42 protein-coding genes and 9 pseudogenes (1 of these 51 running past the window's edge) are annotated in these 57,671 nt (G+C 68.8%); 30 read left to right on the forward strand and 21 right to left on the reverse strand.

Going from position 1 to position 57,671, the window contains the following annotated elements; all coding sequences use genetic code 11:
- Together QNO09_RS31065 and QNO09_RS31070 are read left to right on the forward strand one after the other, a co-directional pair.
- Positions 1-142: pseudogene (locus QNO09_RS31065) on the forward strand (electron transfer flavoprotein subunit alpha/FixB family protein); the annotation flags it as partial.
- 42 nt (positions 143-184) lie between these two features.
- Positions 185-877 (forward strand): annotated as a pseudogene (locus tag QNO09_RS31070) (adenylate kinase).
- A gap of 10 nt (positions 878-887) precedes the next feature.
- Here the strand turns inward: QNO09_RS31070 and QNO09_RS31075 are convergent.
- From QNO09_RS31075 to QNO09_RS31095, 5 genes are all read right to left on the reverse strand, one after another.
- Entirely contained in the window at positions 888-1,109 is a 222-nt protein-coding gene (locus QNO09_RS31075; RefSeq protein ID WP_283973585.1) for a hypothetical protein, read from the reverse strand.
- On the reverse strand, positions 1,081-1,782 hold the full coding sequence (locus QNO09_RS31080; RefSeq protein ID WP_283973586.1) for a FadR/GntR family transcriptional regulator: 702 nt from the start codon (positions 1,780-1,782) through the stop codon (positions 1,081-1,083). The genes QNO09_RS31075 and QNO09_RS31080 overlap by 29 nt, the downstream gene beginning before the upstream one ends.
- Positions 1,783-1,858: 76 nt before the next feature.
- Positions 1,859-2,902, reverse strand: coding sequence for an ABC transporter permease (locus tag QNO09_RS31085; protein ID WP_283973587.1), 1,044 nt, complete (start codon positions 2,900-2,902; stop codon positions 1,859-1,861).
- A gap of 2 nt (positions 2,903-2,904) precedes the next feature.
- A complete protein-coding gene (locus QNO09_RS31090) occupies positions 2,905-4,512 on the reverse strand; it encodes a sugar ABC transporter ATP-binding protein (RefSeq protein WP_283973588.1) in 1,608 nt (535 codons plus the stop codon).
- Positions 4,513-4,625: 113 nt separating this feature from the next.
- A complete protein-coding gene (locus QNO09_RS31095; protein ID WP_283973589.1) occupies positions 4,626-5,678 on the reverse strand; it encodes a sugar ABC transporter substrate-binding protein in 1,053 nt (350 codons plus the stop codon).
- A gap of 853 nt (positions 5,679-6,531) precedes the next feature.
- Here QNO09_RS31095 and QNO09_RS31100 point away from each other — a divergent pair.
- The 8 genes from QNO09_RS31100 to QNO09_RS31135 are packed head-to-tail and all read left to right on the forward strand — an operon-like array spanning position 6,532 to position 13,754.
- Positions 6,532-7,383: a fumarylacetoacetate hydrolase family protein gene (locus QNO09_RS31100; RefSeq protein WP_283973590.1), complete on the forward strand. Its 852-nt coding sequence runs from the start codon at positions 6,532-6,534 to the stop codon at positions 7,381-7,383.
- Between the two features lie 14 nt (positions 7,384-7,397).
- Entirely contained in the window at positions 7,398-8,735 is a 1,338-nt protein-coding gene (locus QNO09_RS31105; RefSeq protein WP_283973591.1) for an L-fuconate dehydratase, read from the forward strand.
- Positions 8,732-9,490: an SDR family NAD(P)-dependent oxidoreductase gene (locus QNO09_RS31110; RefSeq protein WP_283973592.1), complete on the forward strand. Its 759-nt coding sequence runs from the start codon at positions 8,732-8,734 to the stop codon at positions 9,488-9,490. Before QNO09_RS31105 ends, QNO09_RS31110 begins: the two co-directional genes overlap by 4 nt.
- On the forward strand, positions 9,487-10,533 hold the full coding sequence (locus QNO09_RS31115) for an aldo/keto reductase (protein WP_283973593.1): 1,047 nt from the start codon (positions 9,487-9,489) through the stop codon (positions 10,531-10,533). The genes QNO09_RS31110 and QNO09_RS31115 overlap by 4 nt, the downstream gene beginning before the upstream one ends.
- Complete coding sequence (locus QNO09_RS31120) at positions 10,530-10,895, forward strand: L-rhamnose mutarotase (RefSeq protein WP_283973594.1); 366 nt, start codon at positions 10,530-10,532, stop codon at positions 10,893-10,895. The genes QNO09_RS31115 and QNO09_RS31120 overlap by 4 nt, the downstream gene beginning before the upstream one ends.
- On the forward strand, positions 10,886-11,626 hold the full coding sequence (locus QNO09_RS31125; RefSeq protein WP_283973595.1) for a (Fe-S)-binding protein: 741 nt from the start codon (positions 10,886-10,888) through the stop codon (positions 11,624-11,626). Before QNO09_RS31120 ends, QNO09_RS31125 begins: the two co-directional genes overlap by 10 nt.
- Positions 11,623-13,116: a LutB/LldF family L-lactate oxidation iron-sulfur protein gene (locus tag QNO09_RS31130; RefSeq protein ID WP_283973596.1), complete on the forward strand. Its 1,494-nt coding sequence runs from the start codon at positions 11,623-11,625 to the stop codon at positions 13,114-13,116. Before QNO09_RS31125 ends, QNO09_RS31130 begins: the two co-directional genes overlap by 4 nt.
- Positions 13,113-13,754: a LutC/YkgG family protein gene (locus QNO09_RS31135; RefSeq protein WP_502962367.1), complete on the forward strand. Its 642-nt coding sequence runs from the start codon at positions 13,113-13,115 to the stop codon at positions 13,752-13,754. The genes QNO09_RS31130 and QNO09_RS31135 overlap by 4 nt, the downstream gene beginning before the upstream one ends.
- Positions 13,755-13,779: 25 nt before the next feature.
- Here the strand turns inward: QNO09_RS31135 and QNO09_RS40095 are convergent, their stop codons facing one another.
- On the reverse strand, positions 13,780-14,013 hold the full coding sequence (locus tag QNO09_RS40095) for a hypothetical protein (RefSeq protein ID WP_502962368.1): 234 nt from the start codon (positions 14,011-14,013) through the stop codon (positions 13,780-13,782).
- 273 nt (positions 14,014-14,286) lie between these two features.
- Positions 14,287-16,233, reverse strand: coding sequence for an RICIN domain-containing protein (locus QNO09_RS31145; protein ID WP_283973597.1), 1,947 nt, complete (start codon positions 16,231-16,233; stop codon positions 14,287-14,289).
- Between the two features lie 798 nt (positions 16,234-17,031).
- Here QNO09_RS31145 and QNO09_RS31150 point away from each other — a divergent pair.
- Both QNO09_RS31150 and QNO09_RS31155 read left to right on the forward strand, forming a co-directional pair.
- Positions 17,032-17,160 (forward strand): hypothetical protein, encoded by a 129-nt coding sequence (locus tag QNO09_RS31150; RefSeq protein WP_283973598.1) that lies wholly within the window; start codon positions 17,032-17,034, stop codon positions 17,158-17,160.
- A 46-nt stretch (positions 17,161-17,206) separates the two neighbouring features.
- Entirely contained in the window at positions 17,207-17,602 is a 396-nt protein-coding gene (locus QNO09_RS31155; RefSeq protein WP_283973599.1) for a nuclear transport factor 2 family protein, read from the forward strand.
- Between the two features lie 97 nt (positions 17,603-17,699).
- Here QNO09_RS31155 and QNO09_RS31160 read toward each other — a convergent pair whose 3' ends face one another.
- Positions 17,700-18,089: a winged helix-turn-helix transcriptional regulator gene (locus QNO09_RS31160; protein ID WP_283973600.1), complete on the reverse strand. Its 390-nt coding sequence runs from the start codon at positions 18,087-18,089 to the stop codon at positions 17,700-17,702.
- 206 nt (positions 18,090-18,295) lie between these two features.
- Positions 18,296-19,521, reverse strand: a pseudogene (locus QNO09_RS31165) (IS30 family transposase).
- A 40-nt stretch (positions 19,522-19,561) separates the two neighbouring features.
- Here QNO09_RS31165 and QNO09_RS31170 point away from each other — a divergent pair.
- From QNO09_RS31170 to QNO09_RS31190, 5 genes and pseudogenes are all read left to right on the forward strand, one after another.
- Positions 19,562-19,843 (forward strand): annotated as a pseudogene (locus QNO09_RS31170) (amidohydrolase family protein); the annotation flags it as partial.
- A gap of 386 nt (positions 19,844-20,229) precedes the next feature.
- Positions 20,230-21,189 (forward strand): TerC family protein, encoded by a 960-nt coding sequence (locus QNO09_RS31175; protein WP_283973601.1) that lies wholly within the window; start codon positions 20,230-20,232, stop codon positions 21,187-21,189.
- A 165-nt stretch (positions 21,190-21,354) separates the two neighbouring features.
- The gene (locus QNO09_RS31180; protein ID WP_283973602.1) at positions 21,355-23,922 is read left to right on the forward strand and encodes an excinuclease ABC subunit UvrA; all 2,568 of its coding nucleotides are present in this window, start codon (positions 21,355-21,357) and stop codon (positions 23,920-23,922) included.
- A 237-nt stretch (positions 23,923-24,159) separates the two neighbouring features.
- Positions 24,160-24,450 carry a hypothetical protein gene (locus QNO09_RS31185; protein WP_283973603.1) on the forward strand — a complete coding sequence of 97 codons (291 nt, stop codon included), beginning with the start codon at positions 24,160-24,162 and terminating at the stop codon, positions 24,448-24,450.
- A 270-nt stretch (positions 24,451-24,720) separates the two neighbouring features.
- Positions 24,721-24,864: a hypothetical protein gene (locus QNO09_RS31190; RefSeq protein ID WP_283973604.1), complete on the forward strand. Its 144-nt coding sequence runs from the start codon at positions 24,721-24,723 to the stop codon at positions 24,862-24,864.
- A gap of 196 nt (positions 24,865-25,060) precedes the next feature.
- Here QNO09_RS31190 and QNO09_RS31195 read toward each other — a convergent pair whose 3' ends face one another.
- Positions 25,061-26,038, reverse strand: coding sequence for an AraC-like ligand-binding domain-containing protein (locus QNO09_RS31195; protein WP_283973605.1), 978 nt, complete (start codon positions 26,036-26,038; stop codon positions 25,061-25,063).
- Positions 26,039-26,268: 230 nt separating this feature from the next.
- Between QNO09_RS31195 and QNO09_RS31200 the strand changes: the two genes are divergently transcribed.
- From QNO09_RS31200 to QNO09_RS31220, 5 genes and pseudogenes are all read left to right on the forward strand, one after another.
- A complete protein-coding gene (locus tag QNO09_RS31200; protein ID WP_283973606.1) occupies positions 26,269-27,309 on the forward strand; it encodes a phenylacetaldoxime dehydratase family protein in 1,041 nt (346 codons plus the stop codon).
- A 50-nt stretch (positions 27,310-27,359) separates the two neighbouring features.
- Complete coding sequence (locus QNO09_RS31205; RefSeq protein WP_283973607.1) at positions 27,360-28,379, forward strand: carbon-nitrogen hydrolase family protein; 1,020 nt, start codon at positions 27,360-27,362, stop codon at positions 28,377-28,379.
- A gap of 52 nt (positions 28,380-28,431) precedes the next feature.
- Positions 28,432-28,632 (forward strand): hotdog family protein, encoded by a 201-nt coding sequence (locus QNO09_RS39760; protein WP_349636997.1) that lies wholly within the window; start codon positions 28,432-28,434, stop codon positions 28,630-28,632.
- A 120-nt stretch (positions 28,633-28,752) separates the two neighbouring features.
- Positions 28,753-30,099, forward strand: a complete 1,347-nt coding sequence (gene paaK / locus QNO09_RS31215) for a phenylacetate--CoA ligase PaaK (RefSeq protein WP_283973608.1) — start codon at positions 28,753-28,755, stop codon at positions 30,097-30,099.
- 239 nt (positions 30,100-30,338) lie between these two features.
- Positions 30,339-30,518, forward strand: a pseudogene (locus tag QNO09_RS31220) (2Fe-2S iron-sulfur cluster-binding protein); the annotation flags it as partial.
- A gap of 418 nt (positions 30,519-30,936) precedes the next feature.
- On the opposite strand, the gene QNO09_RS31230 reads toward QNO09_RS31220, so the two are convergent.
- Positions 30,937-34,329, reverse strand: coding sequence for a hypothetical protein (locus QNO09_RS31230; RefSeq protein WP_283973609.1), 3,393 nt, complete (start codon positions 34,327-34,329; stop codon positions 30,937-30,939).
- A gap of 438 nt (positions 34,330-34,767) precedes the next feature.
- Between QNO09_RS31230 and QNO09_RS31240 the strand changes: the two are divergent.
- Positions 34,768-35,046, forward strand: a pseudogene (locus tag QNO09_RS31240) (transposase); the annotation flags it as partial.
- 540 nt (positions 35,047-35,586) lie between these two features.
- Here QNO09_RS31240 and QNO09_RS31245 read toward each other — a convergent pair.
- Positions 35,587-36,639 carry a PLL family lectin gene (locus tag QNO09_RS31245; protein WP_283973610.1) on the reverse strand — a complete coding sequence of 351 codons (1,053 nt, stop codon included), beginning with the start codon at positions 36,637-36,639 and terminating at the stop codon, positions 35,587-35,589.
- 1,091 nt (positions 36,640-37,730) lie between these two features.
- Here QNO09_RS31245 and QNO09_RS31250 point away from each other — a divergent pair.
- Positions 37,731-39,311, forward strand: coding sequence for an NHL domain-containing protein (locus tag QNO09_RS31250; RefSeq protein ID WP_283973611.1), 1,581 nt, complete (start codon positions 37,731-37,733; stop codon positions 39,309-39,311).
- A 52-nt stretch (positions 39,312-39,363) separates the two neighbouring features.
- On the opposite strand, the gene QNO09_RS31255 is transcribed toward QNO09_RS31250, so the two are convergent.
- Positions 39,364-39,897 (reverse strand): hypothetical protein, encoded by a 534-nt coding sequence (locus QNO09_RS31255; RefSeq protein WP_283973660.1) that lies wholly within the window; start codon positions 39,895-39,897, stop codon positions 39,364-39,366.
- Positions 39,898-39,927: 30 nt separating this feature from the next.
- On the reverse strand, positions 39,928-41,025 hold the full coding sequence (locus tag QNO09_RS31260) for a hypothetical protein (protein WP_283973612.1): 1,098 nt from the start codon (positions 41,023-41,025) through the stop codon (positions 39,928-39,930).
- A gap of 410 nt (positions 41,026-41,435) precedes the next feature.
- On the opposite strand from QNO09_RS31260, the gene QNO09_RS31265 reads away from it, so the two are divergent.
- The 3 genes from QNO09_RS31265 (at position 41,436) to QNO09_RS31275 (ending at position 44,640) form a co-directional block, all read left to right on the forward strand.
- A complete protein-coding gene (locus QNO09_RS31265) occupies positions 41,436-42,161 on the forward strand; it encodes a hypothetical protein (RefSeq protein WP_283973613.1) in 726 nt (241 codons plus the stop codon).
- Positions 42,162-42,225: 64 nt separating this feature from the next.
- Positions 42,226-44,076 carry an FG-GAP-like repeat-containing protein gene (locus QNO09_RS31270; RefSeq protein WP_283973614.1) on the forward strand — a complete coding sequence of 617 codons (1,851 nt, stop codon included), beginning with the start codon at positions 42,226-42,228 and terminating at the stop codon, positions 44,074-44,076.
- A 360-nt stretch (positions 44,077-44,436) separates the two neighbouring features.
- Entirely contained in the window at positions 44,437-44,640 is a 204-nt protein-coding gene (locus tag QNO09_RS31275; protein ID WP_283973615.1) for a cold-shock protein, read from the forward strand.
- An 80-nt stretch (positions 44,641-44,720) separates the two neighbouring features.
- On the opposite strand, the gene QNO09_RS31280 is transcribed toward QNO09_RS31275, so the two are convergent.
- From QNO09_RS31280 to QNO09_RS31290, 3 genes are all read right to left on the reverse strand, one after another.
- Positions 44,721-45,950, reverse strand: coding sequence for a cytochrome P450 (locus QNO09_RS31280; RefSeq protein ID WP_283973616.1), 1,230 nt, complete (start codon positions 45,948-45,950; stop codon positions 44,721-44,723).
- A 56-nt stretch (positions 45,951-46,006) separates the two neighbouring features.
- The gene (locus tag QNO09_RS31285; RefSeq protein ID WP_283973617.1) at positions 46,007-46,972 is read right to left on the reverse strand and encodes a terpene synthase family protein; all 966 of its coding nucleotides are present in this window, start codon (positions 46,970-46,972) and stop codon (positions 46,007-46,009) included.
- Positions 46,973-47,132: 160 nt separating this feature from the next.
- The gene (locus tag QNO09_RS31290; protein ID WP_283973618.1) at positions 47,133-48,590 is read right to left on the reverse strand and encodes a prenyltransferase/squalene oxidase repeat-containing protein; all 1,458 of its coding nucleotides are present in this window, start codon (positions 48,588-48,590) and stop codon (positions 47,133-47,135) included.
- Between the two features lie 1,033 nt (positions 48,591-49,623).
- Between QNO09_RS31290 and QNO09_RS40100 the strand changes: the two are divergent.
- Positions 49,624-49,824: pseudogene (locus tag QNO09_RS40100) on the forward strand (discoidin domain-containing protein); the annotation flags it as partial.
- A gap of 62 nt (positions 49,825-49,886) precedes the next feature.
- Here the strand turns inward: QNO09_RS40100 and QNO09_RS31295 are convergent.
- Positions 49,887-50,429, reverse strand: a pseudogene (locus QNO09_RS31295) (metallophosphoesterase); the annotation flags it as partial.
- 548 nt (positions 50,430-50,977) lie between these two features.
- On the opposite strand from QNO09_RS31295, the pseudogene QNO09_RS31300 reads away from it, so the two are divergent.
- Positions 50,978-51,663 (forward strand): annotated as a pseudogene (locus QNO09_RS31300) (IS110 family transposase).
- Between the two features lie 957 nt (positions 51,664-52,620).
- Here the strand turns inward: QNO09_RS31300 and QNO09_RS31310 are convergent.
- The 3 genes from QNO09_RS31310 to QNO09_RS31320 form a co-directional block, all read right to left on the reverse strand.
- On the reverse strand, positions 52,621-52,788 hold the full coding sequence (locus tag QNO09_RS31310; RefSeq protein WP_283973619.1) for a cysteine hydrolase family protein: 168 nt from the start codon (positions 52,786-52,788) through the stop codon (positions 52,621-52,623).
- A 63-nt stretch (positions 52,789-52,851) separates the two neighbouring features.
- A complete protein-coding gene (locus QNO09_RS31315) occupies positions 52,852-54,090 on the reverse strand; it encodes a SufS family cysteine desulfurase (RefSeq protein WP_349636998.1) in 1,239 nt (412 codons plus the stop codon).
- Positions 54,091-54,397: 307 nt separating this feature from the next.
- A complete protein-coding gene (locus QNO09_RS31320) occupies positions 54,398-55,783 on the reverse strand; it encodes a family 2B encapsulin nanocompartment shell protein (protein ID WP_283973621.1) in 1,386 nt (461 codons plus the stop codon).
- Positions 55,784-56,274: 491 nt separating this feature from the next.
- Between QNO09_RS31320 and QNO09_RS31325 the strand changes: the two genes are divergently transcribed.
- On the forward strand, positions 56,275-57,671 hold the 5' portion of the coding sequence (locus QNO09_RS31325) for an alpha/beta fold hydrolase (protein WP_283973622.1). The gene runs 460 nt beyond the window's last position; the window shows 1,397 of its 1,857 coding nt (coding positions 1-1,397); its start codon is at positions 56,275-56,277; its stop codon lies beyond the right edge, outside the window.

Consider the following 57,671-nt stretch of genomic DNA (forward strand, 5'->3'; position numbering starts at 1 on the left):
TATGCAGACCTCGAAGACGATCGTGGCGATCAACAAGGACGCCGAGGCCCCGATCTTCGACCTTGTCGACTACGGCGTCGTCGGCGACCTCTTCGACGTCGTCCCGCAGCTCACCGACGAGATCAGGGCCGCGCATGCCTGATCATGGCCAACTGCCGCACAACCATGAAGGAGTTCTCCGCTGATGCGCGTCATGCTGGTCGGGCTGCCCGGGGCAGGGAAGGGTACACAAGCCGCGTACCTGGCCAAGAACCTTTCCATTCCGCACATCTCCACAGGAGACCTGTTCCGGGAGAACATCCGTCAGGGTACGGAACTAGGCGCGCAGGCGCAGGCGTACATGTGAGCCGGGCAGTTGGTACCGGACGAGATCACGATCGGCATGGCGAGGTTGCGGATGAAGCAGCCGGACGCCGTCGACGGCTTCCTGCTGGACGGCTTTCCACGCAGTGTTCTCCAGGCCGAATCGCTCGACCAACTGCTGAAGGACAACGGCAACTCGCTCGACGTGGTCCTGGATCTGGTTCTGCCGCAGGAGGAGGCCGTCACGCGCATCGCCGGCCGGCGGGTCTGCCGGGACGACAGCAGCCACGTCTTCCATGTGACGTACAACGCGCCGCATGAGCCCGGGCTGTGTGACGTGTGCGGCGGCGACGTGTATCAGCGACAGGACGACACCGAGGAAACGGTTCGCAAGCGGCTTGAGGTGTTCGACCGTGATACCTCGCCGATCACCGAGTACTACCGACTGCGGAGTCTCGTGGTCGGGATCTCCGCACTGGGTTCGGTGGCGGAGGTCACGGAGCGCTCGATGGTGGCTCTGCGTGAGCGTGGTCTCCGAGCGGACAGGGAAGACACACGTGACTGTGATCCGTGAGCTCGACGTCTCACTCGTGGTCGTGCATGGTCACCTTCAGGCGCACGTCGACCCAGCTGGAGCCGAAAATGAGGTAGCCGTCGTTCCACACGCCGGTCTGGTCGGGCTGGGGGATGGCGAGCAGGAGGGCGTACCGGTAGTGGACCAGGTTGCCGCTCTCGTTGAAGACCGGACGGCGGCGGGAGGCGGAGGGGAGCGCGAAGTCAGTCGCCGATCGCTCCGGTCGGGTCATCGGTCAGACTGGTGGCCAGCCACTGCTCCACCGCCGCGATGTGGACGGTCGCCGCGGAGGCGGCGAGCAGGGCGTCGCGTGACTGGAGTGCGCTGAGGATCTGCTCGTGGTCCTGGTGGGCGTTGTTCAGGGCGCGACGGGTTTGGCTGCCGCGGACGATGCGGACACGTTGGGTGCGGGTGGAGAGCACTTGCAGCAGCATCGACAGCACGGGGTTGCCGACGGCTTCGACGATCCTGAGGTGGAAGGCGATGTCGTGGGCGATGAACTCCTCCACAGTGGCGACGGTCCGTGACCGATCGAGGATGTTGCGCAGTTCCCGGAGATCCTTTTGCTTGAGCAGCGAGGCGGCCAGCCCCGTCGCCTGCGGTTCGAGCAGCCGTCGTACCTGGAGCAACTGCAGAGCCGTGTGGCCCTGGGAGACATCGGCGGCGAAGGAGAGGCTCTCCAGCAGGAGATGGGGCTCCAGGCTGGAGACGTACGTGCCGTCACCCTGCCGGGTGATCAGGATGCGCATGGCCGTCAGTGCCCGGACCGCCTCGCGCAGGGAGTTCCGGGACAGGCCGAGTTGTCCGGCGAGGATCTCCTCCTTGGGGAGCCGGGAGCCGGGCTCGAGTTCGCCGGCGAGGATCATCGCCTTGATCTTGTCGATCGCCTCGTCCGTCAGTGCCACGAGGGTGCCTCTCTGAGTAGGGGACGCGTCGGCCGGCGGCTCCGCCGGGCCCGACGGAGTCGCCCGCGGTACGCGGCTATTCCTGCTTCTCGCCGGAGGCGAAGCGGGAGATGATCAGTGCGACGATGATGATGGCTCCGTTGAGGAACTGGTTCCACAGTGCTGGTACACCCGCCAACGTCATGACGTTCACGACGAGTTGCAGCGTCAGCACACCGGTGAGCGCGCCGAAGATCGAGCCCTTGCCGCCGTTGAGGCTGACTCCGCCGATGACGGTCGCGGCGAAGACCTGGAAGATCCAGCCGCTGCCCTGGGTGGCGGAGATGGAGCCGTAGTGGCCGCTGTAGAGGATGCCGGCGAACGCGGCGAGGACGCTGCCGAGGATGAGGACGATCCACACGATGCGGTCGACGCGGATGCCGGCGGTACGGGCCGCCTCCGGGTTGCCGCCGATCGCGTAGAGCGCCCGGCCGTGGCGCAGCCAGGCCAGCGCGCTGCCGCCGATGGCGAAGAGCACCACGCAGATCCAGATCGCGGCCGGGACACCCAGCCACGACGACTTGCCCAGGTAGGTGAAGGACGGCGGCAGTTCCACGATGGACTGGCCCTCGGAGAGGGCGACCTGGAGTCCGCGCAGCATGGTGAGCATGCCGAGGGTGACGATGAAGCCGTTGAGGCGCAGCTTCAGGATCAGGAAGCCGTTGACGGCCCCGATCACCACGCCCACCAGCAGACAGAGCGGGACGGCCGTCCACTCGGGGAGCAGCCCGAGGCCCGTGAACCGGGCTCCGCTGGTCGGCAGGACCAACCACACGGCGATGACGGGCGCCACGCCGATGGTGGACTCCAGGGACAGGTCCATCCGGCCGCAGATCAGGATCAACGCGGTGGCCAGCACCAGCAGGCTCAGTTCGGTGGACTGCTGGGCCACACCGATGAGGTTGTCGGCGGTCAGGAAGGCCGGCGAGACGATGAACCCGATCAGGCCGAGGACGAGGATGGCAGGGACCAGGGAGAGGTCACGGAAGCGCCCGAAGTCGACCCGGCGGCGCGTGGCGTCCGCGGCGGCCGGCTCGGCCTTGCTCACTGCGGGGTCGGTGAGATCTGTGGTGGCGGACATGACTACCTTCCGTGCTCGTCTGTGCCGGTTGAGGCGGGTACGGCGGATGCGGGGGACGCGGTGGCGGGGGCCGTGCCGCCGCTGACGCCCTCGATGGCGGCGACGACGACCTCGTCTTTCCAGCCGCGGTCGAACTCGGCGACCACGCGGCCGTGGAACATGACGACGACCCGGTCACAGACCTTCAGGTCGTCCAGTTCGTCGGAGACGATCAGCGCGGCCTTGCCGCCGTCCGCGACCTGCCGGATGCGGCCCAGGAGGAACTCCTTGGACTTGACGTCCACTCCGTTGGTGGGGCGGATGGCCACCAGGACGTGCGGATCGGTGGCCAGGGCCCGGGCGACGACGACCTTCTGCTGGTTGCCGCCAGAGAGGGCGGAGACCGGGGTGGCGGCTCCCGGCGTCTTGATGTCGAGGTCCCTGATCATGCGTCGGGCGAACGCCTTGGTGCGGGCGGGCAGCACCGTGCCGAACGGACCGAGCTGACCGGTGACGGTGAGCGTCGCGTTCTCCGCCACGCTGCGGTTGTTCACCAGCCCTTGGAGGTGGCGGTCCTCGGGGACCAGACCGACCCCGACGGTGAGCGCGGACGGCACACTGCCGGTGCGCACGGTCCTGCCGCCGACCGTGATCCGGCCATCCTTGGCGCGGTGCAGACCGGCGATCGTCTCACCCACCTGCACGTTGCCGCTGGCGGTGGCGCCGGCGAGCCCGACGACCTCTCCGGAGCGGACCGAGAGGGAGATGTCCTCGCAGACGCCGGGCAGGGTCAGGTCGTCGATCGCCAGCAGTTCCGGGGCGTCTTCCCGCGCGACCGGAGACCCCCCGGCGGTGATCGTGGAGGCCGACTCGCCGGTCATGGCCTCCACCAGTGCCTGGTGACCGAGTTCGACGACGGGCGCGGTCAGGATGTGGGCCGCGTCACGGTAGACGGTGACGGTGGTGCACAGGTCGTACACCTCTTGCAGGTGGTGCGAGATGAAGAGGAAGGCGACGCCTTGCCGTTGGAGGTCGCGGAGCTTGTCGAAGAGGCGGTTGATGCCGCGGGCGTCGAGTTTCGCGGTCGGCTCGTCGAGGATGATGAAGCGTGCACCGAACGACAGGGCCCGTGCGATCTCGACGAACTGCCGTTGCTCGACGGTGAGGTCCTTGGCCCGCGCCGTCGCGTCGACGGCCACGCCGTACTCGCCGAGCAGTTCCTCGGCACGCCGGCGCAGTTGCTTCCAGCGGATGGGCTGCATCGCCCCGGCACTCTGCCGGTTCAGGAAGAGGTTCTCGGCGACGGTCAGGTCACCGATGACGGTGGAGTGTTGGTAGACGCATGCCACTCGGGAGCGCCAGGCGTCGATGTCACCGAAGGCAGGCGCCGGCTCGCCGGAGAAGCGCAGCGTGCCGGTGTCGGGTTGCTGGAGGCCGGTGAGGATGGACACAAGTGTCGACTTGCCGGCGCCGTTGCGTCCGACCAGGGCGTGCGCCTCGCCGGGGGCGACGGTGATACGGGCGTCGCGCAGTGCGACGGTCGCGCCGAATCGTTTGCTGATACCGGTCGCCTCGGCCACAGGGGCCGGAGTGCCGGGGCCGGTCGCCGGGGCGGTCGCGGTGTCCGCCATGGTGGATACCGTCCTTCGTGTGCGGAGGCTGGAGCCGAGGGGTGCGGGAGACTGCCCGCGTCGGGGGGGCGGGAGGCCGTGCGTCCCCCGACGCGGCGGGCGGGGAGCGCCGGTCATCCGCCGACGTTGTTGCCCCACAGGGTCTTGTCGTCGACGTTGTCCTTGGTGACCAGAGGAGCGGGCAGCTGGTCTTCGAGGCCGTTGGGCAGCTTGATGATGGTGGAGTCGTGGTCGGTCTTGCCCGCCTCGAAGGTCTTGCCCTCGGCCGCGGCCTTGGCGTAGTACAGCGCGTACTTGGCGTAGAGGTCGGCGGGCTGGGAGACGGTGGCGTCGATCTGGCCCTTGCGGATGGCCTCGAACTCCTGCGGGATGCCGTCGTTGGAGATGATCGAGATGTGTCCCTTCTGGCCGGCCGGTTTGAGCAGACCCTTCTGCTCCAGCAGCGCCAGGGTCGGCTGCAGGAAGACACCGCCCGCCTGCATGTAGATGCCGTTCAGATCCGGGTGCTGGGCGAGCAGCGACTGCAGCTTGGCCGAGGCCACGTCACCCTTCCAGTCGGTGGGCAGCTCGAATACCTTGATCTTCGGGAACTTCGTCTTCATGCACTCCGAGAAAGCCTCGGAGCGGTCGCGGCCGTTGATCGAGTCCAGGGCGCCCTGCAACTCGGCGACCTTGCCCTTGCCGCCCAGCTGCTCGCCGAGGAACTCGCATGCCTTGGTGCCGTACGCCCGGTTGTCGGCGCGCACGACCATGTAGACGTCGCCCTTGTCGGGCCGCGTGTCGACGCTGATCACCGGGATCTTCTTCGACGCGAGGGTGTCGAGGGTGGAGGCGATGGCCCCGGTGTCCTGCGGGGCCATGACCACGGCCTTGGCCCCGGTGTTCTGGAACACCTGCACGTTGGCGACGAGCTTGGTGACGTCGTTCTGCGAGTTGCTGATCGGCAGCGCTTTGATGCCGTCGGACTTGACGCCCTTCTCGATGTACTGCGCGTAGGAGTTCCAGAAGTCGGAGTCGGAGCGAGGCAGGTCGATCCCGATGGCGGGCTTGTCACCGCCGGAGGCCGCCGAGTCGGTGCTTTCGCGGTTGCACGCGGTGGCGAGTGCCAGGACCGCGAGAACAGCGGTGGCGGCTGTGGCGGTGGAGCGGGTGCGAGCGAGGTTCATGGCCGTGTTCTCTCCTTAGCCAGGGGCACTGGGGCCGCAGGGCGATGGTGGGGAGGGCGTACCTGCCTGCGGGGGAGGGGCGAGGTCGCCGGACGGGCAGTTGCCGATCCGGCGTGGAGGTGCGCGGATCATGCCCTGATGGGTGTGAGGGTCAGCCGGGGACCGGGGGATGCGGAGGCGGAGCGACCGCACGGAGCGAGCCGAATGGGCGTACAGGACCGTGCAACCATTCCTCCGATGTATCCCGGACGTCGAGGACGTTACGACGGCGTTGCCGACGTTGACAAGGGTTCGCCGCCACAGATGTGCGGGACATCACGCCCTAGGGGGCCAAGGCACTGTTCCGGCCGGGCCGCTTCCCACTGACACCCTCTGCGACCTGCACAGTTTCGACCTTGTGCGTGACGGGCGGAGCGCTGCGAAAGCTCACGATTCGACAACGGAGCCATCTGGGCCGACGGAGGCGGGGCCGGGGGGAGTGCCCGGAGAACCCGTATCCCCCTGGGTGCTCCGTCATGTGCCTGTCGGTGTCGTTCTCACCTGTGGAGGTGATCTCGCGGCTCACCTCGGATTCATCGGATGGCGGCTCGCGTGTCGACCTCGTGGCCTCGGGCGACCATGATGAATCAGCCCTTGTGCGGGCCTTACTGGCACCGTCGAGAAAATACATCCGAGGAATCCGTTGCCAGGCGCGATGTCCGCATCTAGGGTCACTGTGCCGCCATACATCCGATGACTGCAGAGGTGGATGAGCGGAGCCCGTCAGGGCAGGCCCGGTCCGGCGCACCGCAGGCTGCTCAGCCCTACGGCGACCCACACTCAGACGAAACCCCGCACGGCAAGGGAGCCCCCAGTGAAACTGCTACGAGTCGGCGCCCCCGGCGAGGAGCGACCCGCGGTCCGTACCGACGACGGCCGGCTGCTGGACCTCTCCTCGGTGACCCGGGACATCGACGGCGACTTCCTCGCCTCCGGGGGAGTGGACCGGGCCGGAGCGGCCGTCGTGGCCGGCGGACTGCCCGAGCTCGACACCGACGGCCTGCGGATCGGCGCCCCCGTCGCCCGGCCCGGCAAGATCATCTGCGTCGGGCTGAACTACCGCGACCACGCCGCCGAGACCGGCGCCGCGATCCCGCCCCGCCCGGTGGTCTTCATGAAGGACCCGGGCACGGTCGTCGGCCCGTACGACGAGGTGCTGATCCCCCGGGGCTCGGTCAAGACCGACTGGGAGGTCGAGCTGGCGGTCGTCATCGGACGGCGGGCCCGCTACCTCGACGGTCCCGAGGCCGCGCGGGCCGTGATCGCCGGCTATGCGATCAGCCACGACGTCTCGGAGCGCGAGTTCCAGCTGGAGTACTCCCCGCAGTGGGACCTGGGCAAGTCCTGCGAGACCTTCAACCCGCTCGGCCCGTGGCTGGTCACCGCCGACGAGGCCGGCGATCCGCAGGACCTCGGCCTGCACCTGAGTGTCAACGGCGTGAAGCGGCAGGACGGCCACACCAGCGACATGATCTTCCCGGTCGACCACATCGTGTCGTACCTGAGCCAGTACATGGTCCTGGAACCGGGTGACGTGATCAACACCGGTACTCCCGCGGGCGTGGCTCTGGGGCTCCCCGGCACCCCCTATCTCCGCCCCGGCGACACCGTCGAGCTTTCCGTCGACGGCCTCGGCAGCCAGCGCCAGACCTTCACCCAAGCGTGAAAGGCAGGACCACCTTGACTACGACCTCCGCCCGGATCACCGCCGTCGACACCTACGACATCCGCTTCCCCACCTCGCGGGAACTGGACGGCTCCGACGCGATGAACCCGGACCCCGACTACTCCGCCGCCTACGTCGTGCTGCGCACGGACGCGGTCGACGGGCACGAGGGACACGGCTTCACCTTCACCATCGGACGCGGCAACGACGTCCAGGTCGCCGCGATCGGCGCCCTGCGGCCCCACCTCGTGGGCCGCTCCGTGGAGGAGTTGTGCGCCGACCCGGGCTCGATCAGCCGTGACCTGATCGGGGACAGCCAGCTGCGCTGGCTGGGCCCCGAGAAGGGCGTGATGCACATGGCCATCGGCGCCGTCGTCAACGCGGTGTGGGACCTGGCCGCCAAGCGCGCCGGACAGCCCCTGTGGCGACTGCTCGCCCACGCCGACCCCGAGTGGCTGGTCTCCCAGGTCGACTTCCGCTACATCGCCGACGCCCTCACCCCCGAGGACGCCCTCCAACTGCTGCGCGAGGGCCGCACCGGGCTCGCGGAGCGAGAGGCCCACCTCCTGGAGCGCGGCTACCCCGGCTACACCACCTCTCCGGGCTGGCTCGGCTACTCCGACGAGAAGCTCACCCTGCTGGCCAAGCAGGCCGTAGCCGACGGCTTCACCCAGATCAAGCTCAAGGTCGGCGCCGACCTCGCCGACGACGTCCGCCGGATGCGCACCGCCCGCGCCGCCGTCGGCGAGGACATCCGCATCGCCATCGACGCCAACCAGCGCTGGAACGTTGGTGAGGCGGTCGAGTGGACCAACGCGCTCGCCGAGTTCGCCCCGTACTGGATCGAGGAGCCCACCAGCCCCGACGACATCCTCGGCCACGCCGCCATCCGCCGGGGCGTCGCCCCCGTGAAGGTCGCCACCGGTGAACACGTGCAGAACCGCATCATCTTCAAGCAACTCCTCCAGGCCGACGCCATCGACGTGCTGCAGATCGACGCGGCCCGGGTCGGAGGGGTCAACGAGAACCTCGCGATCCTGCTGCTCGCCGCGAAGTTCGGGGTGCCGGTCTGCCCGCACGCCGGCGGAGTGGGCCTGTGCGAGCTGGTGCAGCACCTGTCGATGTTCGACTACCTGGCGCTGTCCGGCACGACCGAGAATCGCGTCATCGAGTTCGTCGACCACCTCCATGAGCACTTCACCGAGCCCGTGGTGATGCGCGACGGTCACTACACGGCGCCGCTGACCCCGGGATTCTCCGCCACCATGCACCCCGAGTCCCTTGCCGAATACCGTTACCCGGACGGCGCCTTCTGGGCCGCCGACCTCGCTGGACGGGAGGACGTGGCATGACCGGCCTGTCAGGGCTCAGGGCCGTCGTGACCGGGGGCGCGTCCGGCATCGGGCTCGCCACGGCCCGCGCACTGGCGGCCCAGGGCGCGGCGGTCGCCGTGCTCGACCTCGACCCGGGCGGCGTCAGCGAACCGCTGCTCGGCCTCCAGACCGACGTCAGCGACGACGCCTCCGTGCGCGCCGCCGTGGGCACGGCGGCCGATCGGCTCGGCGGCATCGACATCCTGGTCAACAACGCGGGCATCGGCGCGGCGGGCACCGTCGAGGACAACTCCGACGAGCAGTGGCACCGGGTCCTGGACGTCAACGTCCTCGGCATCGTCCGCACCACCCGTGCCGCCCTGCCCCACCTACGCCGGTCCGCGCACGCGTCCGTCGTCAACACCTGCTCCATCGCGGCCACCGCCGGACTGCCGCAGCGCGCCCTGTACTCCGCCAGCAAGGGCGCCGTGCTGTCGCTGACCCTGGCCATGGCTGCCGACCACGTCCGCGAGGGCATCCGTGTCAACTGCGTCAACCCCGGCACCGCCGACACCCCCTGGGTGGCCCGGCTGCTGGACGCGGCCGACGATCCCGAGGCGGAGCGCGCGGCCCTCAACGCCCGCCAGCCCATGGGCCGCCTGGTGACCGCGGATGAGGTCGCGGCCGCCATCGTCTACCTGGCCGGTCCGGCCGCGGCGTCCGTCACCGGCACCGCGCTCGCGGTGGACGGCGGCATGCAGGGACTGCGGCTGCGCCCGGTGGACCGGCCTTGAGGACCACCACGCTGGGCGGTGGCGCCGTACCGGTCTCGGAACTGGCGCTGGGCTGTGCCGCGCTCGGCAACCTCTTCCACCCGGTCACCGAAGAGGCAGCCCACGCCACGGTGGAGGCGGCCTGGGAGGCCGGCATCCGCACCTTCGACACGGCGCCCCACTACGGTCTCGGCCTGTCGGAACGGCGGCTCGGTGCCGCGCTGCGCGAGCGCCCCCGTGACACCTACACCCTCTCCACCAAGGTGGGCCGGCTTCTCGTGCCGAACCCGGACGGCGGCGCCGGCGACGACCTCGCGAACGGCTTCTCCGTCCCGGCAACCCACCGCAGAGTCTGGGACTTCAGCGCCGACGGAGTGCTGCGCTCCCTGGAAGCAAGCCTGGAACGCCTCGGCCTCGACCGTGTCGACGTCGCTCTGCTGCACGACCCGGACGGCCACGCCGACCAGGCGCTGCGCGAGGCGTACCCGGCGCTGGAGCGGCTGCGTTCCGAGGGCGTGATCGGCGCGATCGGCATCGGGATGAACCAGTCCGCGCTGCCCGCCCGGTTCGTGCGCGAGACCGACATCGACGTGGTGCTGCTGGCCGGCCGCTACACCCTCCTGGAACAGGGCTCGCTCACCGAACTGCTCCCGGAGGCGGCCGCCCGCGGCCGCAGCGTGGTCATCGGCGGGGTGTTCAACTCCGGGCTGCTGACGGCCCCCCGGCCCGGCGCCACGTACGACTACGCACCCGCTCCGCAGCCGGTCCTTGATCGTGCGCTGCGGCTGCTCGCGGTCTGCGAACGCCATGAGGTGCCGCTGCGTGCTGCCGCGCTGCGCTTCCCGTTCGGCCATCGCGCGGTCGCGAGTGTCCTGACCGGCGCGCGCACTCCCGGGGAGGTGCGCGACACGGTGGAGCAGCTGCGGCGCCCGATTCCGGACGCCCTGTGGGAGGAACTGCGCGCCGAGGGCCTGCTGGACCCGGACACCCCCGTCCCCGCAACCGCACAGGTCGGCAAAGCCGCGCCGACCGGGGAAGCCATGCCGTCGAAGGAGCCGTCATGAGGGTCGCCCTGCACACCAAGGTCCGCGCCGACCGCATCGAGGAGTACGAGGCCGCGCACCGGGAGGTGCCCGAGGAACTCACCGCCGCCATCCGCGCCGCGGGAGTGCGGGAATGGACGATCTGGCGCAGCGGCACGGACCTGTTCCACGTGCTGGAGGTCGAGGACTACCCGGCGATGATCGCCGAACTCGACAAGCTGCCCGTCAACATCGCCTGGCAGGCCCGGATGGCCGACCTGCTCGACGTCGCCCACGACTACTCCGCGCAGGGCGCGGACGCCTCACTGCCGGTGGTGTGGCAACTGTACGACCTGTCCGTCCCCGCACGGCCGGCCCCGCCCCAGGAAACCCCATGCGCATAGCCCTCTTCATCACCTGCTTCAACGACACCATGTTCCCCCGCACCGGCCGCGCCGTGACCGAACTGCTGGAGCGCCTCGGCCACACGGTGGAGTTCCCGCAGGGCCAGACCTGCTGCGGCCAGATGCACTTCAACACCGGCTACCGTCCCGAGACGCTGCCCATGGTGCGCCGCTTCGCCGAGGTCTTCGCAGGCTACGACGCCGTCGTCGCCCCCTCCGGGTCCTGCGCGGGCATGGTGCGCGACCACCACCGTGTGGTGGCCGCCCAGTACGGCGACGCCGCGCTCGCCGAGGCGGTCGAGCACGTGGTCCCGACGGTGTACGAGCTGTCGGAACTCCTCGTCGACGTCCTCGGCGTCACCGATGTCGGCGCGTACTTCCCCCACCGCGTCACCTACCACCCGACCTGCCACTCGCTGCGCATGCTGCGCGTCGGCGACCGGCCGCTGAAACTGCTGCGCGCAGTGAAGGGCATCGACCTCGTCGAACTGCCCGCCGCCGAGTCCTGCTGCGGCTTCGGCGGCACCTTCGCCCTGAAGAACGCGGAAGTCTCCAACGCGATGCTGGCCGACAAGATGCGCCATGTGCAGGACACCGGCGCGGAGATCCTGTGCGCGGGTGACAACTCTTGCCTCACCCACATCGGCGGCGGCCTGTCCCGGCTGCGTACCGGCGTCGGCACGATGCACCTGGCCGAGATCCTGGCCTCCACGGAAGGGGACGTACGGTGAGCGGCGCCGACAACGTCGTATGGCTGGGTGCCCCGGCCTTCCCCGAGGCGGCGCGCACCGCGCTCGCCGACACCCGGCTGAGGGCGAACCTGCGCCGCGCGACCGGCACCATCCGGGACAAGCGGCTGGCGGCCGCCGCCGAACTGGAGGACTGGGAGGAACTGCGGGAGACGGCCGCGGCGATCAAACGGCAGACCCTGCGCCACCTCGACCACCATCTCCTGCGTCTGGAGAAGGCGGTGACCGCCGCGGGGGGAGTGGTTCACTGGGCGTCGGACGCCGCCGACGCCAACCGCATCGTGACCGCCCTGGTGAAGGCGACCGGCGAGGACGAGGTCGTCAAGGTCAAGTCGATGGCGACCCAGGAGATCGGTCTCAACGAGGCGCTCGCGGACGCGGGCATCCGTGCCTACGAGACCGATCTAGCGGAACTCATCGTGCAGTTGGGCGGCGACCGCCCGTCGCACATCCTCGTGCCCGCCATCCACCGGGGCCGCTCCGAGATCCGGGAGATCTTCCGCCGGGAGATGGGGGAGTGGGGCAGGCCCGCCCCCGAGGGCCTCACCGACGAGCCCCGCCACCTCGCCGAGGCGGCCCGGCTCCATCTGCGGGAGAAGTTCCTGCGGGCCAAGGTCGCCGTCTCCGGCGCCAACTTCGCGGCCGCCGACACCGGAACGGTGGCGGTCGTGGAGTCGGAGGGCAACGGGCGGATGTGCCTGACCCTGCCCGAGACCCTGATCACCGTCATGGGCATCGAGAAGGTCCTGCCGTCCTTCGCCGACCTGGACGTGTTTCTCCAGCTCCTGCCCCGCTCGTCCACCGGCGAGCGGATGAACCCGTACACCTCGCTGTGGACCGGCGTCACCGAAGGCGACGGTCCCCGGAACTTCCACCTGGTGCTGCTCGACAACGGCCGCACCGCCACCCTCGCCGACGAGGTGGGCCGCCAGGCCCTCGCCTGCATCCGCTGCTCGGCGTGCCTCAATGTCTGCCCGGTGTACGAGCGCACGGGGGGCCATGCCTACGGCTCGGTCTATCCTGGGCCGATCGGCGCCGTCCTGACCCCGCAGCTCGTCGGCGTCGGGAACGCGGCCTCGCTGCCCTTCGCCTCGACGCTGTGCGGCGCCTGTTACGACGCCTGCCCCGTGAAGATCAACATTCCCGAGGTGCTGGTCCATCTGCGCGCCGAGGCCGTGGAGGCCAAACGCCGGGACCGGCTGCTCCCCACAACCGAGGCACTCGCCATGAAGGCCGCGGGCGCCGTCCTGGGCTCACCGCGGCGGCTGGCCGCCGTACAGCGGCTGGCCGCCGTGGTAGCCAGGCTGGTGTCCCGTGACGGCCGGATCGGCGTCCTGCCCGGTCCGTTCGCCCGCTGGTCCGGCACCCGGGACACCCCGGCGCCGGCCCGTGAGTCCCTGCGCGCCTGGTGGCGCCGTACGCGACCACCCGCGACCGCAGACAGCCGTACTGCGGCGGAGAGGAAGGGATGACGATGAACGGCCGCGAGACCGTCCTGAGCGCGGTCGAAGGAGCGCTGTCCGGCGTGCCGGATTCCGAGAGTCCCGACGACGCGTCTCCCTCGCACGGTCCCCGCGCCGACCACGCGGGACCGGACGTCGTCGGGCTGTTCGCCGAGCGTGCCGCCGAGTACCGCGCCACGGTGGTCCGGGTGCCGCCGGCCGACGCCGCGGCGACGGTCGGTCGCGCGCTGGCCCGCACCGGAGCACGGTCCCTGGTGATGCCGCCCGGGCTTCCCGAGGACCTGGTCCCGGAGGGGCCCTGGTCCCTGCTGACGGACGTCCCGCCGCTGACCGTCGGACGGCTCGACGCGGCGGACGCCGTGGTCACCACCGTCGCCGCCGCCATCGCCGTCACCGGGACCGTGGCCCTCGACCACGGGCCGGGGCAGGGGCGGCGGGTCCTGACCCTGCTTCCTGACCAGCACATCTGCGTGGTCCGGGCGAACCAGATCGCTCCCGACGTACCCGAGGCACTGCGTCTGCTCGACCCCTACCGTCCGCTGACGCTGATTTCCGGCCCCTCGGCCACCAGCGACATCGAACTGGACCGTGTCGAGGGCGTGCACGGGCCCAGGACTCTCGACATCGTCGTGGTGGAGGACGCGTAGCCGAGGGCGCCGTGACCGTCCGGCTTCACAGCGCGGCCCGGTGGCCGCGCTGTGAAGGTGCTCGCTTCTTCCTCTGACCAGACCTCGACAGATCCCATGACTGTCGCCCCGGCATCCCCACGGTCATCCCGCCGCCGTTGAGGTCGGACCAGTTCAGACCGTCCGCGCTGTGCGAGAAGTAGATCTGCTGACCGGTCGCCCCGTCCCCGAAGTGCGCCATCAGGTAGCCGGGATCGGCGGCGGAGGCCCGCTCGCGCACGGTCAGGGCTTGGGCGGTGAACAGCAGTCAGGCGGCGACGAGTATCGCCGACAGCCGTGCGAGAACAGCGGACACGTACGTTCCCTGTCTTTCCGCGGGGGCCTCGATGAGAGTGAAAGTCTCGAGGGGAGCCCGTCGAAGTACGGCAGGGAACTGATGGGCAGGCACGCGTGCGTTCTGCGGGCGCGGGGCGGCCAAGCGCCCCGCGCCCGCAGAGGACCGTCACCGCCGCTCCTCACCACAGGTCGAGGAGGAAAGGGACGGAGGGCAGGGTCAGGAGGGGATGATCCGCCATTGCTGGTGGGTCTGTGACGTGTAGGGCTGCTGCTCGACAGCGGCTCCGTTGGTGGTGCTGCCCTCGTCCACGGCGAGCGAGAGCCCGCTGTAGCGGTTGATGAGGAAGTAGTGCCCGTCACCGGTGGGGGTGACGGCCCAGTGCTGTTGGGGGGCGCTGGCGTCCCGCCAGATGCCGGCGGTGCCCCCGTCCGCGCGGGAGAGACCCGCGATCTCCAGGAGCTTGCCGCTGCCCACACCCTTGATCTTGTAGTAGCCGTCGCCGGTCTTGACGAAGGTCCACTTCTGGTTCGTCTGGTCGAGTGAGGGCCACTGCTGGACCGCGGTGCCGTCGGTGGTGCGCCTGCCCACCACGTCGGCGCTCTGGCCGCTGTGCCGGGCGACCAGGCGGTAGACGGTGGCATCGCCGGGCAGTGTGGTGGACACCAGTGCCGGCTTGACCGAGCGGCCGCCGATCCTGACGCCGCTGACGTTGGCGTAGCCGCCGGTGGCCGCGTTGACCTGGATCCGTACGAAGCCCACGTTCCGGTTGGGCCACTCGACCAGCTTGGTCTTGCGGTTGCCGGCCCAGGTGCCGGTGGCGACCTGGGTGAAGGTGACACCGTCGGTGCTGGTCAGAATGGTGTACGAGGTGATGTCGCCGTCGGTCGCGTCGGTGCGGTTCCACTGCTTGGGCAGGTACTCCAGGGTGGAGACGTTGCTCCACACGCCGCCCAGGTCGATGGTGATGGACTGTGGCAGCGGCAGGCTCCAGGTCGACCAGCAGGTTTCGTAGCGGACGTCGCTGAGTCCGTCGATGGCGTGGAGCGGTCCCTCGCCAGTGTGGAAGCCGGTGGCGTACGCGCTGACCGGTGTGACGGGGTGCTCGGCGCGCAGTAGCTGGGCGGGGAGCGGCGGCCGGGAGGTGTTCGGGCTCCAGGCCGCGCCGACCTCGGCGAGCCGGTTGACGACGTTGGTGTCCAGCAGGCCGTTGCGGTTGGGCGGGCAGTTGAGGATGAACGAGGTGTACTTCGGCTCCAGGTCGGCCAGGTGCGACAGGATCGCGGCCTTGCTCATGAGTCCCTCGGTCGGAGTGGAGGGGTGCCAGAACCAGCCGTTGCTGATCGTCTGCCCCTGCATTCCGGCATAGGTGTTGCCCGCCGGTGCCGTGACCCCCAACGGCTCCTCGAAGAAGATCGCGTCGCTGAGGAAGGGCTCCGACAGTCCGCCGATGTCGATCATGACGCAGTCCGGCTGCAGCTGCTTCACCAGCGAACGGATCCTCTGGTAGGAGACGGCCTGCTGCCCCATCTGCCATGCGTAACCGTCAGTCATGAACATGTCGATGGTGCCGTAGTTGGTGAGCAGCTCGCGTATCTGACCGAGGATGAAGGTCATGTCGTCGGGCTGGATGGCATCGGTGATTTCGAGCCCGGTCACCTTGTGCCGGCTCTCCCATGCCTCGACGCCGAAGGTGCGGTCCCAGATCGAGTAGTAGAACCCGACCTTCAGCCCTTTCGCCCGGAAGGCGTCGCAGTACGCCTGGACGACGTCGTGCTTGTAGGAGCTGTTCGCGACGTTCTGGGTGCCAAAGGCGCTCGGCCACAGGGCGAAGCCGTCGTGGTGCTTGGTGGTCAGGATGCCGTAGCTCATCTTCGCGGCGACCGCCGCGTCGGCCCACTGCGCGCAGTTGACGCTCGGGGGAGCGAAGAGGGTGGGGCTCTGGTTGGGTTCGGCCCACTCCTGGTTCGTGAAGGTGCCCAGGCTGAAGTGGTTGAACATGCCGAACCGCATGTCGACCATCTTGCTCAGGTTGGTCTGTGTGTCCGCGGCGGCCGCCTGCGGCAGAAGGCCGGAGAAGCCGGGGACGATCGGTAGGGCGGTCGCGGCGGTCGCGGCACCCGCGGCGCCGAGAAACGTGCGGCGATTCATTCGTGATGAGGACATGGCCCACTCCTGTGGATCGATGGCATTGATTGCGGTGACGACGCCCCAGGTGCAGTCGACGTCGGCCTGGGTGCCGGGACATGCGCGGATGGTCAATGTGGCTGTGAAACGGCGCTCTGCTGGAACCTGCCGGCCAGGCGGGTGTCAAGCGGAAGGTGACCGCCCAAGGTTGGCCTCCAGGCCGTCGTGGGGTGGCTCAATCGGCTCGCGGGCAGGAGTGACCAGCCATCCTCGGACGGCGAACAGGAAAGAGACCACCCGCACGGTGTGTGCTCCGCCGCAGTGACATCGGATCTATTAAGGAGCTTCAGCGTGGAGTCTGTCCAGAGGATCGACAGAAACTCCGCGATCACAGCTGATGGCATGCTGAATCCTTAGGGTCAGCTACCGAAGCGCCGGATACGGAAGGTCCGATAGATCGGGTGAATGAGGGTGGCTGGGGCCCTGGTGAACGCGCCTCTGGACGCGCCCCCGCTGGGGTCCTGCTCCTGAGTAGCGAACTTGCGGGCGCGCCTGGCCCCGGCCGCGGTGTCACAAGTCCCTTTCACTCGGCGCTTGTTGCCGTCCACGTCTTCGCGAAAGCAGGTGGTCACGGCCTTGAGCGCCCTCCGGCCGGAAGGCGCCGTGAACAGCGGGCCGCGTAACTCCCGGGCACCATCGAAACGGAGAGTGACGTGCATCACATCACCCCATTGGTTACGTTGAGGTGACTGATTACCGATGGTGAGTATGGAGGTGCAACGGGAGAACTCGCCGAAGGAGAGGGGTCGACCATGGGATGGGGCCGCTCTCGTGCTCATGATCGGCGAGACGTTCGGCGGCGTGATAACGGTCGCGCAGTGCCTGGGGGCCGGTCTGCCGAAGACTGACCGCGCGTTGTCGATCCATCCGGAGTCGCGCTCGTCGCGCCTCGCGCCCAATCTGTAACAGTAAGTCGTACTGCCTCCATGCCGGAGGCGTGAGGAGTGTTGTCATGGCCAGTAAGAACGTCGACATCGCGCGTGAGTACTTCCAGGCCGTTCAGAACGGTGACCTGCCCAAGGTGGGCGAGCTTCTGGCCGAGGAGATCGTCTGGCACCAGCCGGGTGCCAACCGGTTCTCCGGTGAACACAAGGGGCGCGACGCCGTCTTCGCGATGCTCGGCGGGATGATGGAGGCCAGTCAGGGCTCCTTCGCCATCGACACGATCCACGCTCTCATGGGCAACGGCGACATGGTGGCCGCCTCGATCCACTTCGCCGGGCGGCGCGAGGACGCGTCCATGAGCATGGACGGCGTGGATGTCCTGCGCCTCAAGGACGGCAAGATCGTCGAGATGTGGCTGTACTCCGCCGACCAGGCCGCCGAGGACGCCTTCTGGGGGCAGTAGGCCGCCCGCACCGCTGGGGATGCTGCCCCCTGGATGATGTCGTGCAGGCTGCTCCCGAACGCTTCATTCCCTACGCTTCAGTCCCTTTGGCGCCCAGTCACGGTCGCTGGCGGGCGTCGTAGCTCTCGCGCGCCGCGAGTACCTCGGTGAAGTGTTCCTCGGCCCAGAGTGCCAGTGCCTGAAGCGGGGCATGCAGAGTGTGCCCCAGTGCGGTCAGTTCGTACTCGACCCGGGGCGGGACCTCGCCGTACACGTGCCGGGTGACGAGTCCGTCGCGTTCCAGGTCCCGGAGCGTCTCGGTGAGGACCTTGGCGCTGATGCCGTCGACGTCGGTGCGCAGGTCGCGGAAGCGCATGGGGCCTGCGCTGAGCGCGATGACCACCATGGCCGTCCACTTGTTGGCAATGCGGGCGAGTGAGGTGCGGGACGGGCAGGTCGCCGTCATGACATCGAAGGCCGGAAAATGTGGCACGTCACACGTCCTCATGGGTTGGGTCGAGGCGACTGTTACCGGCGGTAGGTGGAAGATCCGGCAGGCAGCATTTTTACCGAGGAGGTCGTCTGGCGCCAGCCCGGTGCCCACCCCGTCTCCGGCAGCCACCGCGGTGGGGCGATGTGGGGCGACTCGGGAGGTGGAGGTCCCCTCACCGCCGGGCGGTTTCTAGGGATCGTCGCAACACATGATCGGTTGTGTCAGACGGCGAGCAGTTTATGCAGGCGCTCGGCTGGGGTTTCCCAGCCGAGCGTTTTGCGTGGTCGGCCGTTCAGCTGGGCGGCGACTGCGTCGAGGTGCTCGCGGTTGTGGACGGACAGGTCGGTTCCCTTGGGGAAGTACTGCCGCAGCAGGCCGTTGGTGTTTTCGTTGGAGCCGGGCTGCCAGGGGCTGGCCGGGTCGCAGAAGTAGACCGGGACGTCCGTGGCGACGGTGAAGCTGTGGTGGGCGGCCATCTCGGAGCCCTGGTCCCAGGTCAGAGACCGCTTGAGATGCGGTGGCAGCCTGTGTGCGGCATCCGTCAGTGCGTCTCGGACGCTGGCCGCGGTGTGGTCGGTGGGCAGGTGGAGGAGCATCACGTAGCGGGTGCTGCGTTCGACGAGGGTGCCGATCGCCGAGCCGCTGTTCTTGCCGATGATGAGTCGCCTTCCCAGTGGCCGGGCACGGCCCGGTCGTCCGCTTCGGCCGGGCGGTCGCTGATCATGTCGCTGATCATGACCATGGGATCGGTGAAGCGTGGCTGTCGGCAGTGGGCCTGGCGGTGGGGCTTGCGGCGGGCGCGTCCGGTGCGCAGGGCGCCGGCCAGCTCCCGGCGCAGGGCTCCGCGTCCTTGCACGTAGAGCGCCTGGTAGACGGTTTCGTGGACCACGTGCATCTCCGGCCGGTCGGGGAACTGCCTGCGCAGAGCGTGACAGATCTGTTCCGGGCTCCACCGCTCGCTGAGACCTGCCTGGACGGCGGCCCGCAGCTCGGGGTCCTGGCTGATCTTCCGGGGCTTGGGGCGTGGACGGCGGTCATCCGCCCGGGCCTGGGCGGCGAAGGGACGGTACTGGCCGTTCGTGGGGTGCCGGTTGCGGCGGATCTCCCGGCTGACGGTGGAGGGACTGCGGCCCAGTTCGGCGGCGATCGCCCGGACCGTCGCCCTCTCCAGGAGCCGGTCGGCGATGTAGATCCGGTCGGCTTCCCGCCGGTACCGGGACACACCAGAAGGCGGCAGAACCGGTCTGGCCGGTGCTGCCGCCTTCTGCCGGCCAAAGGGGTTCCGGCCGTTACGCCATCGCTTTCCCGTACGGAGGTTGATGCCGACGACCCTGGCCGCCTCGGTGTAACTCACGCCTTGCTGCACGAGCCGGAAGTATTCCTCCCGCTCACGGGTCAGCTTCCTGCGGCCCTGAGCCACCGTCCGGGTCTTGCGGATCTCGAACATCGCACCCCTTGAACTGGGGTGTTGCGACGATCGCTAGAACCTAAGGACCGAGACCGACTGGGGCCAGTGGAGCGTCGAGGACCTCAGGCCGTACGCGGACACAGTGCTGGACGCCTTCGGACCGCGGCGGCTGATGTTCGGCTCCGACTGGCCCGTCTGTCGGCTGGCCGCCACCTACGCCTAAGTCGCCGCCGTCGCACAGGAGCTGACGTCAGCACTCCATCCTGCCGAACGCCACGAGGTCTTCGCCGGAACCGCCCTGCGGACCTACGGACTGACCGTCACCGGCTCCCCGGCCGCTCAGGAAGCACCATGCGCATAGCGCTGCCAACAGCGGCTCGGCGCTCTCCAGTAGAGGCGGACTGATGTTTTGTTATGACGTGCGCCACGTTCGTTCATTAGTTACGTTGAGGTGCCTGACCGCCCTTCGCCACCATTCTCCATGTGTCACGAGGATGGAGCCACGATGCCGAACTGCGCGGATTCTCGCACCGTCGGGCAGCCCGTGCCGACGCGTGCCGTCGAAGCCGCCGCGTGTTCCAAGCGTTCGCCTTGATCGTCGCGCCCCGCTGCTTCTCGCCGGAGCGCTGATCGACACAAGCGCCTCCGGCCTTCGACTGCGCCCGCCGTCCCCCAGTTCCGGGCCAACGCGGATAGCAGCGACATGGAAAACGATGTCCCATTTCCCCACCTGTACCCGGAGTGCCAGTGAACGTCTCCCTTGCCGTCTGGCTGCTGACAGTTGTAGCCCTGTGCGTGCTGGTGGCCGTCGATTTCTTCGTCGGCCGCAAGCCCCATGAGGTGTCCCTCAAGGAAGCTGGAACCTGGACGGTGGTGTGGATCGTCCTGGCCGTCATCTTCGGGGTCGGGCTGTGGTGCTTCGCCGGGAGCGGGCCCACGGTGGAGTTCTTCGCCGGGTACATCACAGAGAAGTCGCTCAGCGTCGACAACCTCTTCGTCTTCGTCCTGATCATGGGGAAGTTCGCGGTGCCCACGCAGTACCAGCAGCGGGTACTGATGGTGGGCGTCCTGATGGCCCTGGTCCTGCGGGCCGTGTTCATCGCGGCCGGCGCGGCGATCATCTCCGCCTTCTCCTGGGTCTTCTACCTCTTCGGAGCGTTCCTGATCTGGACCGCCTGGAAGCTGGTCCAGGACGCGCGCACCCAGGACCACGAGGAGGAGTACCAGGAGAACAAGCTGCTGAAGATGGCGGAACAGCGCTTCGGCGTGGCCGACCGCTACCACGGCACCAAGCTGTTCATCACCGAGAACGGCAAGCGGATCATGACCCCGATGCTGGTCGTGATGCTCGCGATCGGCTCCACCGACGTGCTGTTCGCCCTCGACTCCATCCCCGCGATCTATGGCCTGACACAGGACCCGTACATCGTGTTCACCGCGAACGCCTTCGCCCTCATGGGCCTGCGCCAGCTGTACTTCCTCATCGGCGGCCTGCTGAAGAAGCTGGTCCACCTCTCCTACGGCCTGTCGATCATCCTCGGCTTCATCGGCGTCAAACTGGTGCTGCACGCCCTGCACGAGTCGGGCGTCCACGTGCCCGAGATCAGCATCCCGTTCTCGCTCGGCTTCATCGTGCTTGTCCTGACGGTCACCACCGTCACCAGCCTGCGCGCTTCAAAGAAGCAGGCGGCGGCTGAGGCCGCATAGAGGACTGACGCATCACCGAGGCATCAGAGCGATCAGATCGCGCGTCATGGCATCCGCCTCGGCGATCAGCCGGTGCACGAGACAGCCCCGAAATGTGGTAAATCGGGGCAAGTTGTGACTCGGCCTGCCTGATATCGGACGATACGCTCAGGAGGGAGAAGCGCGATGGCGCACGATGAGATGACGGGCGGGGTCCCGGGCGCACGAGGTGCGGACCCGGCGGATCCGCCGCTGTCCATCCAGGTGCACGGGGCGAAGGTCCACAACCTGAAGAACGTCGACGTGACGGTGCCGCTGCGTCAACTCGTCGCTGTGGCAGGGGTGTCCGGCTCCGGGAAGTCGTCGCTGGCGATGGGGGTGCTGTACGCGGAGGGCTCACGGCGCTACATCGAGGCGCTGTCCACGTACACCCGCCGGCGCATGGCGCAGGCACCGCGTGCGGCGGTGGACGGCGTCGAGCACGTGCCCGCGGCCCTCGCCTTGCGGCAGCGTCCCGGAGTGCCCGGGGTGCGCAGCACTTTCGGCACGTCGACCGAGCTGCTCAACGTGCTGCGTCTGCTGTTCTCCCGGCTGGGATCACACCTGTGCCCCAATGGCCACCGACAGGACCCGACGATCGACGTGGCCGCGGGACTGGACCTGACCTGCCCTGTGTGCGAGGTGACGTTCTACCCGCCGGGCGCGGAGTCGCTGGCCTTCAACTCGGACGGAGCGTGCCCGCAGTGCACCGGTACCGGCATGGTCCGGGAAGTCGACGAAGCGGCTCTCGTCCCCGATCCGCAACGCACCATCGCCGAAGGGGCGGTGGCACCGTGGTCGATGTTCGGGCTGACGGTGATGCCGCAGGTCGTCGCCGAGTTCGGGGTGCGCACCGACGTGCCGTACGCGGAACTGACCGCTCGCGAGCGGGAAATCGTCCTGCGCGGCCCCGCGGAGCAGCGGCACATCAGCGTCCGGTCCAAGAACGGCAAGCTCTTCGAGCTCGACTTCACCTACCGCAACGCTCGCCGGGCCGTCGAGGAGGCCCTGAACAACGCCACCACCGAACGCGGGCTGAACCGGGTGAACAGGTTCATCAGCGCCCAGGTGTGTCCGTCCTGCCACGGCACCCGGCTCAGCGAGCAGGCCCGCGCCACCCTCGTCGACGGCATCAACCTCGCCGAAGCCACCGCGAAGACGCTCGACGAACTCATCGCCTGGGCCCCCACCCTCGCGGACGCCCTGCCGTCCGAGATGCGCCCGATGGCACAAAACATCGTCGCCACCCTGCTGGAGACCGCCCGCCGCCTGGTCGAACTCGGCCTCGGCTACCTCGCCCTGGACCGGGCGAGCTCCACCCTGTCGACCGGCGAGCGGCAACGCGTCCAACTGGCCCGCGCCGTACGCAACCAGACCACCGGCGTGCTCTACGTCCTCGACGAACCCTCCATCGGCCTGCACCCCTCGAACGTGGACGGCCTGCTCGGTGTCATGCGCGACCTGCTCCGCGACGGCAACTCCGTGGTCCTCGTCGACCACGACGTCCAAGTCCTGCGCGAAGCCGACTGGCTCATCGAGATCGGTCCCGGCTCCGGCACCGAAGGCGGAACCGTCCTGGCCACCGGCGACGTCACCACTCTCGGCAAGGACCCCGACTCCCTGATCGGTGGATTCCTCACCGGCCGCGAACCCGTCCTCGTCCGCCACCGGGCCGGCCGCGACAAGGTGTTCGACCAAGGGCGCATCCACCTCTCCACCCGGCCCCTGCACACCGTGCACGCCCTGGACGTCGACATCCCCCTGGGCCGCCTGACCGCCGTGACCGGCGTGTCCGGATCGGGCAAGACCACGCTGATCCTCGAAAGCCTGATCCCCGCGCTCCAGGCGAAAGCCGCGGGCAGAACGCTGCCTGACCATGTGACCGCGGTGGACGCGCAGGCGATCACCCGGGTGAACACGGTCGACGCCACCCCCATCGGCGTCAACGTCCGCTCCACGGTCGCCACCTACAGCGGCATCCTCGACGACCTGCGCCGCGCCTACGCCGCCACCGATGCGGCCAAGCAGCGGGAGCTCACGGCACCGGACTTCTCCTACAACACCGGCTCCCTGCGCTGCCCCCGCTGCGAAGGTACCGGCCAGGTCTCCCTCGACGTCCAGTTCCTGCCCGATGTCGATATCGCCTGCCCCGCATGTGAGGGCACCCGGTACGCCCCCGCAGCCGCCGACATCCTCCGCCCGGCCTCCGGAAGCCCGGACGGCGGAGTCTCCTTGCCCGAACTGCTCGCCCTCACCGTCCGGCAGGCGATCGAGCGGGTCGGAGACATCCGCCGCGTGCGAACCCGGCTCCAGGCCCTCATCGACCTCGGACTCGGATACCTCACCCTCGGCGAGGACACCCCGGCCCTCTCCGGCGGCGAGGCACAGCGGCTGAAGCTCGCCACCGAGCTGACCCGGAACCAGTCCGACACCCTCTTCGTCCTGGACGAACCCAGCGTCGGCCTCCATCCCCTCGACATCCGCATGCTCCTGGACGTTCTCCAGCGGCTGGGCGACAACGGCGCCACCGTCATCGTCATCGAACACGATCTGGACATGATCGCCAACGCCGACTACGTCATCGACATGGGCCCCGGAGGCGGCACCGTCGGCGGCACCGTCGTCGCCACCGGAACACCCGACGACCTTGCACATGATCCGCACAGCGTCACCGCCCGCTATCTCCGCCACCATCTGCACCCGACGAAGAGGTAGACCGAGCAGAGTCGAGCCATCGCTGCTGGACTCGGCCTCTTCGCTTCAACCGGACCCGCCCGGCAGAGAGGGTTCTGCGGTCCGATGGCGCTGGGTCGGCGCCTCGACAAGGCCGGCTACCCGCATTCGACTGGCGGTCCTTCCTGCTCAGGTGGAGTGGGGAGTGGGCGGATCGCCTGCCGGACGGCGAGACGATGGTGCAGCTTGTGCTTCACTCGCTTTTCGAAGGTGCACGACTTGGCCGAGATTGACGTGAACCTCGCTGCCCAGCCCGTCTGCCGGTTCCTGCGCACCCGCGGCCTGCTGATGGAGGACCCCGACCTGCATCGGGATGCGGATCCGGCGTGGATCGAGTCGACGCTCACCGCTCTGCCGGAGCCGGTCGCGAGCGAGGTGGGAACCTGGGTCAAGGTCATGGGCGAGCAGGGCCGCCGTGAAGGCGGACCGCACGGGTACGACGGCATCCGCCGCTACCTCAGCACGCTCCAGCCCACCCTCACCGCCTCTGGACCACGATGGCCGGCGTGAACTCACTGAGGGCGATCACGAAGGACCACGTCGAGAACACCCTGGACGGTGTGTCCGGCTATGACCGGAGAGGGCTGGCAACAGCCCTGCGCAGCCTGTTCCGGGCACTCAAACGCGACCGAGTGATCTTCCGCAACCCCACCCGGAACCGTCCGGTCGGCGATCTCAAGGGCATCCGAAGCCATCCCCTCCGACCTTCTGATGGGGGTGCTCGCACAGGCTGCGACGCCGCTAGGCCGCCTCGTCGTTGCTTTCGCCGCCATCCTCACATTGCCTGGACACGAGATCCGAACCCTGTACACCACGGGCCTCGACCTGTCCCGCGGCACCCTCGAAGTACGAGGCGGCCTGCTGCGGCACCCCCTCTGCCTGGAGGAACTCACCCACCAACTCGCCGACGACTGGACCGCCTAGCGTCACCAGCGGTGGCCCGCCTCAGCCAACCCCACCTGCTGGTCAGCCAGAGGACCGGGTCGACCCCGACCACCCGCCCGTCAGCAGTGGCCTGCTGAGCGGAGCCCTTCCCAGCGGGCTGACGCTGAGCGGCTTGCGACCGAGCAGCCACCCTCAGAGAACCGGCCCTCAGGGGTCACTGGTGCAGCCGCGGCGGTCACGGGCCTGGATACCCACCGCCGGTCTCGTCCGCCAGGTTCTGCCATTCGCGCGGGGACATGCCGTAGAAGGCACGGAACGCCCGGCTGAAATGGGCGGGGCTGACGAAGCCCCACCGTTGGGCCACGGCGGCCACGGCCGGTCTGGTCCGGCGTGGACGGCCGAGTTCGCGGCGGCACGCCTCAAGACGGCGCCGGCGAATCCACTCGCTCACCGTCGTCCCCTCCGCTTGGAAGAGACGCTGCAGGTGGCGTACGGAAATGTGGTGGGCGGCGGCGACCGCCTCCGCCGACAGCGCCGGGTCGGCCAGGCGGGCGTCGATGAATGCCCGGATCCGCAACAGCAGGGTCTGCCTCGCGGCGTCCAACGAGGCGGTGCCTTGGCCGAGGCGTTCGGTGATGAGGGTGGTGATCAGGTCCGTTATGTTCCGTGCAAGCAGTTCGCCGATTTCAGGGTGGTATGTATCCATCTCGGCCGCCACTTTGTGCAACAGGGGTACCACCATGCCGGCCAGGCCCTGATCCGGGCCGATCGTCACCCCGGTGATGCGTTGGAGGTCGGATTCGGGTATCCCCAGCGCCTGCCGCGGCATCTGGAAGACCACTGTCTCGAAGCGGTCGGGGAAGTCGAGCGTGTACGGGCGGGTCGTGTCGTACAGGGCGAGCTCACCAGGGTCCAGCACTGCGGTCCGCTCGTTCTGGACGACCACACTCCTGCCGCGGGTCTGCAGGCCGAGCAGCATGTACTCGTCCGACGACTCGGCGATCAGGCTCCTGGTGCGCCGGACCAGCTCCCGGTCGGCGTCCACGGTAGAGATCCGCAGCTGTCCGAGCTGCTCAGTGGCGACGCTTCCGGAGAAGAGCGTGTCCCTGGGCGTGGTGACGTCGAGCGGCACGAAGGTCCGCCACACGGCGTCATGCCAGTAGGACAGCCTGTCATTGGGCGGTACGGAATCCGTGGAAAGGACGAAGGCCACGATGCGCCTCCCTTCTCACCCGCCGTGCGAACAGCGTAGTCAAGCCGGAGTCCACCGGATGTCCCAGGTGCGTTTCGGACAGGCGTCACGGCGTCCGGCTCACTCGGCAGATCTGTGAAGCACAGGGTCACCCGGTTCGTCGTCTCTGGGCAAGTACCTGGACGCCTGCGGTCAAGACCGCCCCCTGCGCCGACCGTAGCCTCCACGGCACAGACTCCACAGGAGGTGACATGGCCAGAAACGCAACGCCCGGGCATACGCCCCGCTTCACCGCGTACAGTGCCCGGTTCCCCCGGGGCACGGAGGCGTTCGTATTCGCTCAGTACGGCTGTCAGGCGGCGTCGGCAGACGAGGCCGCGAAGGGTGCGGGCACGCTCGCGGGCTTGTTCGCCGGCCCGGACGGCCCGGACGTGCTGGACCGGGGCTCGTTCACCGATGCCGCCGGAGCGCACAACGCGCTCTGGCTGGTGTACTGGTACGACCTCGAGGCCCACCGCCGGTGGGAGGAGTCGCCGCTGGTCCGCTCCGCCTGGGAGTCCTTGCCCGATGAGGGGCCCGTGGGCCACTGGCGCGAGGTGTCCGTCATTTCGCTCGAGCGCACCGAGACCCTGCACACCCACCGCCGCGAGGACTACGCCACCGGCGGACTCTCCCAGAACGCTGCGGTGGAACTGCCCGAGACCCCGGTGCACGACTACTGGGGCGCCGCCCGCGACCGTATCGCCGCTTCGGCGACCGAGACGCTGGAACCCGCGCTGCCGGTGTTCGCACCGCGCGACCCGGGCGCCGGTGGCACGCTGGGCCGGCGCGTCGCCGTGGAGGTGCCCGGGAACGTCGCCCTGATCCGCACCGCCCAGGACTGGTCGGCGAGCGCGCTGTACCGCGAGAAGTACCTGGCCGACGTCAAGCCGGTGAAGGACCGAGGTGTCGACTTCCTCGCCACGCACGCGGAATCCGGCTGCATCGCGGCCCGCAACCTCGCCGAGGAGTCGGCCGACGGCACGCCTCTCGACCGGGCCTGCACCATCGCCTGGTTCGCCTCGCTGGACCACCTCATGACCTGGTGCCGGGCGCACCGCACCCATCTTGAGATCTACACCAGCTTTTTCCAGATGGTCGGCGGCGGCGAAGGGTCGCTGGACGTCGCGTTCTGGCACGAGGTGTCCGTGCTGCCCAGTGGATCGGTCACCGCCGAGTACGTCAACTGCCACCCGCGCACCGGGTTCCTTCCCCTCCCCGCCGCTCACCACGGCACCACCGCCACCGTCTGACGACGTGCCGGGCCGCCCGGCACGAACGAGCCTGAATCAAGGAGCAACCCATGGTCGAGTACACCGGCGCCTTCAAGGCCGCCGTGGTCCAGGCGGAGCCGGTATGGCTCGATGCCGACGCCACGATCGACAAGAGCATCGCCCTGATCGAGGAAGCCTCCCGGGCCGGAGCACAGCTCATCGCCTTCGGCGAGACGTTCATCCCGGGCTACCCCTGGTGGTTGTGGCTGGACTCGCCCGCCGCGGGCTTCCAGTTCATCGGCCGTTACCACGAGAACTCACTCACCTTGGACGGGCCGCGCTTCCAGCGCCTGCTCGACGCCGCCCGCGCGAACGACATCGCCGTGGTCGCCGGCTACAGCGAGCGCGGCGGCGGCAGCCTCTACATGGGCCAGGCTGTGATCTCCGCGGACGGCGAACTGGTGGGCGCCCGGCGCAAACTCAAGCCGACCCACGTGGAACGCACCGTCTTCGGTGAGGGTGACGGCTCCGACCTGGCCGTCCACGACACCGCCCTGGGCCGGGTCGGTGCCCTGTGCTGCTGGGAACACCTCCAGCCGCTCACCAAGTACGCCATGTTCAGCAAGCATGAGCAGGTACACGTGGCCGCCTGGCCCAGCTTCTCCGTCTACAAGGGCGCCGCCTACGCACTCGGTCCCGAGGTCAACACGGCCGCCTCGCAACTCTACGCTGTGGAGGGCCAGGTCTTCGTTCTTGCCCCGTGCGCCATGGTCGGTGACGCAGGTCTCGACCTGTTCTGTGGCGACGACCCCGTCAAGCGGCAGCTGCTGCAGCGCGGCGGCGGCTTCGCCCGCGTCTACGGCCCCGACGGCCGCCCGTTGGCCGAGCCGCTGCCCGAGGACGCTGAAGGCATCCTCTACGCCGACATCGACCTGTCCGCCATCCCCATCGCCAAGTCCGCGGCCGACCCCGTCGGGCACTACTCTCGCCCCGACGTCACCCGTCTCCTGCTCAACCCGGCACCGCGCCGGCCTGTCGAGAACACCGCCGCAGGCGTCGAGGGCTTCGACGAGTTGACCGCTGCGGAACCGGAGACGGCGGACGCCTGACCCGGAACCGGCATCGAACTGCTGGAACGGCGAGGCCACGGCCGTACTCCGTATGACCGTGGCCTCGGTGATGGCGAACGGACACGAGACCACCTGCGGCGGCTACATGTCCCTGCTCGCCAACACCACCCCTGCCTGTGACCGTCGCGCGGCGGGCGGCGGCATCGATTTCGTCGACCGAGCGTACGAGGGCGACGTGCTCGTGGGGAGCGCCGAGGAACGCACCCGGACGGCAGCGGCATCTGCGACGTGACCGTCGGGCGCGGCGACGACGTGGTCGCCGAGTTCCGCAGACGCAGCCACAGCATCAGAGGACCACGACGAGGGACACAACGGCGGCCAGGACGCCGAGCACCAACACGAAGGAGTCGCGATGCGTAACCAGCCGATGGCCATGGCGGCCCCGACACCCCGCCGGGGAGACCCGCTTCCTCACAACCTGCTGGACGACAGCGAGCGCCTGAGCCGCGAGCAGCTCGAAGAACTCCAGCTCGACCGCCTGCGCACGACTCTGCGGCACGCATACGAGAACGTGGAGCTGTACCGGAGGAAATTCGACGAGGCCGGGGTGAGGCCCGACGATTGCCGCAGCCTGAACGACCTTTCCCGGTTCCCCTTCACCACGAAGGCCGACCTACGGGACACCTACCCCTTCGGCATGTTCGCCGTCCCGATGACCGACGTCCGGCGCGTCCACGCCTCCAGCGGCACCACCGGCCGCCCCACGGTCGTCGGCTACACGGACAACGATCTCTCCATGTGGGCGGACGTCGTCGCCCGCTCGATCCGGGCGGCCGGCGGCCGCCCCGGGCACAAGGTGCACATCTCCTACGGCTACGGCCTGTTCACCGGCGGACTCGGCGCGCACTACGGAGCCGAGCGCGTCGGATGCACGGTGATCCCGACCTCCGGTGGCATGACGGCACGGCAGGTGCAGATCATCCAGGACTTCCGGCCTGAGATCATCATGGTGACCCCGTCCTACATGCTCACCCTCCTCGACGAATTCGCGAAGCAGGGCATCGACCCGCGCACCAGCTCCCTGAAGGTGGGCATCTTCGGCGCCGAGCCGTGGACCGAGGAGATGCGCCGCGAGATCGAGGAGCGCATGGACATCCACGCCGTCGACATCTATGGCCTGTCCGAAGTGATCGGCCCCGGCGTGGCACAGGAGTGCGTGGAGACCAAGGATGGTCTGCACGTGTGGGAGGACCACTTCTACCCCGAGGTGGTCGACCCGCTCACAGGCGCCGCTCTACCCGAGGGCGACAGTGGCGAACTCGTCTTCACCTCCCTCACCAAGGAAGCCCTTCCGGTCATCCGGTACCGCACCCGCGACCTGACCCGGCTGCTGCCCGGCACCGCCCGGCCCGTCTTCCGCCGCATCGAGAAGATCACCGGCCGCAGCGACGACATGATCATCCTGCGTGGAGTCAACGTCTTCCCCAGTCAGATCGAGGAGATCGTGCTGAGCACACCCGGCGTCGCCCCGCATTTCCAGATCCAGCTCACCGAGCGCGGCCGCATGGACCATATGATCGTCCGGGTCGAGGCCCGCCCCGGCGCCAGCCCCGAACAGCGCGAGACGGCCGCTCGAACGATCGCCCAGGGCGTCAAGGACAGGGTGGGCGTCACCGTCGAGGTGGCCGTGGTCGACCCCGAGACCCTGGAGCGTTCGCTCGGCAAGCTTCGCCGGATCAAGGACCTCCGCCGGGTGTGACCGCCGACCTCGCGGACACGGCTGGGTGGACAGAGCCGGCCTGTTCCCGTGGACGGTCCCCAGCACCACGCTGACCTGCAAGCTCACCGGCAGCACAGAGGCATCGGTTTCGGCCGGAACGAACCCCACCAGCGTCCTGGATCGACATCAGCCCACCTCAGGGCACACAAGAAGCACCTCGGCGCACGCCACGGCATCTACCACATCCCCGGCGCGCACCGAAGGTGCGCTGGATCGCTGACCTGCCGTTTGCCTGCAAGGGCGGCGTCTGCGGGACTTACCGCGCCCTGGTCACCGACGGCAAGGCCGACATGCGCCGCAACTTTACGCTTGAACCCGCCGACGTTGACCTCGGCTACGTCCTGACCTGCCAGTCGTACCCGGTCTCCGAGAGGCTGATCGTCGACTACGACAGCTGAGGCGGCGATGATACTTCGCCTCGAAGTCGCCCAAAGTCGGGAAGGCTGCGGGTGCGGCCATCGGGACTGAACGCCGCCGATCTGACCCAGGCCGGGTGGCCGGCCACGGGTCTTGCAGGCATTGAGGAAAGGGACATCCCACAGTTGAGCGGTCCTGTCACTGCTGCCGGTTGCGAGGCTGCGGCCGTCCGGACTGAACGCCACCGAATGAGCGTCGTCGGCGTGGCCAGCCAAGGACGTGCGCTGCTATCCGGTGGCCACACCCAGCAATTGGACACTCGCGTCATCGCTGCTGCCGACGGCAAGCGTGCGACCGTCAGGGCTGAAGCCCACCGAAGTGACGTGCTGACCGGTATCGGCCATTGCTTTTTGCAGTGCGCCGCTGGCCGCGTCCCACAACTGTAGTCTGCCGCCCCGGTCACCACTGGATCGTCCCTGGGACCGACTGCGGCGCCTCCCGTGCCGTGACCGTCTCGCGTGCCGACGCGCGGACGTCGGGGTGTGCGTGCCGGCGCAGGGTGCGGAGCTGGCCGCGCCACGGCTCCGTCCACCGAGAGCGGCTGCCGCCGGAGACGGTGAGCCTGATGGCGAACAGGCCCTGGGCCAGGCCCGGTTCCGCACCCAGCGTGCGGGCGGTCTCCGACCACGCGTCTGGCGCGGGGCCGCTGGTCGCGCTGAGCCGCGAGCTGAGCCCTTCGGCGATGTCCCGGGCGAGCAGCGGACGTCCTTCGCAGTCGGCAGCCAATCGGCGCAGGCCCGACGACAGCGCGGTGGCGTCCTTGTTCAGTTCGAGAGCGTACAGCCGGAGTTCGGCGACGGAGCGCGCGAAATCCTCGTGCCCGGCGGCGGTGTCGGCGGCGCGCAGCAGCACGTCCGCCGTCGGCCGGCCCCCGCCCCGGTAGCGATGGTGGAGCAGGAGGTGGTGCAGCAGGCTCGCGGCCCGCTGCCGGGCCGGCTGGTCGCGTTCGGGCTCGGCGTCGGGCTGGTACGGGTCTCCTGTGGCTTCCAGCATCGCCCGCAGGGCCCGAAGGTACGGGCTGTCGTCGTCCGCCGCGAGCTCCACCAGCTCCTGCCCGGCCATCGCCCACACCGCCCGATCGGCAAGGTCCGTGGTGGCGGCCACCAGCATCTCGGCGATCTCCGGCTGCCACGGTGCCCATTCCGCCAGTGCTGGGAACAGCGCCGCAGCCGTTTCCGGTTCGAGCGGCTCGCAGGCGTGATGCAGCAGCCCTGCGTACCTGGCCCGATGCTCCTCGTCCACCTCGGCCACGGCCGCCCGTGCCAGCTTCTGGCGGAGCTCCGTGCGTCCCTGCGCGGCCGACTCCAGCATGGGCCAGCTGGCCGGCTCCGCCAGCATGTCCTGGGCAAACGCGACGCACACCGACTGCACGTCGTGGTGCTGCCCGGGCAGCTCGAACGCCTCCCGCAGCAGCGGCGCCGCCTGCGCCGGGGGCAGCATCGTCGCCGCGAGGCGCACCGCCTCCTTGCGGCTGGTGACCTTCACCGTCCGCGGGTCCTTCGGCGTGAGCAGCCTGCGGAGCTCCGTGGCGAGCCGCGACGGCGCGACGTACTGCGCGGCCCGCGTCGCCGCGTAGACCGCGACCCGGGCGTGGTCGCCGCCCGCGTGCTCCAGCAGCAGCGGCAGCACCTCGTCGGGGCGGTCCGTCCACGGCAGTGCGCCGAGGGCCGCCTCCGCCAGCGGGACGTTCGACGATCCCGTGTAGCGGCGGACGACTTCCAGGCCCGCCTCCGGGATCACTGCCGCCGCCGAGAGGGCCTGGACGCGCACATGCACCAGCTGCCCCGCGTCGCCCGCTGTGCGCGCGAGCAGCTCCGCCGTCGCCCGCTGCTGGCGCGGCACCCAGCGGTGCGCCCGGTAGGTGGGTGGCGTCCAGTGGCTGCGGGCGGTCAGGAAGCGGCCGTATGGTGGGGTGTCGGCCAGCACCGGGTCGAGTAGGTCCGTACGCCGCCCCGTCAGGACTCTCAGAACGGACGGCAGGACGGCGGCGGACGGCTCCAGCCGCACGATCCGCTCCACCCGCTCGTCGCGCCCCTTCGGCTGCTCCAGCCAGAGGTCGACGGCGGTGCGGACGGACGCGTCGTTTCCGAACTGGACGGCCTGCCACAGGTACTCCTGGAGTTCGGCCATCCCCCACGCGCGCCGCCCGAGTGCCCGTACGAGTGCGAAGACGAGCGAGTAGTCGGCCTTGTCGGTGGCGGCCTCCAGCCACGGCCGTAGCGCCGCCAGCACCTCGTACTCCTGGCCGCGCCGCAGCACGATGTCGAGGCGGCCGACGTTCGCGCCGCCGGTGTGGCCGGACAGCCGGGTGAGGGTGTCGAGGGCCCAGCCGATGAGCCGCGTGCCGCCCGTGACGGCGTGCTCGCGCAGCACGGACAGGGCGAGCGTGCTGAGCGCGTGACGGGTGCTCCAGGAGGAGTCGCGGGCTTCGACGGCGTCGATGGCGATTCGTCCGAGGTCCTCGGCGGCGTCCTCCGCGAACAGCGAAGGGCGCACCTCTGCCAGTGCGGAGAGGGCGGCGCTGCGGACCGGGTCCTGTTCATTGCGCAGCCGCAGCAGCGCACGCAGCAACCGGCTCACTTCCTGTGGGTCGCGGGAGCGTGCTGCGTTGCGGACGAGCAGTGGGTACGCCGTGGCGCGGTCGTCCGCGGCGGAGCGGCGGACGGCGGTGAGAAGGTCGTCACGGACCTCGTCCGGCGGCAGATAGGCGGCTGCCGTCAGTATCTGCGTCCAGTGCGCGCCCCTGCCGCGGGCCAGCGTCGCTATCCGCCGAGCCTCGGCAGTGCGCCGCTCGTACGGCAGTACGTCGAGCAGGGCGGGGCTGAGGTCCGCGTGGGCGAGATCGTTGCCCTCCATCGCCGCGTCGAACAGGGCGCCGCGGCGGGAGGGCGGCAGGCAGGCCAGCAGCCGGGCGAGAGCGGCTGCGTTGTCGTTCCAGGCGCAGGCGAGGTCGGTGAGTTCCGCCGGGGCGTGGCGGACGAGGCGGCGCAGCACGGCGGGTTCGAGGCGGCCGCTGTTCAGCCGGGACCGCAGCTTCGGGCGTAGCAGCAGCCGCACCGTGCGGCCGGGATCCGCCTCGACGAGGAGGTGCAGCTTGCGGTCCACGGGCATCGGCAGCGTCTCGTAACGCTCGAGCACAGCCAGCACGCCGAGCGGATCCCGTTCGGCGAGGAACGCGAGCGCGTCCGCGTGGGACGCCAGCCAGCCGTCCCGTACGACGGCGGGGAGGGTGTCGAGCTGCCGCTCCATCTCGGCGAGCAGCAGAGCGGGATGGCGGGCGGCGAGCAGCCGGTAGGAGTCCAGTCCGCGGAACAGGCGGGGCAGCAGCCGGGCGGCGGTCTTTGCCGTGCAGGCGGCGAGCAGTTCCGCGGCGGCGTCGGCGCCCCATCTCCGATACGTCGGCTCGACCAGCGCCTCGGCGAGGCCCGTACGCCCCGCCACGGCGATGGCGTGTATGAGTTGCTGCCGCACGGCGGCGGGCGCGTCCTCGACGGCCCCGATCACGGCGGCGTCCGTAAGCCGCCCTTGCCGCAGCGCCCTGATCGCGGGGGCGCGGACGAGGCGGTCGGGGTCCGCGAGGCAGCCCTCCAGATACGCGTCGTGGCGCGCCATGTCCGCCGCGGTGGCGGCGAGCCGCCGCCCGTGGACGCCGTGGGCGGCGAGCCCGGTCAAGAGCTCGTCGACCGCCCCCTCTGCCGCGGCGCGCCGGGCAGCGGAGGCCAGCTCACGCATGCGGTGGGGGTAGGAGAGCCGGTCGACGGCTGCGAGCAGGTGTTCGGCGCGCTGGGACATGAGGGCGATTCTGCCTGGCGGGCGGGGGTGGCGCCCGCGGATTTCGGCGGGGCGGGGGTCGTCGTGCGGCAGGCTGTGTGGCTGTCTGTGCGGGCTCTGTGGCGGTCTGTGCAGGCTCGGTCAGCAACTCCGCCAGCCGGTGGGTGAATTCGGTCAGCCAGTCTCGTTGCGGTCCGCTGCGGGCGATCCGGAACCCGTGCCGGCGGCCCCAGAATGCGGCCTTCACGGCATGGAACTGCAATCGGCTGCCCGCTCGCTCGGCGCCGAACCGGCGCGTGATGCCGACTGTGCGCGGATGTCGGTAAGGCTCACGGCGTCCAGCCCAAGAGGGCGGGCCGTAGCCGCCTTCTGCGTGAGCCCATTGGCCACCTCGAGCGCCACGTCCTGCATCACGGAGGCTGCAGCGCGCGGCGAGAAGTGGAGCGCCCACTGGGGAGTGCCGCCCCCGCCGCGCTGTGCGGGGTCAGTCCCGTCGAGCGTTCCTCGGGACGCAGGCAATTCCGTCGCCTCAACCGCGGCGGCGACCGCCAGGCCAACGCCGCGCTTCACCGCATCGTGTTCACCCGCCTGCGGGTCGACCCGCGGACTCAGGACTACTACGGGCGGCGGATCAAGGAGGGCAAGACGCGGCGCGAAATCGTCCGCTGCCTCAAACGCTACGCGGCCCGGGAGGTCTTCCACCTGGTAAAACAGCTACAGCCAGCCCCCCGCTCATAGGGGCTGTGACAAAAGAGGGCGATGCAGAACCCCGTTGGCTCACTCCCGCCGGGGGTTCTGTCGCGTCCTGTATCGGGCCGGCCGCATGTACGTCCCCCCGGGTGCGAAGGCACGGGAGGGTGCGTGGAAGGGATGGTCGGCAGCGCTCGCGTCCGGCGGTAGCCTCCTGCTGATCTGAGAACCCGTCGGCACCGTCGGTGGAGGACTCGACCCGCAACATGGCGGCGACGAGCGCCACGTCAGCCTGTACCGCGCCCCGGACCGACTTCACCGCCGCCCGACGCCTCCCGGATCACCTCCACGGAGCCCGGGTCACGCACCTCGGGCCAGGCCCGCGGGACCATCCGCGCGACCTCCATAAGCGCCATCACCTCCTTCCTGGCCCGGTCGTTTCGCTGGGAACCGCGGGGGCCTACACAGCCGCCGACGTCTACCGGCCCTCTGCCCAGCACATTGCGGGTGACGGGTGGGGACATACGTCAGATGGGCGGCCGGTACGCGCTGACGGGCCGCGGCTGCATCGACTTGGGGAAGCTGGTGTCAGGGGGACACCGCGTAGCCCGGCGCAGACTGGCCGAACTGCTGGGCGATGTGCCAGACCGCGTGGTCTGTGCCGTGGAAGAACACGTGCAGGCGTCCGTGGCCGTCGGCCTCGACGACGGGTTCGCCGCCGAGGTTCTGCGCGATCTGTTCGTGGGAGCTCCAGGCGGTGCCGTTGATGACGGTCTGCTCGCAGGCCCACAGGTGGCCGTCGCCCCAGTGGAAGGCGGCGAGCCGGCCATCGGCGGCCTGGGCGGCGGCAGGGTTTCCGGTGAGGGTGCCGCCGAGGCTGGTCAGCTTGGCCCACCCGTTGTAGTCGTCGGTCTGGGGCAGGTGCCACAGGGCGTTGTCGGTGCCTCGGAAGAACACTTCCAGGCGTCCGTCGGCGTTCTTGGCGACGACCGGGTCGCCGCCGATGTTCTGCACGATGCTCACGGGACTGTCCCAGCCGCTGCTGTTGGCGTCCCGCTGGCGGGCGACCCACAGATGACCGTCGGTGCCGCGGAAGAACACCTGAAGGCGGCCGCGGGCGTCTGTCGCCACTGCCGGATCGCCGGCCGGGGAGCCGCCCAGGCTGCCCGGGTCGGTCCAACTGCCGTAGCCGGACTTGGCGGTCTCCCACACATGCCACAGGGCGCCGTCAGTGCCCCGGAAGAACGCCTCCGGGCGCCCATCGGCATTGAGCCCGGGGACCGGGTCACCCCCGATATGGGTCACCAGCGTCTTCCCCGGGCCGTAGGTGCCGTTGATGACCGTCTGCCAGGGGTGCTCGAGGTGGCCCTGGCCGTTGCGGAAGAACACCCCGATACGCCGCGCCGCCGTCCGCAGAGCGGACGGATCACCGGACAAGGTGGCACTGCCCAGCTTCTCCCAGTCGGACCAGCCGCCCCACCCCTGCTGATGGCTGGTCGACGGCGCGTCGTCGGCGCGGTGCCTGATGAACACCTCCAGGCGGCCGTCCGACGAGGGCGCCACCGCCGGATTGCCCGTCAGCTGCCCGCCGAGCGAAGCCACCTCGGCCCAGGTCATGCCCGGAGTCGAAGGAATCGTCATGTTCTTCCCCTCCCGTTCGCTCCCGGCGCTTCAACCGAGAGATATCACTACACGTAAAGAATCAATTACCCTTCGTGATCGTCGCTAGGCTCGGTGACTCCTTCATGACGGAGCGTCAACAGCCGTCGTGCGCCGACCGCACCCCTCAACGCACCTTTGTACAGCGCCCCTCACCGCCCCCTATGGCCGACGAGGGCACCTCTCGCCAAAGCGCACTGGTCGCAGCCTCCCGCGCCCGCCGCCCTGCAGGCCGGCACGCCCTCTGCGCCTTGAAGTCACTGTCCAATGCCCAATGCGCCATGTGCGGGCCGACCCCGCACCCCGGCTTCGCCCACCGCGACAGACCATCGAACACCCTCCCCGCCGCCGTCGGCGCGCGCCCCGAGCGGCTGGTTCACGAGCAGGAAGTCGCTGCCGCCCGCCCAAACTTCGCCAAGCGCTCAGCGAACTACTGGTCGAAGCGCTGCGCCACCAGGAGGTCGAGCGGCTGCGCCCGAGCCCGCCTGGACTTCGACTACGCCCGGTTCGCGTTCGACCGGTGCCGTCCATCGCAGCGCGAAGTCTGCGTGCGGGAGAGGGGATAAGCCGTGTGGGCGAGCGCCTTCAGGTCATTCGGTGGAGCGGCGGACCGCCCTGGAGGCAAGCAACGAGCGCGCCGCTCCAACACTAAACGTCTTCTTTGGGACTGAGTCGTCGGTTTAGATGATGCTTGCGCTGTTTGCCTGATCTGCCGGAGTGCCAGCATCTCCCTTGCAGGGAGTCTTCTCGCAAGGGAGATCGCGGCTTGGAAGGGCGGAAGGGAGCTGCCCGCGTTTTCACGCTCGGTGATGGCGTGTCGTGGTGAGCCGTTGGCTGCCACCGGCTCCCAGAGCGCGTCGGGCTGATCCAGGCCGCCGCCGCGGTCGAGCGGTTTCCATGTCCGGGCGTTGGCGGGGGCTGCTACCGATCCGGTGTGGTGTCTCGTCAACGTGCCCGCAGGGAACATCACGCAAGTGATCTCGTCGCCCCGACACTCCTGTGACTTCCTGCAGTCAACCTACAGCCGTCTGTAGTGGGCGGTCGGTGAAACGGTGAGCGGTGAAGGGATGACGATGAGCACTGCCCAGGCGGCTGCCACAGGTGGCGGGCACTCCGCCCCTCCGATCAGCACGGTCGCGGGGACCGGGGGCGCGGGGTTCAAGGGGGAGAACGAGCCCGCCGTTGAGGCTGAGTTGGACTCCCCGTACGGGATCGCGGTGGACGGCGCCGGCACCCTTTACATCTGCGACGTCAACAACTTCCGCATCCGGAAGGTCACGGCCGATGGGAAGATCAGCACGTTCGCCGGCCTCGACTCCGCGGGCTTCGACGGTGACGGCGGCCCCGCCACCGCCGCCCAGTTCAAAGGCCCGATGGGGGTGGCGGTGGACAGTACCGGTGCCGTCTACATCGCCGACTGCTGGAATCATCGGGTCCGGAAGGTCACGGCTGATGGGAAGGTTCGCACGTTCGCCGGCAGCAGCCCCGCGGACGTTGGACGTGGTGGTTTCGCTGGTGACGACGGTCTGGCAACCTCGGCCCAGCTGAACCGCCCGATTGGGGTGGCGGTGGACAGCGCCGGCGTCGTCTACATCGTCGACCAGCGCAACCATCGGGTGCGGAAGGTGACGGCCGATGGGAAGATCAGCACGTTCGCCGGCATGAGCTCCGCGGGCTTTCACGGTGGCTTCGGTGGTGACGGCGGCTTGGCTACCTCGGCCGAGCTGCGCAACCCGCAGGGAGTTGCGGTGGACGGCGCGGGCGACGTCTACATCGCCGATACCGGGAACCATCGGGTCCGGAAGGTCACGGGGGACGGGAAGATCAGCACGTTCGCCGGCAGCGGCCCTGCGGGCTTCAACGGTGGCTTCGACGGTGACGGCGGCCCGGCAACCTCGGCCCAGCTGAACGCGCCCGCAGGAATCGTGGTGGACAGTACCGGCGTCCTCTACATCGCCGATATCGCTAACCATCGGGTCCGGAAGGTCACGGCGGACGGGAAGATCAGCACGTTCGCCGGCAGCGGCCCCGCGGGCTTCAACGGTGGCTTCGACGGTGATGGTGGCCCGGCAACCTCGGCCGAGCTGCGCCGCCCGTTCGCGCTCGCTGTGGACTTCGTCGACGCCCTCTACATCGCCGACACGGGCAACCACCGGGTGCGGAAGGTCGCGTCGGCGAAGATGGCCGGGCTGCCCGATTCGGGCACGGTGGTTGCTTGGGCCAACGTCCGCAGCAGGCTGCGGATGGGGGTCCTGGGGGAGTCCACCAGGGACGGGGCCGAGGTCCACCAGTTGCACACCGTGCCCAGGGATCACCAGCGGTGGCGGCTGGTCGTGGTTGGCCTGGACAGCGGCGATGTCCTGTACAGGATCGAGAACGTGCGCAGTGGCAAGGTCCTGGAGGTCATCGGGGCGCAGAAGGTGGCCGGCGCGGCGGTCGCGCAACGTGCCTATGAGGGTATTGACGCGCGCCACCAGCAGTGGAGGCTGATCCCGGTGGGCTCGGGAAATGGCACCCCGCGGGTGTACGAGATCGCGAACCGGGGGAGCGGTCTGCTCTTGCGAGTCGACAACAACACCCCCCGCACGGTGATCAAACAGCACAAGTCCCAGGGCGACCACCAAGGCCAGCAGTGGCAGCTGCTCCCTGTATAACGCGCGTGGGGTCAGGGGCGCGGCCGCCCCTGACCCCACGGAAAGCCGGGCTCTACTCGGACTTGGAACGGGGAGGTTCCTCGGAACGGGGGGGTTTCTCGGCGCTTGCCTGGGGTGCCTTGCCGGGATCCGCGGCCTTGGGTGCCTCGGGCGCCTTGGGGGGCTTGGTGTAGTCGCTCTTATTGGGCTTGCTCTGCAGGTCCTCGTTCTTCTCAAGGCCCTCGTGCTTTGTCACCGTCTCACTCGCCTTCCGCATGCCGTCAGAGGCCGCCGTGGACACCGAGCCGGGATTCTGGGCGTACGTGGCCTGCGTACCGGCCGATTGCTGGGTGGTCTGGATGAAGGAGCTGAGGAAGCCCAGCATGGCCCGCGCTTCGGGCGACTGCTCGCGCACGACCTTCGCCCGGGAGGAAGCCCCGTGAATGGCGTTGTTGTACAGGCTCGTGCTCTTGTCGTCGTATGCGTCGTCGTCGACGTCCTCGAAGTCGTCGACGCCCGCCGCTGGTTGGGGCTTGTCTGTGTTGGTGGTAACCGAGAAGAGCCCCGCGCTGTTGTCCGCGAAGTTGAAGATGTTGCCGAACACCATGGTTGTCACCCTTTGTCCTCGTGTGCCCGGTCAGGGCTGCTTGTGCAGCGCTCGCTGGCTGTCGGTCAGGTTCTCGCCGTCGAACATCGTGTGGTGGACGTCCAGGGCGGAGACGACCTCGGCCAGCCCCTTCATCCGGAAGCCGCCGCCGGCCAGGTCGATGTCACTGATGTCGCGGGCGACCACCTGGTCGAGGCCGGGATAGTCATCCGACTGCGGGGGAGACAGGACCGCCACCGGCACCGGGTACATCACCGCGATCAAGCCGGAGAAGGTCACCGGGATCTCGTAGCAGTAGTGCCTGCGGCAGCGCCGCTGCGTGGCGATGGTCTGCACGCGGGAGTCCGGCGGGACCTGGCCGGAAATCTGCGATTTCGAGGCCCAGCTGGTGTTCAGGGAGCCGCCGACGGAGCCCGAGATGCCCAGCAGCAACGAGGCGTTGAGTGCCGCGCTGCCGGTGGCGCTGCCCGTGGTCGTGAACGCCACCGAGTCCGTCACCGCGTTCGCCACGGAGTTCGTCGCCGCGTTCCGCACGCCTGTCTCGGTGGCGTTGGCGTTGTCCACCCCCACGCTGTCCTTGCTGTTCTTGTTGGTCATCGTGTTGGCGTTCTTGTTCGCCACCTCGTTCTGAAGCTGGGTCTGGAGCTGCGTCTGGAGGTCCATCTTGAGCTGGTTCTGCAACTGCAGCTGGAGCTGCGCGCTGACGCTGCCACCGAAGGTGAGCTTGGCCTCCCCCTGGAGCGACCACGTGACCCCGTTCGACACAGTGAAATCGACCGAGTCGGTGAACGTCATCGAAGACGCCTGGCTGCGGTTGACGTAGGTGCGACAGGAGAACGTGTCGGGCGGAGGCTGACTGATGTCGCACCGCTCCTCGATCAGCGGCTCCCCGAGGTTCATGTACGCGAGCCAGCCCAGCTGGAACGCAGAGCCGGGGAAGGCGCCGAAGCTCGACTTGTTCACGGAGAAGCCGACGGGCTTGTGCGGCACACCGTAGTCGTCGACGTAGACCAGGTTGGGATGGTCCAGGATGGACTTCCAGGTCTGCTCGATGTTCAGTTCCCGCAGGTTCTTCTTCGTCAGCGGCTGACGTTTGGCCCGTCCCAGGTTGTACGCGTTGGAAGACATTCCCCGCCCTCGAGTATTCTGGCCGAATTTCAATCGGTGAAATGTAAACGAGAATCTGCATGCGTTCCGAAAAGCGAAGTTAGCACGTGGTCCGCTGCCCGGGAAGACATCCAACTGCTATGCGCTCAATAGAGTGATTGAGGATCGGCGGCATTCTCAACTCGCTTGATGAGAAGGTAACTTGGGGCCTGCCGGTTGCTCGGTCGTAATTTTCCGAACCGCCTTATTCGTACGAACGCAATGGCCTCAGTCTTTTGTGGCGAGTGAGGCATTCGCGGCAGTCATTCAAATCGTCTTCGAAATCGTTGGACCGAAAATTCGTTTGAGTGTACGCAAATGCCGCTCGGTAGGCCGCTGTATTGAGCATCCGAGGCGTTGTTCTCAACATTCAGGACAGGTGGGGTTTCGCGATGTACACCCAAGAACGCACGGCGATGTCGAATCTGGTGGTCGGCGGCCCGGTGGCGGTGAACAGCTACGACAACGCGATCGTGGCTGCGCTGGTCGAGAATCGGCCGGTCATGCTCGTCCATGCCTTCAACGGCGGCTACCTGCGGCCTGCCGAGCTGAAGGAGGATGAGCACAAGAACGGCGTCAAGCTGGCTACCGCGCTCGACCCAGCCACCAAGGAGGCGAAGGGCCACCTCTGGTACATCACCCCCGCCGGCTTCTTCGGGCAGCGACCGCTGTACTTCATCGAGAGCGCCGCGGGCCAGGTCTCACCCAAACCCACCGGCGCAGGCGCAGCTGACGCCGACGCGGGTCGCGGCGACGACGGTGCGCCCAAGCCGCAGCGCAGGCGCATCACCGTCCACCAGGACGCCCCCAAGAGCACGGCCGACACCGTCCAGGTCGGCCTGCCCGACAAGGTGGACGCCCTGTGGCGCGGGAAGAACGGTGCGCCCGAGGACACCCAGCTCTGGGTCGTCACGGTGACGCCATGGGGCGGGATCACCTTCGTGCCGATCACGCACCCCGACGCCATCCTCGGCTTCAAGGACCACGCGGTGACGGGCGACAGCGAGGTGCGTCTCACCTACAACTGGGGCGGGGACTTCACCGGGACGGTCATCAACACGTTCTACCCGCGGCTGCCCAACGAGTGGAGCGTCCCCTACCACCACGTCTTCACGTGACCCGCGGCCACCGCCGCGCCACCTGTCCCGAGCCCACGCCCGACCGCCTGGAAGAGGCACCACGATGGCCGTGCCCACGCACGAACTGAAGCTGGAGATCGTCAACGCCGCCACGGGGAAGACCCTCGGCGCCAAGGCCGCGCCGGGCGCGGACGGGGCGCTCGTCGTCCGCGACTTCCCCGAGGACGGCCCGAGCCCGGAGCAGTGGCAGCTCACCCCCGTACAGGCCGCGCAGGACGAACAGGCATATGTGATCCGTAACGCGGCCAGCGGCAAGGTGCTTGACAACCCCGCCGCCGCGGATCGCAGCGTCCGCCAATGGGACGCCGCCGCCGGCAGGAAGGACCAGCAGTGGCACCTCGTCCCCGTCGAGGGTGAAGCGGGCCTGTACTTCATCGAGGCCGCGACCGACGGTGCCGTTCTCGACCTCGCCGACCCCGACGATCCCGGCAAGGACGACCAGGACGACACCCAGGTCGTCCTGCGCGAGCGCGACGACAGCGCGGGCAGCCAGCGTTGGCGGTTCGTCCCGGCCGAGCCCGAACGCGTCAGCGACCCCGTGCTGCCCTGGGCACCGCTGGACCACTGGAACGGTCGCCGGTCCTGGCGGCTGGTCCGCCCGACCGCGCTGCGGCCGGTACCCGACGCGACGCCCTCCTTCAGCGACATGCTGCTGGTCCTCAAGAGGTTCGGCAGCGACCAGGACGCCGGCGGGTGGAAGAGTTACCAGGCCAACCGCTCTCCCAGCGGGCAACCGGGCTGGTGGGCCGGGCTCGGTGACCGGTTTCTCGCCGAAACCGTGGAAGCCGGGCACAAGGACATCGTCGGGCTCAAGCCCGCGATGGGGGCTGTGACGTCCTCCGGCAGGGGCGACGGCACGTTCGACGACGACGAGCGCGTCCTGCACCCACCAGCGCCCTCGGCGAGCCCTTCGGACCTGTGGACCCTCGCCGACCTGACAGGCGACGGCAAGCCCGACGTCGTCGTGCTTGCCACCGACGGCGTCCGGGTCTCCCCCCAGGACCAGGACGGCACATTCCCGCCCGCGGACGGCGAGCCAGTCCTCAAGGCGTTCGGGCACGGCCAGCAGGCCGGCGGGTGGCTTGCCGACAAGCATCCCCGCTTCCTCGCCGACACCACCGGCCGCGGCCGGCTCGACATCGTCGGCTGCCACGACGACGGCGTCTGGGTCTCCCTCCAGGACGAGGACGGCACGTTCGCAACCCTCGGCGACGAACCGGACCTCAAGGCGTTCGGCCACGATGAGGAAGCGGGCGGGTGGCTTGCCGACAAGCATCCCCGCTTCCTCGCCGACACCACCGGCGACGGCCGGCTCGACATCGTCGGCTGCCACGACGACGGCGTCTGGGTCTCCCTCCAGGACGAGGACGGCACGTTCGCCGACCCTCTGTACGTCCTCGACGACTTCGGCACCGACCAGGGATGGAGCTCGGTCGAGGAGCACCCCCGGTTCCTGCTCAGCACCACTGACGGCGGAGCAGTGGACATCGTCGGGTTCGGCTCGCAGGGCGTCGTCATCTCACGCGGGCGCGGCGACGGCACGTTCGAGCCCGCCAAGCTCGTCCTGAACGACTTCGGGCACGCCCAGGGCTGGGCGAGCAAGAAACACCCCCGGCTCCTCGCCGACGTCACCGGCGACGGCAACCCCGACATCGTCGGCTTCGGCGACGAGGGGGTCTGGGTGTCACACAACCGCGGCGACGGCCAGTTCGAGCAGGCCCAACTGGTGTGCCGCGGCTTCGGGTACAACGAGGACGCAGGCGGCTGGCGGGTCGACCGCCACCCCCGCTTCCTCGCCGACATCACCGGTGACGGACGCGTCGACATCGTCGGCTTCGGCGGTCCGGGCGTGTACGTGGCCCGAAACCTCTTCCGCCGCTTCCGGACCCGATAACCCCCCGGAGGACCTCCACAGCCGCATCACGGCGAGTCGCCACCGGCATGCCGGAACCTGTCGGGCGACCAGGGCGCTACCCGACCACCACCAAGGGGGTGCCCTCGCCGGCCGCAGCGTGCTGCGCCGACTCGCCGCTGTTCTGCGCGTACGCCAACCTCCAACCTCGCGCGAGTCTCGTCTCAGGAGCTGAGCCATGACATGGGCGAGGTTCATCCCCCCGGGTGAGGTCTCGGGGAAGAGAGCCGATTTGGCTGTGGCGGAACGAAGACATCAAGTGCCGGAGCCCACATTTGTTGGGCTGTGGTCGGCGGCGCGTCAACGGTCGCGCCGTGGCAGCGACGGAAGAAAACTGGACCGATGCTGACAGGCACTGTGAAGTCGTTCGACGGTAACAAGGAGCACGGCTACATCAGCCAGGACGACGACGGCCCCGACGTGTACGTGCGCTTCTCGGCCGTCCAGACCAACGGATACAGGAGCTTGGAGGAGAACCAGCGGGTGGGGTACGAGGTCACCTCGGGCCCGAAGGGCCCGCAGGCGGAGATGGTCCGCCCGCTGTAACCGAGGTGGCGGGCGAACCGTTTGGGCGCCCTTCATGCCGGAGCTGGCCGACAGCGTCCTCACTCGTCCTTGCGGGTAGATCACCAGTTGACGTGCAGGGCCCGGAGGCCGTATACGACTGCATGGTCGTGCGTAGCCGGGGCGGCGTTCGCGTTGTCCAGGTGGAGGGTGGGGAAGCGGTGCAGCAGTTTGGTCAGGATGATTTCGATTTCGAGGCGTCCTAGTTGCTGGCCGATGCACTGGTGGGGTCCGTGGCCGAAGCTGAGGTGCTGGCGGCTGTTGTGACGCTGGAGGTCAAGGCGGTCGGGGTTGGGGAACTGCCGCGGGTCACGGTTGGCCGCCGGCAGGTGGAGAACGACGCGTTCTCCGGCCTCGATTCGCTGGCCCTCGATGACGAGCGCTTCGCGCGCGACTCGGAGGAGACCGAATTGCAGGATGGTGTGATAGCGCAGCAGTTCCTCGACGGCGTTGGCGATGAGCGACGGGTCCGCTTGCAGGCTCTGCCAGAGGGCGGGTGAGCGCAGCAGGGTCAGGATGCTGAGGGAGATCATGTTCGCGGACGTCTCGTGACCGGCGATGAGCATCAGCTGCCCGAGGGAGACGATCTCGCCGTCGGCCAGCGGGGGGCCGCCGTCGGGCGGGCGGTGCTGGGTCAGCCCGCTCAGGAGGTCGTCGACCGGATCCCGGCGCTTGGCTTCGACCAGGCCGCGCAGGTAGGTGTGCATGGCCTTCTTGCTGGCCAGCAGGTCCTCTCGCGTCCGGTCCAGGGCCAGAAGTTCTCCGGTGAGGCGCTGGAAGTGGTCGTGGTCGGTGTAGGGGACGCCCAGCAGTTCGCAGATCACCAGGGACGGCACGGGCAGGGCAAGAGCGGGAACAAGATCGACCGGGCCACGGGGCATCGCCGCGATGGCGTCCAGGTGCTCGTCCACGTACTTCTCGATGCGGGGGCGCAGGGTGCGGATGCGGCGCATGGAGAACTGCCCGATGAGCGGATGCCGCAGCCGTGTGTGTTCGGGTGGATCGCTGGTGAGCAGGTCCGATGTTCGGAACTGCGCCATCTCCGCTTCCGTGATGAGACTGGCTCTGACCTGGGAGTTGAGATGGGGCCTGCGGGAGCTGAGCCTTGGGTCGGCCAGGGCGGCGCGGACGTCCTCGTAACGGGTGAGAAGCCAGCCTGGAGGGCCGTCGGGGAAGGCCAGGCGTGCCACCGGCCGTTCGGTACGCAGGCGGGCGTATTCGTCTGGCGGGTGCATGGGGCAGCGGCGCTGGGTGGGCAGTGTGATCGCTGCGGTGTTGGTCTCATCCTTCACGTCCGCCGTCCGCCGTCCTCCGGTCCTCTCGCCTTGTCCTGCGCTGTAGCGGACAGCTATCGGTAGCGGCCGGAGGTGAGTATCCAGCCGAGGTGGGTGCCGGGCATGTCTCCGATGATGCGCACGACGCGGTGGAGCCGGTCCGTGCCAGGCTTGTGCTGGCGTGCTTCGGTCAGGACAGCGCGCTCGGCTTCACGGAGGTCCCTCAGTCGGCGGGTGATGTGCGCGCGGACCTGATCGACGGCTTCCTGCTCGCCGCAGCCGTGGGCATGGCGCAGGACGGTGACGTAGTTGGTGGGTTCGTTGTTGGCCTGTTCGCGGGGCAGAGAGATGACGTCGTTGCACCAGGCGGTGATGTCGCTGGAGGCCGCGCACAGTTCGGTCCAGGCACTGGTGCCGGCCAGATGCGGGGGGATCTCGGTGTGGCAGGTGACTTCGACGAGGTCGTACATGAACATGCCGTTGGCGTCCCGGCGCAGGCCCGGATAGTCCTCTGGGGTGGGGAGGGTGCCGGTCTGCCGGTGGGTGATCTGAGTGAGGAAGGCGTCGCGATGCTGGTGGACGTGGTCCAGGATCCGGCTGCGCCATGCCGGGGACATCCGTGCGGCGGTCCGGGGCCACAGGTCGGCCAGGGCCCTGACCGCGGGAGAATGTGCGGCGGCTGGCGTGGGCCGGCCTTGGATGATGGCGATGATGGCGGTGTAGGTGGCGTGCACGCTCTGTGGTGAGCGGCCCATCACACCTTCGTCCTGTTCGTCGTCGAGGTGGAAGAGCCAGGTCGCCCACTGGGCGAAGAGTTCGACGTCCGCCTCGCCTTCGTCGGGCAGGATGCGAGCGGCCACCAGGTGGAATCCGGAACGGCGCAGGCGTGTGTCCTCGGCTGTGCCGGTGGTCAGGCCCACCCGCGTAGCCCACGCGGCGAGGCGGTTGCCGACGTGCTCGGCTCGCGGGTGCATCCGGTCGGGGACCAGGATGCCGAAGTCGGGTCTGATGAGCCCTGAGGAGCGGGTCGGCTCGATCATCGGTTCCCTTTCGCCGGCGGCGACGTGCGGGGCGTCGCTCTGACCCCGGGGCGTGGCCGGTGACCGTGCCTGCGGCGGGAAGAACACCCTGAGGTGCCCCGCGGACGCCCGCCCGGGCGTGTGGTCTCCCCACTGGGCTCGGTGTGGTGCCTGGCTACGGTCACCAGTGCCAGCTCTCATCACAGGCACCCAGCGCGAGCAGCGTCCAGATGTCGGCGAAGACGGGTGCGTCGAAGAGCAACGGCCGGGGAGCGACCTGGTCGGGCAGGGCGCTGAATCCTCCGTCCATCTCCTGGCGGGCCAGGAGATGGAAGATGCCGCGGCGTACGACGTGGTCTGTGCCGACATGACGTCCCATCGCGGACAAGGCGAGCAGCGAGTACGCGGTACTGGTGGTGTCACTCGCATCACCGGGGCGGTATCCCCAGCCGCCGTCGTCGTTCTGCGCCAGATCGAAGAAGCGCCGCGAGCGGGCCACCGCCTGTTCGCGATCGGCCCGCAGGCCCGGCAGACGGGAGGCGGGCACACTGTGCAGGGCCCACATGGCCCGCCAGATGGTGTTGGCCTCGCTCAGCGTCCAGCTGCGCTCGAACGTTCCGTCGGCCTTCTGCGCCCCGAGCAGGTAGCGGGCGGCGTTCTCCAGCAGAGCGGCATGTGTTTCTCCCGCCCAGCCCAGCGCGCTGGCGGCTCCGCCGGTCATTCCCGCCTCGGACGGGTCGCCAGCCACATAGGTGGGAAAGCCCCCGTCCCGGCCCACGATGGCCGACAGATACTTCCCGGCCCGCTCGAGCGGCTTCGCGTAGCGCCGACTGTCGGCTGCGGCGAGGAAGGCTACAGCGTACGAGGTGGTGTCGACGTCGGACTGCACCATGTTCTCGCCGAACGGCCAGCCCCCGTCCGGGCTTTGCCTGGCCGTCAGGTAGTCGCCCATGCGCCGCGTCAGTTCGCGATCGGCTCCCGCTCTGACCAGGCCGAGACCCGTGGGCGCGGTGCAGAACACGGACAGGTTGGCGATGCCGGGCACGCCTCCGTCGGGATTCAGGCACTCCACCAGCAGACCGATGCCCTCGGCGACATCTGCGCTCCCGGGGGCGAAAGCGCTGACGGCCCGCAGTGCCAGCAGGTGCGCTGTCACATGGTTTTCCCACACGCCACGGCGCTGGCCTTCCCGCAGCAGCTTCACCAGCAGCTCACGCTCGGCGGTGGTGACCGCCTCAGGCCGGTCCAGCCCGTGGGCGATCGTCACCTTGAGCGCCAGCATGATCATCTGCACCCAGGGGGCCCGGTTTCCGCTGTTGATGCGCTCCGGCTGCATTCCCGGGTTGAAATCGATCGCGCCGACGGTCGCGAGACAGACGTCGAAGAACAACCGCTTCCGGGCGAAGGTGAAGTGGTCGAAGCCGGCGAGGAGTTCCGCGTGCACCCAGTCGGCGTCGCTCTTCCGGCCGGCAAGGACCGCATCGCTGAGCGCGGAGTCGAAACGCGTGGTCCCAGCACCGGGGCCCCGCCCCAGGAACGTCTCCAGGCCCCTCTGCGCGGTGGTGTGCTGCCGCTGCCTGCGCAGCAGCGACAGCAGCAGCGCCGATTCCAGGACCCGGCTGCCGCAAGGCCCGGGCACGGACCCGTCGTCCCGTACCTGCGCTGCGAGATGGTTGGTTAGGTCGTGGCGAGCCCGGTCGACTTCCGTCACCGCACCCGTGCCTGCTGGGTGGGAACGCGGCGCAGGTACGGCATGAACGGGTGTGGCAGGCTCGGCATTCACGATGATTCTCCGTTCGGGGCACTGCACCAACTCGCGGGAGGCTGCGAGAGCCGGCCGGAGTCCGTACAGCCGTCAGGCTTCGGGCCTCCCCGTGTTTCTGCGCGTTCCGGGTGACCCGTCGCTGGGAGTCCTTGGCCTTGGACGGTCGGTCTCATTGCCGGCATCTGCTTCACTCGCTTTCGCAGGTGTGCACGTCACCACCACGTCGCCTACCGACCCCGCCTTTGACGACGACCCTCCGGCAGACCCAGCCGGTCGACCTACTTGGTCGGCGCGTCGAGCGCTCGCCCACCCGCCGTCCTCCCGTACAGCCACGCCCGCCAGGTCGGCGACAGATTCCTTAATGTCGCCCCCTTTCATCGAGTCCGAGAAGGCGCATACCACCCTCTCTTGACGCGTACCGGGTCTCGCGTAGTGCGCCGCAGCGCACTACGCCAGACCCGCGCGGGCCGTGCAGCCATATGAACGGCCGCGAGGCCGAATGGCGCGGCCGTTCAGCCCCCCCATGAAAGAGCGGGGTCGGCTGCTGCGGGGCTTCGCCGTGTGTGCGCTGCTACGGCCTGTTTGAGCCCCCGGTGTGCATGGGCCCGGCGGCCACGGTTGATTGATCCGCCGGACAGTTCTCACGCTCCTGTGGAGATACGGCGCGCGGTCTCGGTCTTCCGACACAGCGGCCGCGGAGCTGTGCCGCGACCTTCACCTGGACCGGCAACCAGCACGGCAGCACCGACCCCGCCGCCATCGGCTCCGCCGACATCCCCTTCCGCAACACCGACGGCAGCAAGGCACTGATCAGCTACGAGCCTCCTCGCCCAGCAGCCCCAGGTACGCGTCGGCGACCAGTGGCTCGGCTACACCCTGCCCACCGGCGCCTCGTCACCTCGGCGAGGTGGCCCTGCCCCGCGACGGCTGGCAGGCAACAGCGTCCGCGAGCAGCTCGGACGACTCTCCGTCCAATGCCATCGACGGCGACGCCGCCACCCGGTGGAGCCTGGGCCACGGCATGCAGTCCGGCGACTGGTTCCAGGTCGACCTCGGCTCGACCCAGACCTTCGACCAGCTCGTCCTGGACACGAGCGCCTCGTCCGGTGACTTCGTCCGCCAGTACGAGGTGTACACCTCCGACGACGGCACCAACTGGGGCAAGCCGATCGTGTCGGTGATGAGGACGACACGGTTGCCGTCCAACCCGGCCCCCAGGCGCGGAAGTTGCACGTCCAGGCGGCGTACCCGTGGTACCCGGCGGGCCTCGGCGTACCCCCAGGCGAGCAGCACGGCGGGTACGCCGAGGACCGCCCAAGAGACGATCCGGGCCCGGTTTTGACCGTCGCTTACGCCGACCACGGTCAGGGCGAGGCGCAGCAGGACGCCGAGCAGGACGGACCAAGCGAACAGAACCCAGCTGGCCCCAAGGAGAGTGTCCCCGACGATCGCCACCCGGTCCTGCTGCCGCCGGCCGTGGCCGCGTGCCATCGCGAGCGGCATAGCGATCAGACCGAGGACGAACAGGGCTGTGCCGCCCAGCGCCACGGGGAGCGGCCAGTGCTGGCCGACGTGCAGCAGTACCCAGCAGGGCACGGTCCACAGCAGGACGGGGGCGATCAAAGGGATGTAGCGCATCAGGCGACGCAGTCGGCTCTGCTGGGTCGAATGCGCTGCACCGTCCGCGGATCGGGCCTCGCTGGTGACGGTCACGCTTCCCCTCCTCAGGTAGCCAGACTGCCGACGCGCTCATCGGCAACGTGCGCAACGGGGCGACCGGCCCGGACTCGATCGATCAGGAGTCGTTGGCCGCGCTTCTCAGTCGGATATGGGGATGGGACCTCTACCGCGAGACCCTGGCCTGTGCCGTCGCCGACCACCTGGCCATCGAGACCGGTTCGCGTGTGGTGTGTCGGTGCGAATACTTCCGGTCGTCAGTGGGCGTCAGTTGTCGACTGGTCCCGCCTAGCGGTCGGGTTTGAACGCAGAGGCCCCGTGTGTGTGAGGGGCGGGAGGATGGGTGGGTGCTGTCCCGGGTCCGGGGTCTGACTCATGACATGTCTGACCGGAGTGTCTGAATCACACAGTGTCGGCTGTTGGCCGGGGATGGCGCGTTGTCGGTGCCGGGCTGGCGGGGTGTGTCCCGATAGGGGCCTGCCGATTGTTGTGGCGTCCTCACGATTCTGACGGCCTGACGCTGCTCGGTGCCAGCAACGCAACGCGCCATCGGACCGGAAGGAACGGGCATGTCCAGATCGACCATGTCCAGTACGTCGCTCGCTCCGCGGGCCCGTCGTTGCCCTGCGGGGGAGGTGGTGCTGGGAGTGGACACGCACCGGGATGCGCATGTGGCTGCGGCGCTCTCGTTGATGGGGACGGTGCTGGCCACCGGCGAGTTCCCGGCCACCGCGGCCGGGTACTGCGATCTGCTGAAGTGGGCCAGGAAGTCGGGAGCCGTGAGGCGGGCCGGGGTGGAAGGGACCGGCTCTTACGGGGCGTCCCTGTCGCGCCACCTGCTGACCCAGGGCGTAGACGTGTTTGACGTGAATCGGATGGACCGGGTAGATCGCCGTCAGCGCGGCAAATCGGATCCGCTCGATGCCCAGAACGCGGCGCGAGCCGTATTGAGCGGGCGAGCCCGTGCCCGGGCCAAATCGGGCGACGGACCGGTGCAGATCGCCAGGATGTACAAGCTGGCCAAGGGGTCGGCGGTCAAAGCCCGCACCCAGGCCATCAACCAGCTCGTGGTGGCGACCGGCAGGCCAACGCCGCGCTCCATCGCATCGTGTTCACGCGCTTGCGGGTCGACCCGCGCACCCAGGACTACTACGAGCGGCGGATCAAGGAGGGCAAGACCCGGCGCGAAATCGTCCGCTGCCTCAAACGCTATGCTGCCCGCGAGGTCTTCCACCTGGTCAATCAGCTACAGCCAGACCCCCGCTCATAGGGGCTGTCGTGACAGATGAGAGGCTCAGACGGGTGAGCGAGACACCACCGAACACCCTGCAGTACCGCTTTGACGGGCCAGAAGAGGCTCCCGTCCTGATCCTGGGTCCCTCACTGGGTACCACATGGCACATGTCGTAGAAACCGTTCTTCAGGCGTCCATGTGGTCTACATCGCTGCTGTTTATGCAGGTGGGGCCTTTGTGGTCCAGGCGCATCGATGGTGTTGGTGACAGCAACGTGACACGTGATGGGTCACTGAGGCCCCTGCCGGGCAGATGATGGCGGGGGCTTCAGCTTTCCTGAGGAGCGAGCGTCCGCTCCTCGATCCTGCTGCGGCGTCTGCAAACGCCTCCTTGAGGGCCCACAACCGGCGCCGCCGCCGGGGCACCCACTCGACCCGGACGCCAGCTCGTTGGTGCCCTGTCCTACAGCCGTCGAGAGGCGCCGCACTGGGGGTGAAGCAACCTGAACCAAGATGTCGGTCTCTGTGCCGCGGAATGATCGGCCGGTGTCAGATCCAGGGTGCTCCGGGAGCTGGCACTGAGCATGCTCTGTGTTTCTGGGGGAGGGGCTGTGACGGGCGCGAGAATGGGTGGGTGCTGTCCCGGGTCCGGGGTCTGACTCTTGACTGTCCGACCGAAGTGTCCCGATAGGGGCCTGCCGATCGTTGTGGCGTCCTCACGATTCTGACCGCCCGAGGTGGCCTGGTACCGGCAACGCGACGCGCGGTCGGACCGGAAGGAGAACGGGCAGGTCCAGTACATCGACCATGTCCTCCGGTACGCCGCCTGCTCCGCAGGCCCGTCGTCGTCCCCGAAAAGCCCACGAACTCCCACGACAGAGGGCCGTCAGCAAGCTGACGGCCCCTCAGGAACGATCGAGGCTGGTGATGCGCTGGCCCGATACAGCCACCCGTCCGCGCTTGCCTCCGGCCGTTCCCGCACCAGCCATGGAGACTATTCCGCGGGCGCCGCGTCGGAGACGGCGACGCCGGCTTGGCGGAAGTCGTCCAGAGCCGCGGACGTGGTGTCCGGGGCGACCCCGACGGAGTAGTCCAGGCGTACGCGTGCACGGAAGCCGGCCTTCACGGCGTCCAGGGTGATGGAGCGGTGCGGGTTGACCATCCGGCAGTCCCTCAGTGTGATGGCTGGAGAGGTTCGGTGGCCGTCGCTGGGGACCACGGTGGTTCAGGTGGTGGTCTGCTGCAGCCGGCGCAGCGAGTGGACCAACTGGTCCACCTCCTGTGGCGTGTTGTAGAGGGCTAGGGAGGCGCGCGCTGCGTCCTCCAGTCCGTAGTGGCGCAGGGCGGGCTGGGCGCAGTGGTGGCCGGCTCGGATGGCGATCCCGTCCCGGTCGAGCCAGTCGGCGATCTCCGTCGGGTGGTGCCCGGCGAGGGTGAAGGTCAGGACGGCGACTCTGCCGGGCGCGGAGCCGAGGATCTCCAGGCTTGGGAGGGTGGTCAGAGCCTGCTGGGCGTAGCTGATCAGATCCGCCTCGTATGTAGCAACGGCCTCGCGGTCGAAGGAGGTCAGCCAGTTCAGGGCTGCCAGCAGCCCGATGACTCCTGCGATGTGGCCGGTGCCGGCTTCGAATCGGTGTGGGACGGGTGCGTAGGTGGTCCGTCCGAAGTCCACCGATTCGATCATGTTGCCGCCACCTTGCCAGGGCCGCATGCCTTGCAGGACTTCCGGCTTGGCGTACAGCGCTCCGATGCCGGTGGGAGCGAACACCTTGTGCCCGGAGAAGGTGTAGAAGTCGGCGTCCAGGTCCTGGACATCCACCGGGAAGTGAGCGATCGCCTGGGCCCCGTCCACCAGTACTTTGGCGCTGTGGCGGTGGGCCAGTGCCGTCATCTCCCTCACCGGGGGCACGGTGCCCAGGACGTTGGATGCGTGGCTGAGTGCGACGAGCTGGGTACGGAAGGAGAGCAGGTCGGCGTAGGCGTGCTGGTCGATCTGTCCGTCCGGCAGGAGCGGAATGGGCACCACCCGGGCCCGCCGCTCCTTGGCGATCTGCTGCCAGGGCACGATGTTGGAGTGGTGCTCCAGCGCGGAGACGAGAATCTCGTCGCCGGGGCCGAGGTTGTCCCGCCCCCAGCTCTGTGCCACGAGGTTGATCGCTTCGGTGGTGCCGCGGACGAAGACGACGCTGTCCGGTGCGGGCGCACCGAGCAGGCGGGCGACCGCGGCACGGCCCTCCTCATAGAGGTCGGTGGCTTCCCGTGCCATGGTGTGCGCACCACGGTGGATGTTGGAGTTGGCGCCGGCGTAGTAGGCGCTCAACGCCTCGATGACCTGGCGGGGCTTTTGTGTGGTGGCGCCGTTGTCCAGCCAGACCAGGGGATGCCCGTTGACCGTACGGTGCAGGACGGGAATGTCTTGGCGCGCCATGTCCGGGGAGAAGACGCCGTGCTGGCTGCGGGCCACGCGCGGTTGCTCCGCAGAGGCTTGGGCGGAAGACGTCCGACCCGCCATGGCTGCCGGGGTGGCATGCCCGGCGGGGGCGGTTGAGGCTGTCTGTGCAGGCATGGCCTGGACGGTATGCGCCGTATGGCCGGACTCGGTGACCCGCCGTGGCGGGGCGGTCGGTAGGGGATTGCCTCCCGGCCCGGCGGGGCCGGGCTGCCCGGCCGGGGCGGCGGGTTCTGTGGAGGCGGGTGGGGCCGGATACCCGGCTGGGGCCACCGGAGCCGTATGCGCTCGGGAGGGCTTGGGGGTTTTGCGCCCCGCAGGCTCAGGAGTAGTCATGGTACTTGGACACCTCGACGTTCTGGAGTACGGCGGTGGCGTCCTCCACCAGGACTGCGGCGTTGAAGTAGGCCGTCATCAGGTATGAGTTGATGCCCTTTTGGTCCATGCCCATGTTCCGCATGGCCAGGCCCGGTTCCACCTCGTCGGCCACCTTCGACGGGCGCAGCCCCACCACGCCCTGCTCGGCTTCCCCTAGCCGCATCAGCAGGATCTCGGTTGTACCCATGCCGGCCCGGCCCGAGAAACGCACCTTGTCCGAGGGCAACATGGGCACGCCGCGCCAGGTCAGCAGCGGGCTGCCGAACCGGGTGTCCATCAGCGGGGGCACTCCCCGCCGGGTACATTCCCGCGCGAAGGCGGCGATCGCCCGGGGATGAGCGAGGAAGTACGCCGGATGCTTCCAGACCCTGATCAGCAGCTCGTCCAAGTCGTCCGGGGTGGGCGCCCCCGTGCGCGCCTGCACGCGCTGCCCGGGAGCGACGTTGTGGAACAGTCCGAATTCCGGGTGGTTGAGCATCATCGCCTCTTGGCGCTCGCGCAGCGCCTGGATGGTCAGATCGGCCTGGGACCGGGTCTGGTCCATGGGCTCGTTGTAGAGGTCGGCGACGCGGCTGTGCACGCGCAGCACGGTCTGGGCCAGAGTCATGTGGTACTCGCGCGGGGTGTCCTCGTACTCGACGTACGTTCCCGGCAGGTCCGGCTCGCCCACATGACCCGAGGCCAGTTCCACCGGCACCTCAGAGCCCGGCTCGGGCGCGCCGTCAGCGGTGTAGTGCTCCAGCGCTGCTCGCAGTTGTTCGTCGCGGTCGGTGAGCCGGGACAGCTCACCGCGGCCCAGACACAGTGCCACACCGGGGGTCAGCGCCTTGACGTGGTGGGGCATGGGCGCGCTGCGGGTCCAGGATGCGGGGTCGAAGAACTGGCCGTCGCCGATGACCTCCAGTACGGCTTCATCGCCATAGCGGCCCGTGACCCGCTTCTCCGCCTTGCCGTGCACGATCACCCACAGCTGCTCGCAGGGCTCGTCCTCCGTGGCCAGGACCTGCCCGGGCTCGAAGGCGACGGTGGTGAACGAGCCGGCCAGTTCGGTGAGCAGGGCGGAATCAGCTTCCCGCAGGTAGGGCAGCTCACGCAGATCCTCTGCGACGATGCGGGGGGTGCCGTTCTCGCTGTAGCTACTGATGCGGTCGTCACCCAGGACGAAGGTACGGCGGCGGTTCACACGGTAGACACCGGACTCGACGTCCACCCACGGCAACGCACGCAGCAGATAGCGCGGAGTGATCGCCCGCATCTGCGGCCGGGTCTTGGTGGTGGTGGCCAACTGCCGTGCGGCATCGGGGCTGAGGCTCTGCTGGTAGTCATTCATCGTGACCTCCTGGCCGGACTGCGGGGATCCGTGCACCGCCACGATCACCGGTGCGATCACCCGGCCACAACCGGGCATGTGCCTCCGTCAGTCCTGAACTCTTCGAACGGTGAACGGAAATACCTCTCCCGTACACGCACACCCACCCTCCAGGCACGCCTGCCACCAAATGCCGATAAACGCGACAGTCGCCAGAAAAACAGCGAAGGCGCCCCGCCCGGACAGTAATTTTTTCAACCTGCACAATCGACCGGATTTAATCGATCCGATAAAGATTGAATTCATCTAATTACATCTCGCGTTCGCGCCCTTCTTGGCGGCTAGCTGGCCGCGGGGCGCGTGGCGCTCAGGGGCGCTCGGATAGCGCTCGCTGAGTGGTGGAGGCGCTTCTGCACGCCCTATGCACTGTACTGCGGCGAAGGAAAGGATCTAGGAAATGCCGGGGTCTCCGGCAGATGGCATGTGCCGACGGTGCCGCAGGCTCGGTCGGCGTGAGCGAGAGGACGGGCATCGTGAGCCACCCGCACAACGATGGGGTCAGCACCTTCACGGCAGCGCAGCTGAGCCGGGTCGCCCAGCACGGCATCTACACGTCACCCACGTCGCTCGACCCAGCCGCCACTCACCTTGCCGAGGCGCTGATCGCCACCCTGGACGGCACGGCTGAACAGCCGGTGCTGCCTCCTGACCTGCAGAGGGTGGTGGAGCAGGTTCAGCAGAGGGCGAGCATCGGCTTTCCCCAGATCGCTGCCGAAGACGGGGTGCGGCTGTCGGCGCACACGATCAAACTGAACACGGACGAGCCCCGTCCGGTGGTGATCGTGCCGTCGGGCTGGACGCCGTTCGGCTGGGGCCTGTTCGAGTACACCTACCTCCAGTTGGCGCTGCGCGGCTACCACGTACTGGCCTACACCCCTCGTGGGCTCGGCCTCACGATGTCCGTGCCCGGTAAGGGCTACGTGGATGGCCCGTTCACCTCCGGGGGGACGATCGACGTGGCCGGGCCCAAGGACTGGGCCGATGGCTCGACCGTCATCGACTACGCGCAGCAGCACTTCAATCCCAGCCGGATCGCCTTCCTAGGCGAGTCGTACGGTTCGGGGATCAGCCAGTTGGTCGCGGCGCACGATCCCAAGGGGCGTGTGGCCGCGGTCGTGGCCCTGAGCACGTGGGGCGACCTGGCGGCGAGTCTCTACCAGTACGACACCCGGCATCTGGCGGCGGTGACCGCCCTGGTCAAGTTCACCGGTGGTCCGGTCGAGCGGAAGTTCGACGCGGCCACCCAGCAGATCCTGGCGGACTTCCAGGCCGGCCGGAACCTCGACAAGGTCGTGGAGTGGGGCCAGGAGCGGGCGCCGTCATGTTACGCCGACACGACCAACGCCCGCGCCGTTCCCACGTTCTTCTCCAACACCTGGCACGAGACGTTGTTCGCAGCCAACCAGGTCATCGAGCACTTCAACGGCCTGACCGTGCCCAAGCACCTGAACCTGTGGATCGGCGACCACGCCGCACCCGAGGGCGCCGGTCTGACCATCCCGTTCAGCGGGCCGAACCTGCCGGTCGAGGAGGCGTTCGCCTGGCTGGACCACCACGTGCTCGGGATCGACAACGAGGTGCCCACCTGGTCCCCGGTCACCAGCCAGATCATGTTCACGTACGAGACCCGGACCGATCCGCAGACCGGAAACACCGAGATCGTCACACCGGCTGCCCGCGAGTCCAGCCCGTCCTGGCAGGACGTCACCACCGACACGGAGCTGTGGTATCTGAAGGCCACCGCATCGGAAGAGGGTGACGGCGGTCTGGGCAGGGAACCGGAAACGGGCTGGGAGCGGGAGTTCACCGCCGGGCAGCCGACCGAGGCCAAGGCAGCGGACGCCGTCAT

Source organism: Streptomyces sp. 378, from assembly GCF_030124145.1.
GTDB lineage: Bacteria > Actinomycetota > Actinomycetes > Streptomycetales > Streptomycetaceae > Streptomyces.

Coding starts and splice junctions, on each gene's coding strand:
- QNO09_RS31285 (WP_283973617.1), bottom strand. CDS start 46,972: ATGATCGAGCCGACCCGCTCCTCAGGGCTCATCAGACCCGACTTCGGC.
- paaK (WP_283973608.1), top strand. CDS start 28,753: ATGCGTAACCAGCCGATGGCCATGGCGGCCCCGACACCCCGCCGGGGA.
- QNO09_RS31085 (WP_283973587.1), bottom strand. CDS start 2,902: ATGTCCGCCACCACAGATCTCACCGACCCCGCAGTGAGCAAGGCCGAG.
- QNO09_RS31135 (WP_502962367.1), top strand. CDS start 13,113: ATGACGATGAACGGCCGCGAGACCGTCCTGAGCGCGGTCGAAGGAGCG.
- QNO09_RS31180 (WP_283973602.1), top strand. CDS start 21,355: ATGGCGCACGATGAGATGACGGGCGGGGTCCCGGGCGCACGAGGTGCG.
- QNO09_RS31200 (WP_283973606.1), top strand. CDS start 26,269: ATGGCCAGAAACGCAACGCCCGGGCATACGCCCCGCTTCACCGCGTAC.
- QNO09_RS31250 (WP_283973611.1), top strand. CDS start 37,731: ATGAGCACTGCCCAGGCGGCTGCCACAGGTGGCGGGCACTCCGCCCCT.
- QNO09_RS31120 (WP_283973594.1), top strand. CDS start 10,530: ATGAGGGTCGCCCTGCACACCAAGGTCCGCGCCGACCGCATCGAGGAG.
- QNO09_RS31310 (WP_283973619.1), bottom strand. CDS start 52,788: ATGGTCAACCCGCACCGCTCCATCACCCTGGACGCCGTGAAGGCCGGC.
- QNO09_RS31160 (WP_283973600.1), bottom strand. CDS start 18,089: ATGAGGACGTGTGACGTGCCACATTTTCCGGCCTTCGATGTCATGACG.
- QNO09_RS31265 (WP_283973613.1), top strand. CDS start 41,436: ATGTACACCCAAGAACGCACGGCGATGTCGAATCTGGTGGTCGGCGGC.
- QNO09_RS31260 (WP_283973612.1), bottom strand. CDS start 41,025: ATGTCTTCCAACGCGTACAACCTGGGACGGGCCAAACGTCAGCCGCTG.
- QNO09_RS31095 (WP_283973589.1), bottom strand. CDS start 5,678: ATGAACCTCGCTCGCACCCGCTCCACCGCCACAGCCGCCACCGCTGTT.
- QNO09_RS31320 (WP_283973621.1), bottom strand. CDS start 55,783: ATGAATGACTACCAGCAGAGCCTCAGCCCCGATGCCGCACGGCAGTTG.
- QNO09_RS31075 (WP_283973585.1), bottom strand. CDS start 1,109: ATGACCCGACCGGAGCGATCGGCGACTGACTTCGCGCTCCCCTCCGCC.
- QNO09_RS31230 (WP_283973609.1), bottom strand. CDS start 34,329: ATGTCCCAGCGCGCCGAACACCTGCTCGCAGCCGTCGACCGGCTCTCC.
- QNO09_RS31255 (WP_283973660.1), bottom strand. CDS start 39,897: ATGGTGTTCGGCAACATCTTCAACTTCGCGGACAACAGCGCGGGGCTC.
- QNO09_RS31145 (WP_283973597.1), bottom strand. CDS start 16,233: ATGTCCTCATCACGAATGAATCGCCGCACGTTTCTCGGCGCCGCGGGT.
- QNO09_RS31245 (WP_283973610.1), bottom strand. CDS start 36,639: ATGACGATTCCTTCGACTCCGGGCATGACCTGGGCCGAGGTGGCTTCG.
- QNO09_RS31150 (WP_283973598.1), top strand. CDS start 17,032: ATGATCGGCGAGACGTTCGGCGGCGTGATAACGGTCGCGCAGTGCCTG.
- QNO09_RS31205 (WP_283973607.1), top strand. CDS start 27,360: ATGGTCGAGTACACCGGCGCCTTCAAGGCCGCCGTGGTCCAGGCGGAG.
- QNO09_RS39760 (WP_349636997.1), top strand. CDS start 28,432: ATGACCGTGGCCTCGGTGATGGCGAACGGACACGAGACCACCTGCGGC.
- QNO09_RS31275 (WP_283973615.1), top strand. CDS start 44,437: ATGCTGACAGGCACTGTGAAGTCGTTCGACGGTAACAAGGAGCACGGC.
- QNO09_RS31270 (WP_283973614.1), top strand. CDS start 42,226: ATGGCCGTGCCCACGCACGAACTGAAGCTGGAGATCGTCAACGCCGCC.
- QNO09_RS31110 (WP_283973592.1), top strand. CDS start 8,732: ATGACCGGCCTGTCAGGGCTCAGGGCCGTCGTGACCGGGGGCGCGTCC.
- QNO09_RS31090 (WP_283973588.1), bottom strand. CDS start 4,512: ATGGCGGACACCGCGACCGCCCCGGCGACCGGCCCCGGCACTCCGGCC.
- QNO09_RS31125 (WP_283973595.1), top strand. CDS start 10,886: ATGCGCATAGCCCTCTTCATCACCTGCTTCAACGACACCATGTTCCCC.
- QNO09_RS31155 (WP_283973599.1), top strand. CDS start 17,207: ATGGCCAGTAAGAACGTCGACATCGCGCGTGAGTACTTCCAGGCCGTT.